Annotated in this window: 41 protein-coding genes and 5 pseudogenes; 25 read left to right on the forward strand and 21 right to left on the reverse strand. The window is 59.1% G+C overall.

Annotated elements, in window-relative coordinates; genetic code table 11:
- The 3 genes and pseudogenes from WS62_RS38190 to WS62_RS36505 all read right to left on the reverse strand — a co-directional run.
- Window positions 1–202: pseudogene (locus tag WS62_RS38190) on the reverse strand (hypothetical protein); the annotation flags it as partial.
- Window positions 203–273: 71 nt separating this feature from the next.
- Window positions 274–477 (reverse strand): YadA-like family protein, encoded by a 204-nt coding sequence (locus tag WS62_RS37450; RefSeq protein ID WP_197422855.1) that lies wholly within the window; start codon window positions 475–477, stop codon window positions 274–276.
- Window positions 478–524: 47 nt separating this feature from the next.
- The gene (locus WS62_RS36505; protein WP_156441007.1) at window positions 525–1043 is read right to left on the reverse strand and encodes a hypothetical protein; all 519 of its coding nucleotides are present in this window, start codon (window positions 1041–1043) and stop codon (window positions 525–527) included.
- 148 nt (window positions 1044–1191) lie between these two features.
- On the opposite strand from WS62_RS36505, the gene WS62_RS36510 reads away from it, so the two are divergent.
- Complete coding sequence (locus WS62_RS36510; protein ID WP_156441008.1) at window positions 1192–1491, forward strand: hypothetical protein; 300 nt, start codon at window positions 1192–1194, stop codon at window positions 1489–1491.
- A 188-nt stretch (window positions 1492–1679) separates the two neighbouring features.
- On the opposite strand, the gene WS62_RS16245 is transcribed toward WS62_RS36510, so the two are convergent.
- The 6 genes and pseudogenes from WS62_RS16245 to WS62_RS38205 form a co-directional block, all read right to left on the reverse strand.
- Window positions 1680–2027 carry a CesT family type III secretion system chaperone gene (locus WS62_RS16245; protein ID WP_066572572.1) on the reverse strand — a complete coding sequence of 116 codons (348 nt, stop codon included), beginning with the start codon at window positions 2025–2027 and terminating at the stop codon, window positions 1680–1682.
- Between the two features lie 13 nt (window positions 2028–2040).
- Window positions 2041–3696 carry an inositol phosphate phosphatase SopB gene (locus WS62_RS16250; protein WP_156441010.1) on the reverse strand — a complete coding sequence of 552 codons (1656 nt, stop codon included), beginning with the start codon at window positions 3694–3696 and terminating at the stop codon, window positions 2041–2043.
- 135 nt (window positions 3697–3831) lie between these two features.
- Window positions 3832–4197, reverse strand: coding sequence for a recombinase family protein (locus tag WS62_RS38195; RefSeq protein WP_231748318.1), 366 nt, complete (start codon window positions 4195–4197; stop codon window positions 3832–3834).
- 6 nt (window positions 4198–4203) lie between these two features.
- Window positions 4204–4419 carry a recombinase family protein gene (locus WS62_RS38650; protein WP_331460076.1) on the reverse strand — a complete coding sequence of 72 codons (216 nt, stop codon included), beginning with the start codon at window positions 4417–4419 and terminating at the stop codon, window positions 4204–4206.
- Between the two features lie 56 nt (window positions 4420–4475).
- Window positions 4476–4652, reverse strand: a pseudogene (locus WS62_RS38820) (recombinase family protein); the annotation flags it as partial.
- Window positions 4639–4989, reverse strand: a complete 351-nt coding sequence (locus WS62_RS38205; RefSeq protein WP_231748319.1) for a hypothetical protein — start codon at window positions 4987–4989, stop codon at window positions 4639–4641. The gene WS62_RS38205 and the pseudogene WS62_RS38820, both read right to left, overlap by 14 nt.
- 184 nt (window positions 4990–5173) lie before the next feature.
- Here WS62_RS38205 and WS62_RS36515 point away from each other — a divergent pair.
- Together WS62_RS36515 and WS62_RS16265 are read left to right on the forward strand one after the other, a co-directional pair.
- Window positions 5174–5377: pseudogene (locus WS62_RS36515) on the forward strand (transposase domain-containing protein); the annotation flags it as partial.
- 54 nt (window positions 5378–5431) lie between these two features.
- Window positions 5432–5772: pseudogene (locus WS62_RS16265) on the forward strand (IS21 family transposase); the annotation flags it as partial.
- Window positions 5773–5778: 6 nt separating this feature from the next.
- Here WS62_RS16265 and WS62_RS16270 read toward each other — a convergent pair.
- The 12 genes from WS62_RS16270 to WS62_RS16325 form a co-directional block, all read right to left on the reverse strand.
- On the reverse strand, window positions 5779–6531 hold the full coding sequence (locus WS62_RS16270) for a hypothetical protein (RefSeq protein WP_082721015.1): 753 nt from the start codon (window positions 6529–6531) through the stop codon (window positions 5779–5781).
- Window positions 6528–7331: a reverse transcriptase domain-containing protein gene (locus tag WS62_RS33920; protein ID WP_231748320.1), complete on the reverse strand. Its 804-nt coding sequence runs from the start codon at window positions 7329–7331 to the stop codon at window positions 6528–6530. Before WS62_RS33920 ends, WS62_RS16270 begins: the two co-directional genes overlap by 4 nt.
- Window positions 7332–7551: 220 nt before the next feature.
- Window positions 7552–8133: a fimbrial protein gene (locus WS62_RS16280; RefSeq protein WP_066572587.1), complete on the reverse strand. Its 582-nt coding sequence runs from the start codon at window positions 8131–8133 to the stop codon at window positions 7552–7554.
- A gap of 64 nt (window positions 8134–8197) precedes the next feature.
- Window positions 8198–10858 carry a fimbrial biogenesis usher protein gene (locus WS62_RS16285; RefSeq protein ID WP_082721017.1) on the reverse strand — a complete coding sequence of 887 codons (2661 nt, stop codon included), beginning with the start codon at window positions 10856–10858 and terminating at the stop codon, window positions 8198–8200.
- A gap of 83 nt (window positions 10859–10941) precedes the next feature.
- Window positions 10942–11637 carry a fimbria/pilus periplasmic chaperone gene (locus tag WS62_RS16290; protein ID WP_066572591.1) on the reverse strand — a complete coding sequence of 232 codons (696 nt, stop codon included), beginning with the start codon at window positions 11635–11637 and terminating at the stop codon, window positions 10942–10944.
- Window positions 11638–11832: 195 nt separating this feature from the next.
- Window positions 11833–12114, reverse strand: coding sequence for a hypothetical protein (locus WS62_RS16295; protein WP_156441011.1), 282 nt, complete (start codon window positions 12112–12114; stop codon window positions 11833–11835).
- Window positions 12098–12829: an HrpE/YscL family type III secretion apparatus protein gene (locus WS62_RS16300; protein ID WP_156441012.1), complete on the reverse strand. Its 732-nt coding sequence runs from the start codon at window positions 12827–12829 to the stop codon at window positions 12098–12100. The genes WS62_RS16295 and WS62_RS16300 overlap by 17 nt, the downstream gene beginning before the upstream one ends.
- Window positions 12798–13391, reverse strand: coding sequence for a type III secretion apparatus protein OrgA/MxiK (locus tag WS62_RS16305; protein ID WP_066572595.1), 594 nt, complete (start codon window positions 13389–13391; stop codon window positions 12798–12800). Before WS62_RS16305 ends, WS62_RS16300 begins: the two co-directional genes overlap by 32 nt.
- Window positions 13388–14224, reverse strand: a complete 837-nt coding sequence (gene sctJ, locus WS62_RS16310; protein ID WP_066572596.1) for a type III secretion system inner membrane ring lipoprotein SctJ — start codon at window positions 14222–14224, stop codon at window positions 13388–13390. Before sctJ ends, WS62_RS16305 begins: the two co-directional genes overlap by 4 nt.
- A 4-nt stretch (window positions 14225–14228) precedes the next feature.
- Window positions 14229–14531, reverse strand: a complete 303-nt coding sequence (gene sctI, locus WS62_RS16315; protein ID WP_066572598.1) for a type III secretion system inner rod subunit SctI — start codon at window positions 14529–14531, stop codon at window positions 14229–14231.
- A 52-nt stretch (window positions 14532–14583) separates the two neighbouring features.
- Complete coding sequence (gene sctF / locus WS62_RS16320) at window positions 14584–14868, reverse strand: type III secretion system needle filament subunit SctF (protein ID WP_066572600.1); 285 nt, start codon at window positions 14866–14868, stop codon at window positions 14584–14586.
- On the reverse strand, window positions 14868–16187 hold the full coding sequence (locus WS62_RS16325) for a PrgH/EprH family type III secretion apparatus protein (protein WP_082721018.1): 1320 nt from the start codon (window positions 16185–16187) through the stop codon (window positions 14868–14870). The genes sctF and WS62_RS16325 overlap by 1 nt, the downstream gene beginning before the upstream one ends.
- A gap of 378 nt (window positions 16188–16565) precedes the next feature.
- Here WS62_RS16325 and WS62_RS16330 point away from each other — a divergent pair, with 378 nt between their 5' ends.
- From WS62_RS16330 to WS62_RS16435, 22 genes and pseudogenes are all read left to right on the forward strand, one after another.
- The gene (locus WS62_RS16330; protein WP_082721019.1) at window positions 16566–17333 is read left to right on the forward strand and encodes a helix-turn-helix domain-containing protein; all 768 of its coding nucleotides are present in this window, start codon (window positions 16566–16568) and stop codon (window positions 17331–17333) included.
- Window positions 17330–19285 (forward strand): type III secretion system outer membrane ring subunit SctC, encoded by a 1956-nt coding sequence (sctC, locus tag WS62_RS16335; RefSeq protein WP_066572604.1) that lies wholly within the window; start codon window positions 17330–17332, stop codon window positions 19283–19285. Before WS62_RS16330 ends, sctC begins: the two co-directional genes overlap by 4 nt.
- Window positions 19285–20397, forward strand: coding sequence for a type III secretion system gatekeeper subunit SctW (gene sctW / locus WS62_RS16340; protein WP_066572605.1), 1113 nt, complete (start codon window positions 19285–19287; stop codon window positions 20395–20397). Before sctC ends, sctW begins: the two co-directional genes overlap by 1 nt.
- A gap of 41 nt (window positions 20398–20438) precedes the next feature.
- Window positions 20439–22523 (forward strand): EscV/YscV/HrcV family type III secretion system export apparatus protein, encoded by a 2085-nt coding sequence (locus WS62_RS16345; protein ID WP_066572606.1) that lies wholly within the window; start codon window positions 20439–20441, stop codon window positions 22521–22523.
- A gap of 10 nt (window positions 22524–22533) precedes the next feature.
- Window positions 22534–22941 carry a hypothetical protein gene (locus WS62_RS16350; protein ID WP_066572608.1) on the forward strand — a complete coding sequence of 136 codons (408 nt, stop codon included), beginning with the start codon at window positions 22534–22536 and terminating at the stop codon, window positions 22939–22941.
- Window positions 22938–24251 carry a type III secretion system ATPase SctN gene (gene sctN, locus WS62_RS16355; protein WP_066572609.1) on the forward strand — a complete coding sequence of 438 codons (1314 nt, stop codon included), beginning with the start codon at window positions 22938–22940 and terminating at the stop codon, window positions 24249–24251. The genes WS62_RS16350 and sctN overlap by 4 nt, the downstream gene beginning before the upstream one ends.
- On the forward strand, window positions 24235–24699 hold the full coding sequence (locus WS62_RS16360; RefSeq protein WP_066572611.1) for a hypothetical protein: 465 nt from the start codon (window positions 24235–24237) through the stop codon (window positions 24697–24699). Before sctN ends, WS62_RS16360 begins: the two co-directional genes overlap by 17 nt.
- Complete coding sequence (locus WS62_RS36520) at window positions 24677–25621, forward strand: SpaN/EivJ family type III secretion system needle length determinant (protein ID WP_156441013.1); 945 nt, start codon at window positions 24677–24679, stop codon at window positions 25619–25621. Before WS62_RS16360 ends, WS62_RS36520 begins: the two co-directional genes overlap by 23 nt.
- Window positions 25618–26577 carry a type III secretion system cytoplasmic ring protein SctQ gene (gene sctQ / locus WS62_RS16370; protein ID WP_082721021.1) on the forward strand — a complete coding sequence of 320 codons (960 nt, stop codon included), beginning with the start codon at window positions 25618–25620 and terminating at the stop codon, window positions 26575–26577. Before WS62_RS36520 ends, sctQ begins: the two co-directional genes overlap by 4 nt.
- A 5-nt stretch (window positions 26578–26582) precedes the next feature.
- The gene (locus WS62_RS16375; RefSeq protein WP_066572621.1) at window positions 26583–27272 is read left to right on the forward strand and encodes an EscR/YscR/HrcR family type III secretion system export apparatus protein; all 690 of its coding nucleotides are present in this window, start codon (window positions 26583–26585) and stop codon (window positions 27270–27272) included.
- Window positions 27273–27294: 22 nt separating this feature from the next.
- Window positions 27295–27549, forward strand: a complete 255-nt coding sequence (gene sctS, locus WS62_RS16380) for a type III secretion system export apparatus subunit SctS (protein ID WP_066572624.1) — start codon at window positions 27295–27297, stop codon at window positions 27547–27549.
- Window positions 27550–27583: 34 nt separating this feature from the next.
- Window positions 27584–28330, forward strand: a complete 747-nt coding sequence (sctT, locus tag WS62_RS16385; RefSeq protein ID WP_066572627.1) for a type III secretion system export apparatus subunit SctT — start codon at window positions 27584–27586, stop codon at window positions 28328–28330.
- A 3-nt stretch (window positions 28331–28333) separates the two neighbouring features.
- Complete coding sequence (locus tag WS62_RS16390) at window positions 28334–29503, forward strand: EscU/YscU/HrcU family type III secretion system export apparatus switch protein (RefSeq protein ID WP_066572630.1); 1170 nt, start codon at window positions 28334–28336, stop codon at window positions 29501–29503.
- A gap of 126 nt (window positions 29504–29629) precedes the next feature.
- On the forward strand, window positions 29630–30160 hold the full coding sequence (sicA, locus tag WS62_RS16395; RefSeq protein ID WP_066572633.1) for a type III secretion system translocator chaperone SicA: 531 nt from the start codon (window positions 29630–29632) through the stop codon (window positions 30158–30160).
- Window positions 30161–30177: 17 nt separating this feature from the next.
- On the forward strand, window positions 30178–32064 hold the full coding sequence (sctE, locus tag WS62_RS16400; protein WP_066572635.1) for a type III secretion system translocon subunit SctE: 1887 nt from the start codon (window positions 30178–30180) through the stop codon (window positions 32062–32064).
- 38 nt (window positions 32065–32102) lie between these two features.
- Window positions 32103–33380, forward strand: a complete 1278-nt coding sequence (locus tag WS62_RS16405; RefSeq protein ID WP_066572637.1) for an IpaC/SipC family type III secretion system effector — start codon at window positions 32103–32105, stop codon at window positions 33378–33380.
- A gap of 168 nt (window positions 33381–33548) precedes the next feature.
- Complete coding sequence (locus tag WS62_RS16410) at window positions 33549–33854, forward strand: H-NS histone family protein (protein WP_066572651.1); 306 nt, start codon at window positions 33549–33551, stop codon at window positions 33852–33854.
- 64 nt (window positions 33855–33918) lie between these two features.
- A complete protein-coding gene (locus tag WS62_RS16415; protein WP_156441014.1) occupies window positions 33919–34842 on the forward strand; it encodes an IpaD/SipD/SspD family type III secretion system needle tip protein in 924 nt (307 codons plus the stop codon).
- 165 nt (window positions 34843–35007) lie between these two features.
- A complete protein-coding gene (locus WS62_RS36525; RefSeq protein ID WP_156441015.1) occupies window positions 35008–37743 on the forward strand; it encodes a hypothetical protein in 2736 nt (911 codons plus the stop codon).
- A 29-nt stretch (window positions 37744–37772) separates the two neighbouring features.
- Complete coding sequence (locus WS62_RS16425) at window positions 37773–38087, forward strand: acyl carrier protein (protein WP_082721022.1); 315 nt, start codon at window positions 37773–37775, stop codon at window positions 38085–38087.
- A gap of 101 nt (window positions 38088–38188) precedes the next feature.
- Complete coding sequence (locus tag WS62_RS16430) at window positions 38189–38656, forward strand: lytic transglycosylase domain-containing protein (protein ID WP_082721023.1); 468 nt, start codon at window positions 38189–38191, stop codon at window positions 38654–38656.
- Window positions 38657–40192: 1536 nt separating this feature from the next.
- A pseudogene (locus WS62_RS16435) lies at window positions 40193–40728 on the forward strand (IS110 family transposase); the annotation flags it as partial.
- Window positions 40729–40855 lie beyond the last annotated feature (127 nt).

A 40855-nucleotide genomic window follows, 5' to 3' on the forward strand; every position in this document is an offset into this window, starting at 1 on the left:
CGCGCCCCGCGTCAATATCCCGCTTCCGACAGGTTCGTCGCTCCTGCAACGTCGATTTTGAAACTTGTGTCATGCCGCCGTTACGTGACGCCGCCGGAAAAGCGCGGATTTTGACCGCCATCGACAAATACCAGCGAACCGCGCAACTGATGACGACAGCAGGGAAGCGGTGGCCGTGATAAAGCGATTCCGTCTTCTTCATCGTCTCATTCTACCGCCGTCGGTCCACCAACCTGACAGCGCCCGGCCGACACGCATAAAGCACCCGCAAAGTCAGTGCTGCCAGTTCGCTCCGACGCCGATTGTTTTGCCCTCCGAACTCAACCGAATTCCACTTCGGATTTTTGGATTGGTCGCAAGCCATGCGGTATCGCCAAGCGCGATCGCATCGCGGCGCTTATACGATCCCACGCCGATGCAGATCGAGAGAAGTTGGTATGCCGCACAGCGACAGCGGGCGGCATAACGAACGCCCAGTTAGCGCATACGAAATGGAGCGGGCAACCTCAGACTCGAGATCGCCATCAGGGATGACTGCTGACATAGCTCGCTTGAACCTCAGAAGGCAAGTTTGCTTCGTCGTATTTGGCAAAAAACAGCATGCTGCCGGCTCCATTGAGGAGAACGCCGCTCGCATTAGCGGCTGCCTCCCGAGGATTGCCGCGACTGATGCTACGAATCGTGTCGCAAACGAATCTGCCGCTTTCACGCAGCGAAGCCATTGATTGCGATCGTTGGCCACTCTCGACCTTGTGAAGGTTGTCGATAATGGATTTGCCAGTCTTTTGAGTAATGCCAATTCCCCGGTCGACCAGGAGACGGTTAACACCGTAGACCATGTCTGAGTAGCAACTACCGTATTTTAAAGACACCCGGTTAATGTCGTTACGAATTGAAGTCCATTTATGTTCAATGCAATCGGATTCGATATTTCCGTGGCGTATTGCCGAATTATCGATATTATTTTCTGAAATTTGATGATCTTGGTTACCCTTGTTTTGGCTCAGGATGGAGTTTCCATCTGCATCTTCTTGACGATTCATGAGGCGAGAAATGCTTGATGCGACTATGGGTGTAAGGCCAGTGATATTTGATGGCATAATTTATTCCGTTTCAACGATATGATTAATATATTCAGAGTAACGCTGGCGGCACAGCGTGTCCTCAACGAAAGTGTCCGATTCATTCTGAATGGCAGACACCAACGTATTTGACGTCAATTTTCTCGCGGCGTTTTTGAACGATATCAATGTCTTGAGCCTTCAAATCGAATGGTGCGCGAAACATGCAAGAGATGGAGATGCGGATCACTTCCTCGATTATTGGGCCGGCGATGAGCTGACACGCGGCCAGGCAAGTTTTGCCATGCCGCCAATAGCAGGACCGGAATCTCGGCAGTATGGTCGTGTGCAGCGCATTTGGATCGCCAAAGCTAGCCATGCGAGATATGCATGGCTCCTCGCGCCGCACACCGGCGCGAGGAGCGGCTAACCCATTCGGGAACGTGACGTGCGTCCCCTCGACTCATTTCACGGCGCCCCGCAGCCGGAAAGCGATGGCCGTGATAAAGCAATTTTGTGTGCTTCATCGCACGATCTTACTCGTCGGCTCCCGCGAGGTATCAATTCCATTGATTCCATGGGCCTGATGATCCGCAACCCGTCGGCCGAGTCGGAACCCTAATCGAGTCGTAGTTCGCTTTTCAAGTGATTCGCGATGCTGACCAGATCTTTCAAGGCATCGTGCAGTTCTTCGCCACTGCGCTCGCCAGATATGCGCGATAGCGCCAACAGCAAGGACTCATCGGCGTCCGCCGCCAGTATCACGCTGCCGGCATAGTTGTATTGCAACAATCTTTTCAACGTTTCCGGATCTTCCGGCAGCGCGCCCAGCGGGCAGACCATCTCCAACCCGGTGGGCGTTTCGTCAAAGTGGACGGCCAGATTCTCTTCGAAGAACAGTACCGGATCCTCGTCGTCCCATTCCAATCCCAAGGTTTCATACAACAGAGATAACAAGCTGTACATGTCTTTTCCACTGTTAAACGAGCGACGACAATCCTCGCGCCTGCTGGTGCACGCCGGCATCGCCGATGCGCTTCGCGTAGGACAGGTTCAGCAGCTGCCTGAATGGCAGCGTCTTGAGGACTTTGTTGCCGACCGCGCCTGTGTTTTTTTCCTGCACCTCCAGGTTACCGCCGTCCAGGAGCACGGCGCGGAACAGGCGCTTCATGGATTCTGTCAGTCCGGCCATCGGGCGGCTCGGCAGGTGCCCCTCGTGCTGCGCGATAGCCTCGCGCTTGATTTCGGCGTCCAGCATCCCGGTTCGGTCTTTGCCGCTCTTGCAGTTCCAACAAGGGACCGCGCCGATCTCATACGCGAGCATTGCTACTCGCTGGGCGGCCTTGTACGGCTCTCCACCGTCCTTGTGGTGCGCGTGCTGCGCCCAAATTTCCTTCAATTGCGTAGCCATCGTCCTGATACGTTCCGCATTTTCCGGCCGTCCAGTCAGATATTGGCCGACCCAGCCCCCAAGCGGCGCAGCGGGATTCAGGTCGGGCCCGAGCAAGGTGTGCAAAGCCTGTTCGTTCATCTTGTCCGACTCACGATGACCGAGCCCAAGCTTTAACGCAGGCTCGTTGACGCCGAAATTGAACGCGGCTACATCCAGACGCACTTTTACGTCGCGCAGTTGACCGTCCTGATCGCGAACGCTCAACGCGATCGGTTGAATGCGCCCGCTTAGCGCCTTCCAGGCTGCCGCCTGGTCCCGCAGCATGGATTTTTCGTTGCCGAACGGCGTGAGAAGCGAACAGGACGCGAGCCTTAGCGTGACGGTTTCGCCGGCCAGCGCGTTGTGCAACTTGTCCGGCTGAGAAAAAAGGGCGGCGGCAGCAACCTCTTTCGCGCGGCGAATCGCTCCTTGCTCGCGCAACACGGGATCGTTCAGACCGAAAGGCGATAGAACGCCGTGGCGAATGCCTTTGAAGAGCAGTTTGCTCGAGCCGTCTTCCTGCAAGGCAGCCAGTTCCGACTGCCATAGGTTGGTTGCATGCTGCGCTTCCGTCGTGGACGCGCTGCATACTCCCTGGTCGTTGTACGGGCGTTCGAAAATGTCCCGTGTGCCGAGCTTCATTTGTGAAGCCGGCGTCAGTTCACAACCGTATTTGCGACCGTCATATGTCACCGTGGTGGTGATGGTTTTCCACTCCTGCTGATTGAGCAATTCGGTACCGGCCTGACGTAGCAGCTTTCTAGCTTCCTGGAGGGCGGTGCTTGGCGCAGTACGCATATTGCGCAGGTGGCGCGCGATGATCTGAACCAACTCGTCGTTCAACCGCTTCATCGAAGCCGTATCTTTGGGCAGGACCGGCCGGTCTTCATTGTATCGGCTGGCGCTCAGCTGCGCGGACATATTTTTTAGCAGCTGCGCATCGGGTGTGTTGCCGTATCCAAGCTTGTCGAGTGCCGCACGGGCGGCATCCAGCTGATGACATTGCAGCGTGAAAGGCGCATGGAGCGAGCGGCTATCCGAAGACCGCAATTGCGAGGGGAGCATGTCATGCGCGAGCATTTTGGGATAGCTGATTTCCGGCCGTTCTATCTTGTGTGGAGTCGGATGGTTGTCCGGGGCGATACCTCGATGTCGGTAGGCCACCGTAGTGCGCCCCAAAGGAAAAAGGTTTCGAATATTCATCTCTGCTCAGAACGGTTTTTTCAGCATATGCTGGTTGCCAGCTTATGACGGAACTCGGTTAATCGATATCAAAAAATGGCTCCATCACCGAAATCCGCATTCGATTTCGGCAATCTGATCGCGGTGCTTGTAGGTCTAATGTGCACGGCCATCGACGATGGTCGTCTGCTTCCCACTCTTGCCATATGCGTAGGCCCCGGCATAGAACGGATTCCTGAGCACCGAGATCACGTTACGGTAACGTATCAGCGTCCAGTCGAAATGCGTCAGGGTCCTGCCATCGGTCGGACGCGGAAAGTGGATTTGTTCGGCCTGTAACGACAGGAAAGCCTGCCGTGCGCTACCCAGTTCGCGAAAGCGGGTGAAGATCATGCGTATCACTTCCTGCTGCCGTTGGTTGGGATCAAGACCCAGGCCGACATCACGATGCCAGAGATAGCCAATCGGCACGCTGATGCGCAATTCACCGCGCTGAGCCTTGGAACGCGCGGCATCCAGCATGCGCGTTCATAGCACGTTGAGCTCGAATTCGCTAATGTTGCCCTTCATGCCGAGCAGCAGCCGGTCGTTCGGTCGGCAGGGATCGTACACGCCATCAAGGTCGATGACCCGCGCCTCGACGAGACCACACAGTTCGAGCAGATGGTGCCAGTCGCGCCCGTTACGGGCAAGACGTGATGCATCCAGGCAAAGGACAGCTCCGACTTCACCGGCACAGGCAATGCCACCAGCCGCTCAAAGCCGGGCCGGGCCACCGTTCCGCTCGCCGATCGACCCAGATCATCGTCGATGACCTCGATATCGCGAAACCCGCGGCGCTTTGCTTCTCCCACGAGTTCGTACTGGCGACGCTGGCTCTCGAGGTTCATCTGGACCTGGGCCTGCGTCGACTGACGGACATAAACTACTGCCTTGCGCTGGAGAAGGGGCGCCGGCAAACGATCAGCGTTCGTCATCGTCACGCTCCTTCCCGGTGGTTGCGCCGGCGGCTTGGATCATCAGGCTTGCATGATGCGTGATTACCTTTGCGCGTTGCGCCGCGTTCATTCCCTGAAGCTCGACGTTGTCGAACACCATGTTCATCTGGCGCGGCGTCACCGCCGGCGATTGCGGTCGTGCTTGAGCACCCCTTGGCAGCTGGCCCATTGCGTTTCTCCCGGCGAAGGTGGAACTGTCCGGCGAGTTTGCTCGCAAGCGCCGATCAACAAGCAGCCGATGCAGGGCGCATAGCACCGCCACGGTAACCCTCGGCTCGCCGAGCTCCATGGCGGAACACACTGCGCGATCCAGCATCCACGCTGCCACCACCTTGACTATTCCAGGGCCCGCGTCGACATGCACCACGCGGCCGCCGCTGCGATTCTCTACGTCTCGAACCTTGACGCGGCGACCATACGGTGGATGCCAACGACAATGGACTTCAACTTCCTGCCCGGTATGGGCTGAATGTATGCGAGCTTGCGGCAGGCAGGAGGTATGGCTTTTTGCAGACGAGGTTGGTTTCGCGAGGCTTCCGCCAATCCTCTATTCGCTTGTTCAAACGTGCCTCGCCAACCACATCGACGTCTACCAGTATCTCGTCGATTTGTTTAAGGCCCTGCCGCATGCAAAAACTGCCGAGGATTACGAGGCGCTGCTTCCATGGAAGCAGGGCCGGCGCCTTCCCGAAAAAAATCTATAAGTCCAATCGCCGGCAAGGACGTGCTTCAATGCCCGTTTACTCAAGGGCCGACTCTACGCGCCGGTTCTGAACCGGACCTACGTCGAGATGGCTGCCCATTACTCGATGGCGATCATCCCGGCACGCAAACGTCGGCCCCGCGACAAGGCGAAGGTCGAGCAGTCGGTGCTCCTGGCACAGCGCTGGATTCTGGCGCGGCTGCGCAACCAGCGGCTGTTCGGCCTCGACGAAGCCAATCGCGCAATCGCCGCGCTGCTTGTCGAGCTGAACAACAGGCCGTTCATGAAGCTGCCCGGCTGCCGCCGCTGCGCCTTCGTGGAACTTGACCGCCCGGCACTTCGCCTCCTGCCAGAAGGCCTAATCAGTATGCACTGTGGAAGGTTGCGCGTGTAGGCTTCAGGTTATTCGCAGGTTAGCTCGATGGTCGCGGAGCCTGTGTAGACGCCGGGTGGCACGGGGTCGGGGTTTATTTTGACGTCGTACGTGGGGCCGACAGACAGCACCCACCCGGGCGTCGTGCTGGAGTCTGCGGTTGGGATAAGCCAGTGCAGAGGCGTGCCGTCCGGGTCGCCGGTCGTTAGGTCACCATAGCCGGTCGTGGAGGTCGCGGACGGTATGACGCGGATCGCACCGGTGCCGGTGCTGCCCGTGACGAGCTGTTCCTGGGCGGCTGCCCCGGTGGTAGTGGTGAGCCGCACGTCCTTGACGTATTCGACGGTTAGGCCGGGGTTGGCGGGCGCGGAGTTGTTGAAGGTGACGGTGGCGGCCGTATAGTTATGGTTGACTTTTAGCAGGAGTTCCGCCTTACCCGATGCCGTGGCGCCGGGCTGGAGGACAGAGGTGACGGTGAGGACGCCTTTGTCGCTGTCCAACGCCGTGGTTCCGAGCCGTTGCGCAGTGCCGTCACATGTGCCGTCAGAGGTGAATCCGTTCGATGTAAAGGACCACGTCACGGCGTCGGGTGGCGCGGAGGATATGGTGCATTTCACGGCGTCCAGCTCGAAGTGCAGTTTGGTGCTGACCGGGGCGGCGGTAGCAGTGTTGTGGAAGGTCGACGCCGGGCCAGTGCAGCTTACCGTGTCGGCGGCGGGCGCGGGTAGGGCGGCGGTCAGGGCTACGAGGGCGAACACGGCGTGGTGGACGGGATATTTCATAGGGGTGCTGAGGAGTGGGTGCGGGTGGGAGGCGAGCACACGCGCAGAAGCCCGTGGGCCCAACTTTTCCATCGTGTTTCATATGCCTGCACCCGGGCAGCGGCCTCAAAATGGGAGGCACCTCGCCGCCGGGCCTGCTCATAAAGCCGCAGGCATCGTTCGTGGTGGTTGTTTAATGCTCGAGGAGAAATGGCGGGGCCCTCGGCGCCAAACCAGACGCCCAGCCAGTCGAACCCCTTCTCGAGGCGTCCGGTCTGGGTCTTGTCGGGATGGCGCTCAAAGCCGCTGAAGTTAAAGAATTCCGCCAGCCGCGCGATGGACCGTCGAAGCGTCCAGCGTGATCGCGCGAGCAGCAAAAAATCATCCATGTATCGGACATAAAACAATTCATGTGGACTCTGGCTTCGGTAATAACCGTCAATATGGTGCAGCAGGCTGCCACCGATCAGGGGACTCAGTGCGCAGCCACGCGGTATGCCGTATGCCGGCGTGTGTATTTCACCGCCCTGCTCGACGCTGTAATGGAGATACTGGTAAATCAGCTCGCGGCAGACCGGATCTGGCACATGGCGGTTTACCAGTGCCATTACCTCCGGCTTGCGGATATGTTCGTAATACCCCCGGATATCCGTCCGGTGCACAAACCGGTATATCCCGCTGCGCAGAGCTTCACTCACCAGCCGTAGACTGGCTCGAACTCCCGCTCCCTTCAGATGGGTACAGGCTTCGTGCTGCGGCAACTGATGTTGCACCTGTAACGCCACCCATTTCAGGACCAGCGCGTCCGGCGCTGACCACATGGCCAATGCGTCCTCCCCACGACCTTGCACGAGCATCGGTGACAGTCGGTACCGGCCATCCCTGACAGCACGATACAGACTGGCCCCGCGCTCTGACCATCGCCAGCGAAGATGCCAGACATCCGCGTTGGGTGGATGCCGGGTTCTTCGCTGGCAGAGCCATTCAAATGCGGCCTGCCAGGCAGCATACTGATCGTCTGTAGCTGCTGGCAGCATGCCCTTACTCGTAGGTCATATACAGCGTCGCGGTGCTAGATACTTTGCCCGGCTTTAGGACGTCGGACTGCGTATCTGCGGTTGCGGCCGAGCGCACCAGCTTCGCGAGGAATGTCATGTCTACGCCACCGTTCGACACCGGGTACTCCACAGGTGTGGTGCCGTCCGGTTTGATCTGCGTATCCTGTGCCGGACCACCAAACAGGGCTACCGCAACGCCGGCCGCAGCGTCGTCGCCACTTTCTTTGTTGGCGAAATCTGTGGAGTCTGTACCGTCAGCCGTACCGACGCCCATGACCGAGACCTTCGTCACGCCGGAATCACAGTTTGTCAGGGACAGGGTGAAGGGTTTGAGTGCTCCCACATCGCCCTGAGCTGCCAAGTCAGTCGAAGCGACTGAGCCAAGGCTCACCGAGACCCCGTCGGCGGTCCAGCTTGGCGTGCAGGTCTTCCCGACGACCGTGGCAGTAATGTTAACGGTCGCCGAGGCGGTATTCGCTGTGGCTGCCTGTGCGCCCCATGATGCGGCAAACAGGGCGGCGGTAATCACACCCAGGGTGCTGATTTTTTTGACAGTCAAAGACATGCTATTTTCCTTTGGAAATAAATGCGGTAAATACCGCTGGTTGAAAAAACGTATTTGAGGAGAGTTACTGACAGACCTCCTCTGTCTGGAACAGGGGGACTTGAAGCGCCGTTTTGGGCAACTGGTAATGCACCGTGCACTGTTGGTCCGGGGCACTCCCCCATTGCGCCTTCAGATTGCCGTCCTGTGCCAGACCGGACAGATAAACCTGCCCTCCGTCGGCCACTAAGCCGCTGCTGTTGCCGTCACCGGTGCTGACCGTGGTGCCGAATGGCAGCGGTTTTCCTTGATGAGTTAGCGTGATCAGGGTCCGGGCGCCGTTATGCGCGGTGAAATCCGCTCGCACCAAGGCGCCTTGCGTGGGCACGACGCGGGTGACCGGATTATCAATATCCGTATGGTCGTCCAGGCGACTGACGTCCAGAGCGACCCGGTTTTCCCGGTACGCACTGGCGTAAGGCACCACGGTGTATCCCCGCCAGTCGGTGTGAATGCCGGTACCGTTTTCCACCGGCACGCCGGCGGCGCCCGGCGCGGCAACCAGGACATTCGTCGTCCCGAGTGACTGCCCCAGCGTCAGGCCACCGCCGTGCAGCACCGCTGCGCCCGACGCGCCGTAGCGCACCTGACGGTAGTTGCGGCTGTATCCATAGCCGACGGACGCTTTGCCGTAGGTGCCCTGATACCCGAGGCTGACATCGCCATTGTTGCCGTCTTCACGCCCGTATCCCTGCGCCACACTCCAGCTAAGGTTGTCTTCGGCCAGCGCCGTTCCGCCGAGCGCGGCTTGGTGACTGATGTTGCCGTTGGTATCCCGACTGGCGTTGTAATTCGCCCACACGGAATGTTGATGTGCCGCGCTGTCGCCGTGCGGCAACCACTTATCCAGTGGCAGGGAGAGGGACAGAAACAGTGTCTGGTCTGGCCGCGGCTGTCCGCTCACCCGGCTGTAGCCGTAGGAAAGGCTGTAGCCAACGTGACCCAAGGTGCCGCTGAAGCCCGCCTGCAGGGTGTTTGTGGTCGCCGCGTTGTGCCAGTAGGTCTGGTGAGTGCCGGCCAGATAGAGGGAGCCCAGACGCCCGATTCGCTGGGAAACGTTGACTTGCAGACGCCCCCGCTTGCTGCTGTACAGATTGTAGTAATTCAGCCAGTTCTGCGGCAACGGGCGACCGGCCGCATCCACGGTGTCTGTGTCGTAGAGCCAGCCGGACATGCCTTTCAGCGCGGTTTCGTCCAGGGTGTGGAATCCCTGCGTGGAGTAACGGTAGCCCATCAACTGGAATGTGGTTCCGGTGGAAACCAGCGAGCGGCTGTACAGGAAGCGTATGGATTGCCCGTTATGATGAGAACCATCCGCCAGCGTACTGCTGGCCTGGGTGATGTCGGCTGACAGCGCGCCCCAGCGCCCCATGTCGAGGCCGACCCCGAGCGCCAACGCCCAGTACTTCTCGGCCACCTGCAACCCACCATAGGCAGTGATATGGTGTGGCAGGCCCCACAGCACGGTTCCCTGCGCAAACATCGGGCTGCTGTAACGGTCGCTGGAGTTGCGGTAACGCCCCGCAGTGAAACTGTAGCGGATATGTCCCTCGCGCTGCAGTACCGGCACGGACGAATACGGGACCGTGAAAACATGCGTGGTCCCGTCCGCCTCGGTCACCGTCACTTCCAGGTCGCCACCGGCTGACATGGGGTAAAGATCGTTGATCGCGAACGCGCCCGGCGCCACGAAGGTCTGGTAAATCACATTTCCGTTCTGACGGACGCTGACCTTTGCATTGCTGTACGCGGTCCCCTTGATTTCAGGAGCGAAGCCACGCATGGTGTCCGGATACATGCTGTCATCCGTCGCCAGCTGTGCACCGCGGAACGAAAGGGCATCAAACACATCGCCGCCGGTGGTGCTGTCGCCCAGCGTCAATTCGCTGTGCCACGGAACGATGGTGCGCTGAACATAGGTGTTCAGATGCTGCCAGCGGTTCTGGTTACCGTAACGGCTTTCGTAGCTACTCCAGATGCTGTTATCCCGCAGTCGCCACGCGCCGAGATTCACCCCGCTGGTCAGATTCAGATAGAGGCTGCGGCTGTTGCCGTAACTACCGAAGTTATCGCTGCCGCTGAACTGATAACTCAGCATGGCGGCGTTGACGCCCTCGTCCCACCGTTCAGGTGGAATCCAGCCGTGCGGGCGGTTCAGCAGAGCCGCCTGCGGAATACTGACATCCAGCCGCATTTTCTGGAAATCAAAGGCGGTGTAGGCTTGAGGAATGTATTTCCCGGGCGACACGCACTGGTCATCCGGTTGTGACGCCAGCGCCGGAAAGGCAGCCGTGTTGACCCCCAGGTCAACCAGATCCTTTCTATTCAGGCAGGCCATCAGTCCGGTGCTGTCATGGATATCGCCATCGTCGTGTGGCGTACTTGCCCCCGATGCGGCGGATGTGTCTTCCGGCACGTTATCGACTGCATCATGTACGGCAATAAAACGGATGGTACGGGACGCCACGCTTTGTCCGTTGACGTAAATATCTACGGCATAAGCCCCGGGAAGCTGCGCGCCGCCCGACTCGAAACGAGACAGATCCGCCACCGACTGAGGGTCGCCGGAAATCATGGCTGGATCGAAATGCAGCCCGGCATGTGCCGGCCCCGAAAATACCGCCGCAAGCGCTATTGTCAATGGAGCAAGCTTAAAGCAGCCTGGATAGTTTTTTTGTTTACTCATTTGATGGCGAATCCTACGCATGGGGCAAACAGAGACTCCGCGCCAGTTATTCCCGGTTGGGGGCAAGAAACGTATTGGCTTGTTTATTTAATTACCGAGCTAATCTCTTTTGTGATGGCGCCGTAATCGTTAATAACGTGAAATGTGATGGTGCTCCCGCTTGCTCGCGGTAATGCCTCGGAGTTATGGTCCTTGGGGGCGACCATAATATCCTTCAACTCAACACCGCCAATCTTGATATTCACCAGCGTGATGTAATAGGGCGTCGGATTGCTAATGTCCAGCCGACCATCGGCGCGACGGAACTCCAGCAGGGACGGAGCCTGATCCGGGGATGGCTTCAGATTGGAGGGGCGGACGAAAAGCTTGATTCGGCTGGCAGCGGCTACGCGCAGCACATTTCCCGCTTTCTCCGTTTTCTCGTCAAAGGAGGGGATGGCTTTGGCGACAAAATAATAAAGCGACTCTTTGTCCTGGGGCAGGTCACCCCCGGCGCGCACCAGGCGCAGGGTGTTCTCGTTATGCGGCCCACTCAGATACAACGGCGGCGTGACCACAAAGTTGTTGCTTTTATGGCCCGACGCATCTTCCACCCATGATTGAACCAGGAACGAGTCCGTGGCGGAAGAATTATTCACCGACAGGCTCTGCTGCCGCGAATTCTCCGGATAAATGATCCGGGTTCCCCGAATGGAAATGCCACCCTCCGCCATAGCAGGCAGAGAAATCAAACATAAGCAGGCAACAGCGGCGGCCCTCTTAAGAAAATATGCTGACATTGACATCTAACTCCGCAATATTAATGAACTGCATGTCTTAGAACATTGACCACATTTTCGGCTCGTATCGCCGACGCCTTTGGCATGGTGTCATTTAGCAAGCTCGCGATGGGAGTACGGCAACCGGCTGTACATATCGCTGTAAGAGATGCTGTGCGTGAAAACGAGGCAGGGTCGCCGTGTCTCACATGTGTTTTACCAACTGCCGTTTCCATCCAACGCCGGCATCGACGACGGATCGTCGGGGTCGGGAAAGAGCGTTTTCTGCAGGATGTCGCTCTTGAACGCCTCGATCATGTAATCCTCGACGGTCTGATCCGTCACTGTGTTCTGCTGCAATTCCGTTTGCGACGCTTGCTGGTCGGCGTCGGAACGCAGGCTACTGCGCACGATGTCGGCAAGGGATCCGCTGGCCGATTCCATATCGACTTGCTGTTGTCGAGCCGTGCTGTAGACGGCATTAACTGACTTGATCATCAACAATTTCCTCATGTGTAGCGGCATCTTGTTCGCCGCGATCGTTCGGCGCTTCGAGTCGCCGCAATGCATCCGTCATGACGTTTCGCGCGAGCGCATCGGCGTCGATGGCCTGCGAAACGTCGAGGCAGGCGGCCAAGGCGGCGCCGCTCAATTCCCGCGCCACGTCGCAGGGATTGAATTCCGCGATTTCCTCGCCCCATTCGACGATGAAGGCGGGCACGTTGGAGCAAGTGACTTCAACGCCCGGGTAGGTCTGCGCGAACCGTTCGCGTATCGCGGGAGCAATGCGCTTCGCGCTGTCAGGTATCGACACGCGCACGGGCTGGTCGCCGCAACCGCCATTGCGCGCGGCGAAGTCGTCGGCGAACCGCTGCATGAGCTCCGGGTCGCTCAGAAACTGCCGCAAGGATTCCTGAACTTCCTGCGTAACGCGTTCAAGCAGCGTCACTTTCAGGCGCCGGCATTGCATGAGGTAATCGGCAAGCTGTTCGACGACGAAACGGAATCCCGCTTCGTAACCGTCGCGTGCCGCATGCTGCCAGCACGCCTGGGCTTCGTCGCCGGCCTCGCGCACGAGCTGTTGTGCGCGGCGCTTTGCTTCGCGCGTCAGGTTTTCGGCGTGGACCGCCTGCGACAGCGGTTTGCGCTTGATCAGGACGCCGCCCGTCGGCGCGATCGAATCAGGGCATTGTCGAATGGTCAACGAGGGCATAGTTCACCGCTAAAGAAAAGAGCGAAGGGTTCCAACTCGCGTCGTCGGTTGCAATCTGGCCGCCTGCGTGCCGAATCTGCCGCAACGGATCGAACGCCTTCGGATACAAAAGCGGGACACGCTGTCGCAACGCGCTCGGCAAGCGCGCGAGCGGCGCAGCGATACATTCGATTCCGGCAGCCAGCACGTCGACGTCGCTCGCTCGTGGCGAGCGCGGCGCGGCGGTTGCGTCCGCTTGTAGCGGCACGCACATGAAGCGTTGCGCGATCGGGTCGAGATCGAAGTAGCGGCGCTGTTCGATCAGCGCGGCCCGCAGACGCCGCACCCCGATCAGGAAGCAGATGCGCGGCAGGCGTTTCCAGTGATCGAGGCATCGCCGCGCCACGGAATCGATGTTCGGCTCGAAGTCGATTCTCGTTTCGAGGCCGTAGTGATCGATCAACAACTGGTTGGCGATGCTGGCCGGGCAGCGATCGAGCGCGATTGCCGGCAATGCGCTGCGTTCGGGATGCGCGTACGCATAGGGCGCATACATGATGTTCAGAACCGTGACCGGATTCATGCGGATTCTTCCGACTCGTCGAGAGCCGGCTCGACACGTTCGCCTGAGTGTTCATCCGCCGCCGCGTCGCCACCGTCGTCGGCCGTTTGTGCTTCGACATCCTTGGCGCGGGCGAGCCGCGCTTGCCGGCGCCGCCGTACGAAGACGAGCGCGCCCGTCGCGGACACCGCGAGGAAAGCCGGGATCGCGAGCAGCCAATAGAGCCAGGTCGTGCGTCCCGAAGCGGAGGGCTCGGTCGCCATCGTGCGGAACACGGATGGCGCTTGATACAGGAGGACCGAGACGTTGTCGTAGTCGATGTTCGCGAAGCTGTTCTTCACGAAACGCTTGACCTCGCTGACGAGCACGTCGTGATTGACGTCGTTGCGATAGGTGAGGAGTACGGCGACGTGCATCGGCGGTTCGCCTTTGCCGACCGTTTCCTGCTGCAGCGGATAGCTGACCTGAACGCGTGCGCTCACGACGTTGTTCATCGCGGCCAGATTCTGTTCGAGACGTTGCTCGACGGCTGAGAGAAGCCGCGCCTCCTCGGCTTGCGGCGACGCGACAAGCGCATCGGCCGGGAACGCCTCGGCAACTTCGACGCGTGCCCGCGAAGGCAGGTTGTACTGTTGCAGCAGGTCGACGGCAGCAGGGAAGTCGGCTTGCCCGACCGAGACAGTGAATCCCGACTTGCCGAGATCCTGTTTGTCGATCGAGAGGTCGTGGGCCTGCAGCACCGCGACCACTTCGTTGGCCTGTTGCTCGGACAGGTTGTGCAGCAATTGCTGCTGGTGGCATGCCGAGAGCAGCAGCACCGCAGGCAACAACGTTAAGGAGGCGAGGCGTTTCATGGCGTTATTGCGCTTTGACAATCGTTTCCACGGCGGAGACGGCTTTGCGCGTGAGCGCGCTTGCCAGCGAGACGTAGATGTTGTAGTTGGAGATATCCGTCTGGAGTTTGACCAGTTGGCCAGGATTGGAGAAAGAGGTCGAATCGGAGAAATGGCCTTCGATCGCGGACGTGTAGGCATTAGCGTCGCCGTTCGCGTTGGCGAGCGTGCTCTTCAGAATGTCCTCGAGTGCGGCCGGCTGAGCGTTGGAATCGATCTCGCTGAGATTCGGCAATTCAGCGGCGGCGTGAATGTTCGTGATGTTCATGGGCATGGACGCGGCGGAGCGCTTCGGAATGAAGCAATCCGCGAAACGGCGTTTAACGGAAGTTGGAAACGATGGACGAATCGATGTCTTTCATCGCCTTGACCGCGCTGCTTTGCGCGTTGCGATACAGGTTGTATTCGGACATCACTTCCTGATACCTCGCAAGGTAGGTCGGATCGGATGGGTTGTTCTCGAGATCTTGCTGCGCCTTCGCCAACTGATCGCTCAGATCCAGTACGCCGCTATCAAACGATTCGCCGATATCCTCGACGTACCCGTCGTAGACGCCGAGGTCATCGGTCAGGTTACGCACGGAAGTTTGGTTGTTGGTGCTCATCAATAATTACCTGTTAAAGGTTGAGGGAAATACCAGGATGCGTGATCGAGCAGGACATACCCCTCGCCGCCTTCCCGATAGGACTTGCCTTTCAGCCAGTCGGTCCGCATCGCGATCTTGAAATCGACGCGACGCGTGCCCCACTTGTGACCGAAAGACAGAACGAGTTCCTGCAATGCAGCCAGTTCGCCATCGTTGAGCGCGCCAGCCACCTCGAAGGTCGTGCCATGCGCGCGGGAAAGCTCGCGGTATCGCACGCCGTTGCGTTCGAGCGCCGCGCGGGCCTCGCGTCCGATTGCGGGCACGCTTGCGTATTGCAGGTCGATCTGTTTCGCATAGGGCGCCGCTTGGCGTAGGCTTGCGAGCGCTGCGTCGCGCGCGGTACCCGCGGTGTTTTCGGTGACGACGAGCACGGGGCGCTCGGGGTGATCGAGACGTACGGTGATGAAATCGGCGCCTTGCGTATCGAGGAGCTGTTCCAGCCGTGCGCGTTCGCCGGCGGCCGAGACGACCGAAATTCGCTCCTTGGGGCCGGCCTTGAGCACGACCTGCTTATCCCATTCGTCGCCGTCCTCTGATGCGCTGACGACGTAGATCTTTCCATCCCGGCCCGGCAGCACGTCGTTATGCGTGGGAGCATGGGCAAGCAGGCTGCTGACGCTCGCTACCTTTTGCGTGCGGACGTATTGCTGCAGTTGCCAATAGGCAATGCCCGTCAGACCCGACCCCAAAAGAAGTACGGCGCCCACCGTGGCGGCGAAGCGGATTTTTCCGCTGCCGCGATTGCCGGTTTTACTCGGTTCTTCGATTGGGTAATCCGGCGCAGCATTCATTCGAGCAGGATTATTCAAATAGCTGGAGACTTCGTCGCTCCACTCGTCGCGCTCGGTTTTGATGGCAAAAGCGATATCGCCGAATTGCAAGACGCGATTGAATTCACCGCACCGGGTCTCGATATTGTCCGGGCTCAGAAAGTCGACTTGAAAATCGCATTGTCCATCGCTGGCTTCATTTTCGTCAGACGATTCTCCGATGGTTTTCCCCAGGCCGGCGCCATTATTTTCATCGGACTCATCGTTTCCGGCATGCGAAATTCGCACGCGAAAATTCGGCCTGTCCTCATGATAGGGAATATAGAGCGAGTTTTCCGCGTAAAAAAGAGAGTGCTTCCCGGTTTCGCCATTATGGCTGTTTCCAGAGTGGTCTTTCGTCACACAAAACAGAACATTATCGGTCGGAAGTGTAATATCCACCCCAAAAAGGGGGCCGAACAGTATTCTGAGGCATCGTGTTTCGCTCATGCAGTTCGAGTTACTCATCTATCCGATCACCTTAATTTCCAGATCCAGATCACTTCGTGTTTATTGGCGCGTTTCTTTGAATCGCGCAACGGTTAATCGGCCGTCAGCCTTTCGGTGGCTTGATTGTGGGCGCCGCCGTCGGGCTGGTTGGCCGCTGACATGGCTCGAACTATACCGGGGGCGAGGGTTTCATTCTTCAAATTGTTGTGAACGATTTGTTATAAAACTTTGAAATATAACGCCGGGATTGTGAATGACTGATTTGTTTCTGAAATCCGTGTGTTTTGGGAAATTTTGATTGATTGAAATATGCTACTTGGATAAGCTGCACATCCTGTTGAGGCGTGATCCGGTCGAGATCGGTTGCCGCCTTTCTTAATATTAATTGGAGCCGTAATGGGTAACCGCTTCAAGACAATTGATTGCTCGTTCGTCTCTCCTGGCAGTTGCCAGTATCTTTCCGGGCCGGCAATTTGGTTAATCAAAGTAGTGGCGGATCACGCTTCGATCGAGGTGGTGGTCGACGGCAAAACACGTAATTTGACATTGGATCGGTCGCGATCGATTTTAATTGCATGCATGACAGGCATCAAAATCATATCGCGCGCGCAAGCGTGGAAATTCCACAAAATCCCGGTTTACGAAGCGTCAAAACTACTGGCCTTTCTCGAACACAGCATGAAGCGCGATTTTGGCCGTTCCGGCAGCGGTTGTGGGGTGCGGGAAGTCATTGTCGAGACGCCTGGTGATCTGAATATCTGGAAATTCGAGCGATGGTTGATCGAACGCGTGATGGGCGGTGGCTCCCTCGATGCGCGATTTTTCGATTTTCTCCGATCGCAGGAAACGTATGGCCTGGTGCGCTTTTTATTGGGCGAGCGGCTCAGTAACAAAACTATCCCGGAATTGAGCGAGCGATACGGCGTATCGGAGTCGCACTTCAGGCGCCTGTGCAAGCAAGCGCTGGGCAAGAGCCTCAAGCGCGAATTGCGGCAGTGGCGCGCGGCTACGGCGTTACTGGACGTCGTCGAGGGACAGCAAAGCATGACGCAACTCGCCATGAGCCACGGATTCGCGTCACCGTCCCACTTCTCGCAGGAGATCAAGAATCTGTTCGGGCTGTCGCCAGGCCAGTTTAGGCGGAAACATAAGGAACTTCGATGATGAATGTGGATAGGGCGAAATGGTGCGCCGTTTTGACGTGTGCGTTGCTGGTCGCAACGCCGGCAGCGCAGGCGGCGGATTCGGGGCCGTTGGCGCAGCAGGCGCAGGGTGTCGCGGCGACGGCCGAAGCGTCGGCCGTTGGCGGTACGACAACTGTGGCAGCCGAAAACGAACCTTTGCCGGTTGCGGCTCGTGCTGACGTGAGCCGTCCGGACACTGATGCGCCGCATCGCGCCGTGCAGCAAAAGGCCGACGTGTCGGTCGAAAGCGAGACCGATGGTGATGCGTCGCGCGCAGGCACGCAGGCGGGTCAGAATTTCGTGGCGAACGGCGCCGGCATCGATGTTTTGCTGAACGCACTATCTGGCGGGCTAAAAAAGCCTGTGATCCCGAGTGCGAAGGCGAAGCACAAGACGGTGACCGGGGAGTTCGATCTGGCGCATCCTCGCGCACTGCTGCGACAGCTGAGCGAACGCATGTCGCTGCTCTGGTACGACGACGGTTCCTCGATCTATGTCTACGACAATTCGGAAATCAAGAACGCGGTCGTATCGATGCAGAATGCGAACGTCCGCAACTTGCGCACTTTCATTCGTGAAACGCGGCTTTACGATGCTCGCTTCCCGGTGCGCGGCGACGATCTCGGCAACACGTTCTATGTGACTGGCGCGCCGGTCTACGTGAACCTCGTCACCGCGGCGGCGAAGTATCTCGACCAGCTTCACGGTAGTAGCGAGAAAGACAAGCAGGTCATCAAGGTCGTGCACCTGCAGAACAGCTTCGTCAACGATCGTCAATATACGTTGCGCGATAGAAAGACCAACGTTCCCGGCATGGCGACGGTGCTCGCACAGATCTACGGCAGCGCGCAGAACAAGCGCTCGGGTATCGCGAACGTGTCTGACGTTTCGAACGAGGCTGCTCCGGCGCAGGCGGCGGGCGCGCGCGCCAATCCGAATGCCGTTCAGCCGTTCACGCTCGACGCTCCACTTCCTTCGCCGCAGGGTGCGACGCAGGCGGTGCCTGCCCAGTCGAGCACGGGAATCACGATCAATACGACTGACGGCGCGCGCGCTGTCGCCTATCCCGATACGAACAGTCTTGTTCTCGTGGGTTCCCTCGATAAGGTGCTCGACATGGAGTCGCTGATTCGTTCGCTCGACGTGGCAAAACGCCAGGTCGAACTGTCGCTGTGGATCATCGACATCAAGAAAAGCCGCCTTGATCAGCTTGGGGTGAACTGGCAAGGTCGCGTCGGCGTGGGGCCCGTGTCGGTCAGCCTCAATCAGACGGACAGTTCGACGGGCTTCACCACGCTCAACGGCGCCGCGTTTCTGGCAGACGTGACGGCGCTGAGCCAGCAAGGCGATGCCACCGTCGTGTCGCGCCCCATCGTGCTGACGCAGGATAACGTGCCCGCCACCTTCGACAGCAATCAGACGTTCTACACAAAGCTGATCGGAGAGCGCAGCGTGCAACTCGATCACGTCACCTACGGCACGCTCGTAAGCGTGCTCCCGCGCCTGTCGGAGGACGGCTCCCAGGTGGAAATGGTCGTCGATGTGGAGGACGGCAATACGGACACAAGCGGCACCGACAGCAATAGTACGGATGCGAGCACGCTGCCGCTCGTCAATCGGACAGAAATCAACACCGTGGCGCGCGTGCCGCGCGAAATGAGCCTGTTGATCGGCGGCAATACGCGGGACGACGTGAACCGCAGCGAATACCACGTGCCGGGGCTTGCGTCGATTCCGCTGGTAGGCGGGCTCTTCCGCAGCCACACGGAACGGCATGAGCAAGTCGTCCGCGTCTTTCTGATTCAGCCAAAGCTGCTCAAGCCCAGTGCCGCATGGCAGGACGGCCAGGAGTGGGAGGCGGGCGATACGGCCGGCAACGAGACGCTGCGCGCCACGGTCGATCTCCTGCGACCCTACGTGGACAATCACTGATGAGCACGATCATTGGCGGAGCAGCGTCATTTGTTTCGCGCGCCATGCGCGATATGCCAGATGCGTCGGCGCGGCTCGATGCGGAGCCGTCGCTCGACGCCGGGCAGGAAGCGGAAGCGAACGTGGTATTCGACGTCCAGGCGCAAATGGCGGAAGTCGAAGACGAGATGGGCAGCGTCATCGCGCAGTTCGGCCGCTTTCGTACTTCCGAGCGCAAGACGCGCCGTAGCGAGGACTTCGAACGAATTCTCGACTCCGAGCCGGAGGAGAAACTCGGCGATCTTGGAAAGGCGCTCGAGGGAGCGAAGGCGGACCTGGCGACATTGATGCGCGAAGCCCGCCAGCGGTTTCGCGACGACAGCGATCTGCTGCTCGCGTTCCGCGAGCTGCGCCGACGCAAGAAGATCGAAGGCGAGCCCGTGGATCTCATCGAGAAAGCGATCGACGAGGTGCTGAAGGAAGGCGATCAGAAGCAGATCAAGGCGGGAATCAACGTCGCGCTCAAGGCCAAGGTTTTCGGCATGCGCATGCAGCTCGACCCGGCGCGTTTGCGTCAGCTCTATCGCCAGTTTCTGGAGTTCGACGGTACACCGCTCGTTGTTTACGAGGATTGGATCGAGCAGTTCGGCGCGTGCAGACGCAAACGCATCATGGAGTACGTGGGGGCGGCGTTGACCTGTGACATGCAGTCGCTGGATCCGAGCTGTGGTTGCCCGGTCGAGTTCGGTCCGTTGCTTGGCACGCTCGGCAACGTCCGCATGCTTTCGTCGTCCGACGAGCTTTTCGTCGGGCGCATGCTCGGCGACACGCTCGCGCGGGAGAACCGCTATAGCGAGGAATCGGCGTTGCGCCTCATGCTGGGCGGCCTTCAGCAGCCGTTCGACATCGAGACTGTGGTGCTCGACGTGCTGGGCTCGACCTTCGCATCTCTAGACCCGCGTTCGCGCTGCGAGCTGATGCAGCTCGTCGTGCGCGGCTTCGCCAGCATCCCGCTCGCGCTCTACGACGAGCTCGAAGCGCGTCATGCGCTGGTGGCGAAACTGCAGGACATGCTCGGCGAGCTTTATGTTCGGGAGCGCCGGCGCGCGCATCGCGACGCTACCTGCAGTTGACGGAGCTGCATTGTCTTCATTCATCAATCAAGACTCGACTCATGCATAAGAATTTGCTAGCCAAGATACAGTCGCGCCCCGAGCTGATCGTGCTGTTGCTGATGGTCCTCGTCATCGCGATGTTGATCGTGCCGTTGCCGGCATACGTGCTCGATTTTCTGATCGGCTTCAACATCACCACGGCCCTGCTCGTGTTCATGGGGTCGTTCTATATCGTCAAAATCCTCGAGTTCTCGACGTTTCCGTCGATCCTGCTGATTACGACACTGTTTCGGCTCGCCCTGTCGATCAGCACGAGTCGGCTGATTCTGCTTCAGGCCGAGGGCGGAAAGATCATCACGACGTTCGGCCAGTTCGTTATCGGCGATAACCTCGTCGTCGGCTTCGTGGTGTTTGCGATTGTGACGATCGTTCAGTTCATCGTCATTACGAAGGGTTCGGAGCGTGTGGCGGAAGTCGCCGCGCGATTCTCGCTCGATGCGATGCCGGGCAAGCAGATGAGCATCGACGCCGATCTGCGCGCCGGCGTCATCGACAACGACGGCGTGAAGGCCCGCCGCACGGCGCTCGAGCAGGAAAGTCAGTTGTACGGGGCATTCGACGGTGCGATGAAGTTCATCAAGGGCGATGCGATCGCCGGCATTATCGTGATCTTCGTCAACCTGATCGGCGGCATCTCGGTCGGCGTCGCGCAACATGGGATGAGCATGTCCGAAGCGCTGACCACATACACGATCCTGACCATCGGGGACGGCCTCGTTGCGCAGATTCCCGCACTGCTGATCGCGATCAGCGCGGGCTTCGTGGTCACGCGCGTTGGCGGAAGCGAAAAGAATCTCGGCCAGGGCATTGTCGGTGAATTGTTCTCGAATCCGTTCGCGCTCGCGGTCACGGCAGTGCTCGCCATCTCCATCGGCATGCTGCCGGGCTTCCCGTTGCTTGTGTTCGGGCTCATTGCGGCGGCGCTCGGTTCGATTTATGTGCGCAAGCAGTGGTTCGACGGCCGTGACAAGCAACCGGGTGAAAGGTCCGGCGGTCTGGTGAGCAAGGTTGCAGGGGCATTGAGTGGTGGTGGCGGCGGCGTCGGCGACAAGAGCGCGAGCGGCAACGATTCCGATATCGACAAGCTGGTTCCCGAGACGGTGCCGCTGATGCTGATGGTGTCCGAGCGCGTCAAGCCGGTCATCGAGAAGGAGCAGGTAATTGCCACGATTCGGCGCCGCGCGTTCATCGATATGGGCCTGCGCCTGCCCGACATCCACCTGTCCTATTCGCAGCAACTCGATGAGACGCAGGTCGTCGTATTGATCAACGAAATACGCGCGGCCACGTTCTCGATCGCATTCGATCGCATTCGCGTCATCGGCTCGACGCTGGGGCTCGAAGCGTTGAATCTCGATGTCCGGATGTTGCCGGATGGCGCCGGCGGGGATGCGTGGTGGGTGCGCCCGCAAGACGGTTCCCCGCTCGCGAAGATGGATATCCATACGCGGTCGGCGACCGACGATCTCTACGGGCAATTCCTCACGTTGATGCTCCGCAACGTCAACGAATTCTTCGGCGTACAGGAAGCGAAACGCCTGCTCGACGACGTCGAAAAGAAATATCCGGAGCTGCTCAAGGAAACCTATCGCCATGCATCCGTGCAGCGCGTGTCGGAGGTCCTGCAGCGCTTGTTGGGCGAGCGCATTTCCGTGCGCAACATGAAGCTGATTCTCGAGGCGCTCGCGCAATGGGCGCCAAAGGAGAAGGACGCTGTGATGCTCGTCGAGCACGTCCGCGCTGCACTGGCCCGTTACATTTCGAATCGTTTTGCGCTGAATAACCGATTGAATACGGTGGTGCTCTCCGCCGAGATCGAAGAGATGGTCAACAAAGGCGTGCGACAGACATCGACCGGCGCCTATCTGAATCTGGAACCGGCAAAGGCCGAGGAGCTGCTTGACATGTTGGCGCTGGAACTGGGCCGCATCGGGTACTCGCAGCGAGACGTCGTGCTGTTGACGACGATGGAGATCCGGCGCTTCGTGAAGCGTCTTGTGGAAAGCCGATTTCCGGATCTCGAGGTGCTTTCCTTTGGCGAAGTGGCCGACGGTATTGCGATCGATGTATTGAAAACTATCTGAGGACTGAAAGATGAATGTGGACGTGGTAACCCTGGTTAAGGAATCGCTGGACAAAATGGGATGCGGGAGCGCCATCGCTGGCGAGCTCGATGTGCATTCGCCGATCTGCATCGACTTCAACGCTATGCCATCGATGTATGTGGAAGCCGAGGGCGACAAGGTGACGCTGTGGGCAACGCTCGACTATGCGGGCAACGCGCAACTCTCGCGTGCGGCATCGGATCTGCTCGAGTTCATGCTGCCGCGAGGCTCGGAAATTTTCGTCTGCCGTCGCCCGCTGCTGTCGCTCGTCGATGACAGCCTCGTGCTGCACGCTCGTGTGGAGGATGACTTCCTTGCCGATGCGGACACCTTCATGAAGGCACTCGAGGCGTTCTACGAAGACCTGTGCGGCGTGTTCGAGATTCTGGAACGATGATCGTGTCAGCCGACCTGTTGAATCTGCTCAAGCGACGCGCGCATCCGCGCGCTATCAAAGGACCGATCATCGAGGCCCCGTTGCCCCAGGTGTCGATCGGCGAGCTCTGCCTGATTCGCCCTCATGTCCACAGCGAGGAAGTGATCGGTCGGGCACAGGTGGTGGGATTTGGGCGTGACGCCGCGATGCTGAGCACGCTCGGCAGCACTACGGGGCTGTCGCGCGAGGCCGTGCTCGTTCCGACGGGCGAGCAGCTCGCAATCGAGGTGTCGCCGCAAATGCTCGGCACGGTGATGGACTCGACAGGCCTGTGCACTGAAATACTCCGAGCCGAGGACACCCATGTACCGTTCATGATGCCGCGCAGGATGAACGTCGATATGTCGCCACCCGACTATTCAGAGCGTCGACCGATTACGGAGTCGCTTGAAACGGGCATTCGCGTCATCGACGGCCTTCTGACGTGCGGAGTCGGCCAGCGCTTTGGCATCTTCGCGGCGGCGGGTTGCGGCAAGACGTCACTGATGAACATGATGATCGAACATTCGGCCGCGGAGGTTTACGTCGTCGCGCTGATCGGCGAGCGAGGCCGGGAGGTCTCGGAGTTCGTGGAACGGCTCAAGCAGTCGAGCCGGCGTGACAACACGATCGTCGTCTATGCGACATCGGACCGCTCATCCGTTGACCGGTGCAACGCGGCGCTGCTTGCGACGACGATCGCCGAATATTTTCGCGATCTCGGCAAGGACGTGATGCTGTTCCTCGATTCGATGACGCGTTACGCGCGTGCTTTGCGCGACGTCGCGCTTGCCACGGGCGAGGCACCGGCACGCCGCGGCTATCCGGCCTCCGTGTTCGAAAGCATGCCGCGACTGCTCGAGCGGCCGGGCCGGACTGCAACGGGAAGCATCACCGCTTTCTACACGATCCTGCTGGAAAACGAAGAAGAGCCCGATCCGATCGGCGACGAAATCCGCTCGATCATCGATGGGCATATCTATTTGAGCAAGAAGCTGGCCGGCAAGGGGCATTTTCCCGCCATCGACGTACTCAAGAGCGCGAGCCGTCTTTTCGATGAAATCAACCCGCCGGCGCACCGCCAGCTGGCGCGACAGTTTCGGCAGAACCTGTCCCGCCTCGATGAAATGCAGATCTTCATCGATCTCGGCGAGTACAGACGCGGTGCGAACAGCGACAACGATGCGGCGCTCGATAGGCGCGCCGCGCTGGAAGCGTTCTTGCAGCAGCCGTTAGCTGAGGCGTTTGCCTTCAAACGGACCTTGGAGCGTCTCGATGAAGCGGTTCGGTGAAGCAAAAAAGCTGTTGTCACTCTTGCAGCGCAGGGTGAACGCGCTTCGTTGGGAAATGCAACAGCATCGCGACGCGCTCGCCGATGTCGATCGCGAGCTCGCGGGAGTTAGCGCCGAAATCGACGGATTGAAGGAACAACTGGCACGCGCCGCATTTGGCAGGTGCTATGAGCGGAGTGCACTGATGCGCGCGCGCGGAAAGCAGGCTGTCGCGCGGTTCGGCATCGCATGCAGAAAGATGGCGGAAGCCGATTTGATCGAACGCCGAGGTCAAATCGAGCAGGCGCTCCAGGCCTCTCGACAAGAAGCGTTGGCGCTGGAGCAGCGGCAAAACAAACATCGCGACTGGCTCGCGCGGCAGCGGTTGCAGTACGACATGCTGCGCGAGTCCATGATCGAGGCGGAATTAATGGAAGGAAGAGTTCATGCCAATCAACGTTACCAGTAGTGCGCCGGCTGCTGCTGCCGAAATCTCGGTTTCGCAGGCGGATGGTGCATCGGATTTGCGTTCGGCCTACGAGGCCGAATGCAGGAAGACGAAAGTCAACCCTGACGACAGGCGCCCACGGGCCGATAACGGAAAGGCCCGCAAGAAGTCGAGAAAAACGGCCGCGACGATTCAAGGCAATTTGCTTGCCACAGCTGCACATCAGGCTCGCGAGCAGGCCGTGATGCGGTTGGTGGGCACAGCCGCAAGAGCGGCTTCATCCGGTGCATCTTCGTCCGGAGAGGGGGCGTCCCGTTCGCACGGCGGCGTTTCGTCTGACACATCCGGCACGTCGAGTTCGACAACGGATCGTTCTCGTGAGGCCGCGACGCCGCACGATGCTCATGGCGAGACGAGAACGGCTGCGAGCGATATGAACGCTGCCGTTCGTTCCACTGAACAAGATGTGCGAGCGGATGCAAAGAAGGCGCCGGCCGGTGCACAAGCCAATGACGCATCGGTTGCGCGCGATGCGATGCCGACCAACGCTGCGCCGCAGGCGCCTCGCACGATGATGTCCGCAGCATCGATGTCGGCCCGCGGCCAGGCCACGTCGGGATCGACGCGCCGTGCGCAAACGGCGATGAGCCGCGGGCTCAATGCGGCAGCGACAAACGACGTCCGCCCGTCGGAAGGATCGTCGCTGCGCTACAGCTTCAGGACGTGGAACGAGCAGCCGAGCGTCGAGCTTCGCTTCGATTCGAACCTGGCTGCGCAGACGATGACCGCGCACGCGTCCCACGATCGCGTCGCCAACGCGATGCAACAGCACGCCAGCCTCCTTTCGAGCGACGTGACGCTGCGCTTCGAACGTCAGCAGGCTGACGACCAAGGGAAGAATCCGCACGGCTCCAACGAGCAGCAAGACGCGGAGGAGCAATGAGTGTGCCGCTGAAACTGCGAACCCTTTCAGCCGTGGAGTTGCCGCTCTATCAGAGCATGCGCGTGCTGCAAGTGGAAGGCCGCCAGGCCGCGCTTCGCAATGTGCCGCCGCCACGTGGCTATGTTGAGGTGCGTGCCGGGTGGCGTAATCGCGAATACGAAGGATGGGTCGATGGGGCAGGGTTGCTGCGCCGCCGATATTCCGGGCTCGACGGGCTTGCGTGGCATGCGATCGACGAGCGTTATCTGTTCGATCTGCTCAACGAGCCCGGGGTGATTTCGATGATTCCGGGGCCGGCGGAAGGCTGGTCTCACGTCAGATTGATTGGCGTCGTGCAAGAGGCGTTGCCCGCGCAACTGATGCTTGCGTTCGAAGAACCGGGCCATCCTGCCGCGCTATTTGGCGAGTATCCGGAGGTCGGCGTCGCGCTTTCGTCCGGAAAGAAAACCGAGATCGATGCGTTGCCCATCGCGCTGCAATTCTGTATCGGTACGACGCACATGCCACTAGCCATGCTTCGGCGCATCGAACCTGGCGATGTGATGCTCATCGAAACGCCGCGCAGTATCGTCCATGTGGGAGCAAGCCCATTGTGCGGCTTCCAGTACGAAGGAAACTACATCATGCTGAATGAACGAATTGAAAACGAAGACGACCTCGATACCGAATCGAACCTCGGCCACGAGGGCGAATTATCCGGGCTCGAATCCAACGCCGAGCCGTTCGACATCGATGCATTGCCGGTCAGCATCGAATTCGTGCTCCAGCGGGAGCAGGTGACCGTCGGAGATCTGGGCCGGTTTCACGCGGGAACGGTGCTGCCGTTGCGTTCCGATGCGGTTGGCGACGTGGCGATTCGTGTCAACGGGCGGGTGTTTGGTTGCGGGGAACTGATCCAAGTGGGCGAGCGGCTGGCTGTCGAAGTCAAGACGGTGCGGTTCGCATCGCCGGAGTAAAGATCGTGGCGAATAACGAAATTGCTCTCATCGTTCTGCTTTCAGTGGCCACGCTGCTGCCGTTTATCGTGGCATCGGGCTCCTGCTATATCAAGTTCTCGATCGTGCTGGTGCTCGTGCGAAACGCGCTCGGCATTCAGCAGGTGCCGTCGAATCTGGCATTGAACAGCATCGCGCTGATCATGTCGCTGTTCGTCATGATGCCCGTCACGCAGAAGGCCTACCACTATCTTCAACATCATCAGCTCGATATGACGAGCAGCGAATCGGTTAACGAGTTCGTCGACGGCGGGCTTGGCGACTACAAGCGATATCTGCGCCGCTACTCGGACCCTGAACTCGTCAAATTCTTCGAGAAGTCGCAAACGGCGTCGCTCGATGCCGACGAAAGCGACGGTGAAGGCAATGGCGGTGCGGCGACCGAGGCCAATGTGCCGGGCGATTCGCTGTTCGCGCTACTGCCGGCCTATGCGCTCACCGAAATCAAGAGCGCATTCAAGATCGGCTTCTATCTGTACGTGCCGTTTCTCGTGGTCGATCTCGTCGTATCGAGCGTGCTGCTTGCGCTCGGGATGATGATGATGAGCCCCGTGACGATCTCGGTGCCGATCAAGCTCATTCTTTTCGTCGCGGTGGACGGGTGGACCCTGATCTGCAAGGGCCTCGTTATGCAGTACCTCGACTTAATGAAGTAGCAGTGATTCTTGGGAGAAGGGAATGGGTGAATTGGCGTATGCGAGCCATAAGGCGATGTATCTCGTGATCGTGCTTTGCGCGGCGCCCGTCGCCATTGCAACGGCGGTTGGTCTCGTGGTCGGCTTGTTTCAGACGGTGACGCAGTTGCAGGAGCAGACGTTGCCGTTCGGCATAAAGATGCTCGCGGTTTTCGGCTGCCTGCTGATGTTGTCGGGATGGCTCGGCGGCAAGGTGATGGCGTTTTCCATCGAGATGTTTTCGATCGGGCTCAGATGATGTCCGTGCATGCGAGGGAAAATTGGCGATTTTAATGCAGACCTTCTACCGAGAAATCGGCGTGCTCGCGATTGCTTACGCACGCATAGCGCCGGTGTTCTATCTGCTGCCGTTTCTAAACGACCGAGTGATCGTCAACACGGTGCTCAAGAACACGATCATCTTCGTCGTGATCGGCGGGCTATGGTCGAGCATGGGCCATCCGCATGCCGACAGCGGCGCCGCGCTGCTCGCGCTCGCGATGCAGGAGGCGACCGCTGGATTGGTGCTTGGGGTCACGCTTTCGCTCCCGTTCTGGGTGGCGACGGCCATCGGAGAGCTGATCGACAATCAGCGCGGCGCGACGATCAGCGATTCGATCGATCCGGCAACCGGTGTCGAAGCGTCAGTGCTGGGGCCATTCGTCAGCCTGTTCTATGCGGCGGCTTTTCTGCAGGAAGGGGGCATGCTGACACTGGTCGAGGCCATCCGGAACAGTTACGTCACGATTCCCGCGGGGGCACTGTTGCATGCCGACGCATGGCGCTTCGGAACGCTTCTGACCGATCTCGTCGGCAAAGGCCTGTCGCTTGCGGCGCCAGTGTTGATTGTCATGTTTCTGTCAGACGTAATGCTGGGCCTTTTTTCGCGGTTCTGTCCGCAAGTCAACGCGTTTTCGCTGTCGCTGAGCATCAAGAGCATCGTGGCGTTTCTCGTGTTCCATCTTTATTTCGTGCTGGCGGGACCGCATGCGCTGACGCAGTTGTTCAGCCTGCATCCATTCGCGAGCCTCGTGAATTGAGCGATGTCAGAAAAGACCGAAAAGCCGACAGCCAAAAAATTGCGCGATGCGGCCAAGAAAGGCCAGACGTTCAAATCGAAGGACATCACGGCCGTTGTCGTCCTGGCGGTCGCCGCCGTCGCGACCGGCGCGATCGTTGACCTGCGGCGCATCGCGTTCGAGTTCGCACGCGTGGCGATGACCGGTGCGACGCCAGATGCGGCCGAGTACTTCAAGCATTGGGTGCGCCTGTTCTTCATGCTCATCACGCCGTTCGTGCTCGTATGCGCGGCGGCCGGTGCGCTGCCGAGCCTCGTGCAGAGCCGGTTCACGCTCGCGGTCGAGTCGATCAAGTTTGACTTGACGGCCCTCGATCCAATGAAGGGCCTGAAGAAGCTGTTCAGTTGGCGCGCTGCCAAGGAAGTCGTCAAGGCATTGTTGTATCTGGCTGTCTCGGCTGCCGCCGTGTGGATATTCATCGGCTCGGCCCACCGCGAAATCTCCCAGCTCTTTCGCGCGGATCCGGCCCTGCTCGGACATATGTGGGTCAAGCTGACTGGCCGATTCGTCCTGCTCTTCCTGGTCTGTGCCGTGCCTGTCCTGCTGATGGATGCCATCGTCGAATACTTCCTTTACTACAAGGACCTCAGGATGGACAAGCACGAGGTCAAACAGGAGCACAAGGAAAGCGAAGGCAATCCGGAAATCAAATCGAAACGGCGGGAAGTTCACATGGAACTGCTCTCCGAGGCAGTGAAATCGAACATCGAACAGTCGGATGTCATCCTTGCGAACCCGACGCACATCGCGATCGGCATCTATATGAATGCGGATGTGGTGCCCATGCCGTTCGTGTCGGTTCGGGAAACGAATGCGCGGGCGCTTGCCGTGATCCGCTATGCCGAGGAGAAGGGCGTGCCGGTGGTGCGCGATATTCCGCTCGCAAGGGCCGTGTACCGCCGTTCGCGCCGCTTCAGCTTCGTCAGCAACGACGATTTCGAAGCCGTCATGCGGGTGCTCATTTGGCTCAAGCAGGTGGAGGCATCCAGCACCGGGACGGATATTTTTCCGCAGGCCGACGAGAACTCAGCGCACGCGCCGGATTCGGATCGCGATGAGGAGCTGGACCCGCCCACAGGCGGATTCGGCGGACGCGGTGACGTTGGAGCAAAAACCGACCATCCGTCGGAATAACGATTGACAGGCGGCGATAGTTGATTTTTGAAATCGCCTGGATAATTAAGCGCGTAATCTTGTATCGGTGGTTCAGGTGCAATCGAGAAGGCGCTGAAATTTTTTTATTTTAGCGAGGTTGATAGCATGACTCAGAACGAAATGGACCTGAATAACAATGTCGGCGATGCGGAACTGGAGCGCATGACATCGGCGCTGCTCGAAGCGGTGCAGAACGGCGCGACGCTGAAAGATCTGCAAGGCGTTCCGCAGGACCTGATGGACGGCATTTACGCATTTGCCTACCGGTTCTATCAGCAGGGGAAGCTCGACGACGCGGAAGTGTTCTTCCGTTTTCTCTGCATTTACGATTTTTACAACACTGAATATGCGCTTGGATTGGCAGCGGTATGCCAGCTCAAGAAAAATTATCAGAAGGCGATTGACCTGTATGCATTGGCATTTTCACTATCGGAAAACGACTATCGGCCGATGTTCCACACGGGGCAGTGCCATTTGATGATGGGCAAGGCTGCGTTGGCACGCCGGTGTTTCAACGTGGTGATCGAGCGCTCGAACGACGATTGTCTGAGGAAGAAGGCCGCGTCGTATCTGAGCGGGCTCGATGAAGTAGGGGGCGAGGCCAGCAAGGAGCCTTCGACCGAGGAAAACGATTGACCAGGTAGAGGATCAGCATGTCATCTGGAGTGCCGGGCGGATTGACCGCCAATAAGTTTCAAACACACGCATTGCGCGATGCGGCGAGCGGATTGGGCGTGATGTCGCCTGACACGTATCTCAATGTCGTTTCGGCGGCGCAGGAGAATTTCCTTGCCCGCATGTCTCAGCTCGCGTCCGAGCAGTACGACGATTCGCTCACGGTGAGCGGTAGCCGTCTCGATGACATGCCGCAGTTGGCTGTTCCCGGGGAGCGGGGCATTTCGGCTTCGGCGGATGTCCATTCGCAGGGCTCGGTGTGTAGCGGCGATTCCAGCGCGCCCACTCATGGCGCGGCGGCGCTGACTGCGTTGTTGGGAAAGGTCATGAGCATCATCAGTTCGAACAGCATCGCCAAGTTGCAGCAAAACGCGGCGATCTGGAATCAATTGACGGACGCCGTGAAGAACCAGCTCGATGCGCTTAACAAAGAAGTTGACGACGCGACGCAGGCTGCGTCGGATGCAGCCGACGCGGCGGAGGCGGCCGACAAGAATGCGACGCAGGCCGAAGCGGACGCGGCTGCGGCCGATAAGGCCGCTGAGCAGGCTGAACAGGCTTACCAGGAGAAGAAAAGCAGCGGGGCTTCGGGCGACGAGTTGAAACCATACAAGGACGATGCCGAAAAAAAGCGCACGGATGCGGATAAGGCCGACGCCAGTGCGAAGCAGGCGCGCGCCGACGCGAACGACAAGAAGGACGCGGCAGCCGCGGCAGCGACGAAGGCGGCCAACGCGGAGGCGAAGGCGGACTGCGCGGTCGACGACGTCACGAAGACTCTGGGCCCCAAGTCGCCGATCAAGGCGTCGTCGGACGACGCGGCGATGCGCGGCGCCGCCGCGCTGACCGAAATATTCGCGAAGGTGCAGGAGCTGATTTCGAAGGGCAATCTCGACGAGTTGAGCTCGAAGCAGCGTGTCTTTCAAGAGATGCAGGCGCAGCGCGAGGAATCGCTGAAAAAGAAATCCGACGAATACCAAGAGCAGGTCAAGAAAGCCGAGCAAATGCAGAAGACGATGGGCTGTGTCGGCAAGGTGCTTGGCTGGCTGGTGACGGCCGTCAGCGTCGTGGCCGCGGCGTTTACCGGCGGAGCGAGTCTCGCATTGGCTGCCGTCGGTTTGGCGCTTGCCGTGGGCGATGAAATCTGCAAGGCGGCGACCGGCGTTTCATTCATGGACAAGATCATGCAGCCGATCATGGATGCCATTCTGAAGCCGATGATGAGCTTCTTCGCGCAGCAGATTACGAAAGCCTTGGAAGCATGCGGCGTCGACAAGGACAAAGCCGAGATCGCGGGCGCCATTATCGGCGCGGTCGTGACGGGCGTCGCACTGGTTGCCGCGGCGGTCATCGGCTCGTCGCTTATCAAGAGCATCGCTTCGAAGGTAGCGGACCTCGTCGCCAATCAGTTGGCGAAGGTCATGGATTCGACCATCGGCAAAGCGCTGTTGAACGTGCTTGAAAAGGCATCGGAAAAATCGGGGCTACAGGCGGTGAGTTCGCGCACGGCGACAGCGATGGGGCGTCTGCGAAACGCAGTCGGCATTGAGACGCAAGAGGACGAGATGCTGGTGGTCAATCGCCTTGAGCGCGTCAACGTCGGCATGAACCTCGCCAATCAGAGCGTACAGGCCGCAGGAAGCATCGTCGTCGGCATCGAAGAGAACAGGGCCATGCAGACGCTCGCTGCCGTGAAGATGGCGCTCACCGATCTGAAGATGATCGGTGAGCTGCTGAAGCAGGCGGTCACCAATTTTGCCGAGCACAACCGCGTGCTCGGCCAGCTCTTACAAGACATGACGGACGCGGCCGGAACGGAAGCTTCGACGGGCAGCTTGATTCTGCGAAACGTTCGCGCAGCATAAAACGAACGATTTATTTGAATTGTGATTGAGAGGAAAACATGACCGCAGTGATTTCGAATCAGAGCCGCGTTACGGACCTTGCCCTGCTGCGTGAAACCGCCGCCAAGCAAGGCGACGTGCTCGACAAGGCGCAGCAGAGCGGGGCCGCGAAGGCCGTCGCGCAGGCGGATGCGGGCCTCGTTGAACTGATTGGCGGCGCGACCGTCGCGGGCGCGGCGACCCAGGCCGAGGTTTCGTCCGTCGACCTTGCGAGCCCGAGGCTGTCGGCAGATAAGCCGCAGGTGCAGCAGGAAGTTGTCGCGGGGCTCAAGCGTGAGCAGGAAAACCAGGACCGCTTGGGCCAGGACCCCAGCGTGGCGATTGCCGTCGGCACGCTGCTTCAGCAATTTACGGTCACCCCCAAGGGGGCGGAGGCGAAGCAGGAAGGGCGTCAAGCGGATCGAGCAAATGATATCGCTTCCACCGGCACGGACGGCGCGAACAAGCAAGTCGCTTCGCTGTTCGGCAATAGTGCTGCGGAGCAAGCGTTCAGCGTGATCCTGCAGGTGACGACGGCGCTGCAGGGTGCTCGGCAATCCGAGCTCCAGATGCAGAGCAGCATGACGATGGTGCAACACAACGCGGCGGTCGCCGGCGCCGATGCGATAAAGGCGCAGGGGCAGGCCATGCTGACGGGCGCTATCAGCGGCGGCGTACTGCAGGGCTCGCTGGCGACGATGGGGGCTGTCCAGCAGTACCGCGGTCTCAATACGCGTGCGTCGTCGGTCGAGAACGAGCTCAAGCCGAAGGCCGAGCTGCAGCGTTTCGATCGCGAGCAGTCGTTCGAGCTGCGCGGCAAGAGCAAGCCCACCCTTGGCGACGACGAAGTTACCCAGCTCGATGCGAAGCGGGAAGGCGGCGTCAGCGTGTCCCACACGATCGAGCATAGCGGCGATAGTCTTAGCGAAGAGCATTCGCAAGTGTTGTCGCAGGAGCGGCCGGCTCGCCAGCATCGGATCGAAATGCACGACATCAACCATCAATCGAACGAGATCGTGGCGGAGCGCCAGCGCACGACGGGCTCCCTGCTCGACACGAGCGCCGCGATCGCGAAGAACCAGGCGGAGGGCATTTCGGGCATGCAGCAGAGCAATGCCCGTGCGGAGCAGACGCTTGCGCAAAACACCGAGCAAGTGGCGGGAACCGCTGCGAGCGCACATCAGGATAGAGCGCAGCAGATGCGCGAGCTGACGCAAAAGCTGCACGATGCCGCGATGCAGGTCAACAACGCGCAGGCCGGTGTGGCGGGGCAGGTCGCATCGAGCCTCAAGATCTGAGCGTCGTTGCGAAAAGCGCAAGCCGGTGCATCCGTTCCGGCTTGCGAGGATGATATGCGTCCCATGAGCGCGCGATGCTTGGCGTTTTGGGGGAATTCAAGCGCAGCGATCGAGCCGATTCGTTCTTGCATGAACTGATCGGCATGTCGAAAAAGGATGATGATTTACATGTCGAAGTATGAGGAGCTGAAGGCGCAAGCGGTGGCACTTGAAGCGGAAATGAAGCGCCTTCGACAAGGTGAACGCAACGCAGTTCTTCAGGAGGTGCGCGGCAAGGTGCGCGAGTACGAGTTGACTGCGCAGGAGGTGTTCGGCCAGCGGCGGCTTGGCGTGACACGCCGCACCAGCGCCACCGTGCCTGTCAGACCGAAGTACCAGGATCCCGTGACCGGCGCCACGTGGGCCGGCCGCGGGCGCGAGCCGGCATGGATCAGAGGTCGCAACCGCGACGAGTTCCTGATCGACTGGGCTTGAGCGGTGCAGGGGAGTCCCGGCGATCGGCGAGTGAATGGAAACTAACGTAAGAGAAAGGTGAGCGATGAGCGTAGCAAATGTGATGAGTTCGGACTGGCTTGCGCTGCAGCGGCAACGTGCACTGCAAGGTGCGACGCGGCCGTCGAAAGCGGAGGCGGGTACTGACGACCGGACGTCGACCAGCGTTGGGGTTGCGGCCGATAAGGGCAAGCCTGCGTATTGCGCGAAGTTCGACGCGATGTTCAAGGAGACGACCAAGCTTGAATTGTCGAGCGTCTCGGGCATGAGCGACGGCGTCAATGCGAGTGCTTTGGACTCCGGCGTATTTGACGATGCGCGGATTGCGCTGAAGTCCGATGCCACGCAGCGCAATCGCGTGGTGAACGAGGTGAAGTCGAAACTGACGAGCGATTCGTCTTCGATGGACGATCCCGTCATTCAGGGCATGATCGATGCAATGATGAAAGGGCAAGACAATATAGATTTGTATCAACAGATCGTGGCGGGGTTCACGACTTATTTTCAGTCGGTTACTGATGTAATGAGCAGATTGCCCAATTACATCAAGGTCACAACGGACGGCGACGGGAAGCAAACCGTAAGAGTAGATACGGATACCCTTAAAGCCGATCTGATGAATAATGTAAAAGACATGAGTGTGTCCGTGCCACGTGAACAGGCGGCAGCGTGGAGAGCGGAGCTGAGTCCTATTTTTGACGTATCGGACGATGGGGTCGTTTCAGTCAATCAAGATCATTTGAATGCAATGTTAGATGCTTGTAATACTGATTTAAGTGGCGTAGACATGGCCGCCTATCAAGCATGGGAAACGGGTTTTTCCGCTGAGAAAGACAACATCCAGAACGATCTCCAGACCATCGTCGAGAAATATTCGCATCAGAATTCGAATTTCGACAGTATGGTGAAGGTGCTCAGCGGATCGATTGAAACGCTGACAGAAACAGCGAAAGCGTTTCTGCAGATCTGATCAACGGTAGCTTTTTTCTTGCGATGCAGGCCAGCCATGCTGGCTCTATCCATAGCTTCTTGTATTTTGATGTAACGCTTCGAAGAGGACGCAATCATGCCTACAGCGGTTTCCACCGCGCCTAACACCGCGGTGACTTATGCTTCAGTCGGCCTCCAATGTAACATGGATGCCTTCGGAGGCAACGTAACCACGGTGCAAAGTACGCGCACCACCATGCCGGAAGCGGTAGGAAAGGAAATCCCGACTCTCGGACGTGGCGCTTCGCGGCGTGCGAGCATGGCTGATGACGTGACGCATGTGCAGTCGCAAACGCGCGAAGGCGCCGCCACGTTCGTCAGTACCGAGGTAGCGGGGCGCGTGGATGGCGTCGAACCGTTTTCCGAAACGTATCGCCAGCAAACACATCACTATCTGGAAAACCTGCTGCAAGGTGACGCGCGAATCGATTGCGCCGGGTTGTTGCGCACGAGCACTGCGGAAGATAAAAGCAAGCTGAACGATCTTGCGCGAGTCATGCATGGCGTCGAGAACGCGATCGCGGACGAGCCGGACAAGCAGCAATCTCTGCGCTCGGTGAAAGAAGCATTCGGGAAATTCGTCAAAGAATCGAAGGCAAGGAGCGGGAAAGGGAAGGCGTTCTGCCATTCGGAAAATTCCAAGTACCAGGCACTCTGCAAGGAAGTTGCGTCGCTGGCGAAGTCCATCGGGGCGGAACGAATTACCACTCATTTCCGGGAGAACAGCGTCAACCCGGCGCTCGGGAAGTTCGTGGAAGCGAAGATCGGCAAACATAATCTGAGCAATCCGCGGGATCTCATGGATAAGCACGCGGCGGATGCATCGAGCCGCATGGTCAACCACGCCGTTGATATGTTCGGGCAGGCTCGCGATCCGAGTGTGGCCGTTCACGAACTGGCTCACGCGCTCACTCTCGAGGCGAAGGCCGACCAGTTATTGAGAAATCTCAAGCCGGGAATGCCTGCGGATGCCAGCCCGGCAGCGAGCGAACCGCAGGCGGCGGACGAGCCGCCCGTCGATCGCGATCAAGGTGACGTGGACGAGCAGTCTCAGCCGCCCGCGCCCAACAACGGCGGTATCGTATTTAGCCCGGTCATTCATGGGGCCCAGGCCAGCGTTAGCGTGGACATGACGCCTTTCGCCGACGCAATGCGCGATGTGGCCGATGCCATACGCGAATTGAAGGAGCGACGGCTGCCGCAGCAGCCGTCGGAATCCGGAAGCACTTCGGCCGATAATCGATCGGCATCCGACGATGTGCGCAAGGGCAACTCCATTCATCAGGCCGCTGTCAGCCCGGCAACGGTTCCTCCGGCGCCGCCGCATCCGGAGCACACAGGTGGTTCGCCCGAATTAGCCGCTGCTGCCGACGAGCCGACTCGAACAGATTCCGCGACAGGGGCGTGGGTACGTGGAGAAGATGGGCGGCGGACCGTTGCGCGCGAGAACCCGACGGTGAGAACTACCGAGGGATCGTCGAGGCTGGATCCGTTCAGCACTCGTGGCGGCAAGTCGACCGTTGCACCCGAGATGCGATTCGAACTGCCGAAATCGGCGCTGGGCGCGAAAGAGGATTTCAGTGCGCTCGGGGCGACACTTCGCTCCATCTCGCAGCCCATTCGGCCTGCTTCGCAGAATGTTGCCATTCCAGCGGGCACACCGTCGGGCGGCGGCGAGCGCAACGTCGAATCGACACTTTTGCGACGTGGCTCAGAAACGAACACCTCCGCGGACGAAGCGGAAGAGGCGGGTCTTCGGCGAATGACGCCGCTTGCCGACAGGGCGGAGGGGCCGCGCGCGAGCCTGAATCGCTCGGAGTCCGTTGCGCAGGGCAATCAGACAGTTCGGACTGCGGAGGGTGCATCGCGGCTCGATCCATTCGGAACGCTCGGCGACAAGCCGGCTGTTGCACCCGAGATGCGGTTCGAACTGCCGAAATCGGCGCTGGACGCGAAAGAAGATTTCAGTGCGCTCAGGGCTGCGCTTCGCTCTACCTCGCAGCCTGTGCGAACTGCTTCGCAGAAGGTCGCCATTTCAGCGGGCACACCGTCGGGCGGCGGCAATCGAAACGTCGAATCGGCGCTTTCGCGACGCCGTTCCGAAGCGGTCGCCGATGCCCTCCTCGAATTGAAGGAGCAACGGCCGCCGCAGCAGCCGTCGGAATCCGGAAGCACTTCGGCCGATAATCGATCGGCATCCGACGATGTGCGCAAGCGCAACCCCAACCCCAACCCCAACCCCAACCCCATTCATCAGGCCGCTGTCAGCCCGGCAACAGTTCCTCCGACGCCGCCGCATCCGGAGCACACGGGTGGTTCGCCCGAATTAGCCGCTGCTGCCGACGAGCCGACTCGAACAGATTCTGCGACAGGGGCGTGGGTACGCGGAGAAGATGGGCGGTGGACCGTTGCGCGCGAGAACCCGACGGTGAGAACGACCGAGGGCTCGAAGAGGCGCGATCCGTTCAGCACTCGTGGCGACAAGTCGGCCATTGCTCCCGAGATGCGGCTCGAGTTGCCGAAATCGGCACTGGGTGCGAAAGAAGATTTCAGTGCGCTCAGGGCGGCACTTCGCTCCACCTCGCAGCCCGTCCGGCCTGCTTCTCAGAAAGCCGTTGGTCCAACGCACGATTCGTCAGGCACCCGAAACATCGGATCATCTACGCTGCGGGACGGCGGCGAAACGGCTGGCTCGGCGAGTAAAGTTGATGCGACCGTTGCCATGCCGACGACGCGATCCGACGACAACGAGGAACGTTCGCGCAACAACGTGAATGCGGATCGCCGGGAAGTCCCGCAGGTGAAGCAGGCGCGCGGTTTCGACAAAGTGACTCCGCCGCAACGACTGGTGACAACCGAAGGTTTCAGTCGAAATAGCTGACTGCATTCGAATCAGGAAGGAAAGTAACCATGCAAGACCATTCGATTAGCGATGAAGTGGCGGCCGAGTTGGCTCGACGACTACTGGCGGAGCTGCTATGCGTACCGCCGTCGGACATCGCGCTTGATGATCGCCTGCTGGACGAGCTCGCGATGGATTCACTCGAGGTGCTCGATCTCGCAATGCGCCTCGAAGAGCAATGGGGCATATTGCTTGACGAGAATCAGTTGAGGCGGCTGGCGACTGTGCGCGATGTCGCGACACTGTTGACGCGCGATGGGCAGCGCGGCTCGCATGCGCGTCATCAACAGGCGGCCGCATGCGAGCGTAATCCACTATGTTAACGCGAAGAAAGGAGTGACCTGAAGTGTCGGAACGAAGCAAGACGCGCGTAAGTCGCTGGAGCGCCGCGTGCGCTCGTATATTGGGCGCTGGACTCATCGGCATGCTGCTCTTCTCGGGAGCAGCGAAAGCGGATGCGATCGAGGACGCCGCGCGCCATTATCATTTGAATGCGGATCTGTTGCGCGCAATCGGCTATTACGAGTCGCATTTGAACGCAGCAGCATTTCATCGAAATAAAAATGGTTCGGTTGACATCGGCCTCATGCAAATCAATTCGATCCATCTGGCTAGTCTGCGCCGGCAGGGAATCGACGCAAATATGCTGAAGGACGCACACGTCAATGCTGATGTTGGGGCTTCCCTATTGCGTCGCCATATCGACGAGTATGGGCCGACGTGGCAAGCGGTGGGAGAGTATCACTCGCATAACGCGGTATTGCGAGTCCAGTATGCGCGCGCGATTCACGACATCTATATGGCGCGCCCATGGGCCGGAATGAAGCACGAACCGGCATTGGCGCCCCGCGACGATGAGGAACTCGTCGTTCAGGATATCGCTGCGGACTAATATTGGATCAGGCCCACGCGAACGAACTGATGAAGTGACCGTGCCTAGACTTCGCGGACAGAAGGAATTTTGTTGGTTACCTGTTGGCATTGCAGTCGCAACCATTTTCATGGCGGCCCTTTCATCACCAAGAACAATATGTTTGTCACGTGGCAGGTGCGGAGTTCTGGGTGCAAGGTGATCGGGCTTGTTTTCAATTTCCGAAACAACGCGGCAGTTGAATTGATTCTGTAAGTTAAGCAGAAGTATCGTTATATAATTTTGAATTTTTAACAAACAACGTATGCCAATCACAATGGTTTCGGCGCAATCAGTTAACTCAGTTAGAAATAGATACTACTCACGCCTCGGGATAAGTAAATGGAATAGGAGCAATGAAAGCGTCCAAGAAGATTGGAAAAATTTCGTTCGTCCGAAGGTGCCAGCTAACGCTCGTAACGCTCGAATGATTATGGCGCAGCTACGGCAAAAGGTAGATAACCATGCTTCCAAAGAATGCTTCTTGAGCGGATTGCCTACCAGTCGGAATCTGGATGTAGAATGTGATCTTCCTTTAATTTCAAGGTCTGTTGCAAGACACTTTGTCTACCAAGGAATTCATAGTAATGGAATCGAGGAATGGAGTAGATATAAACCTGGCGAAATTGCCAAGGGGGATTGCTTGACAATCTCGGAGATGGTGGCGATAGCACTATACCATCGAGGATATCCCATAGATGAAATTCAGGTAATAAAGACGTCTATTCCTGTGAAAATTCCAGCTGAGAATTTAAAAGTATATCGCGACACATCAAATCACCACGCAACAGATCGTTTATTTAAATTTGATTATCACGCTTGGATTAAGTGCTCTGGATTTGAATACGAACCACTATTCGATAGGAGGCTTGATCAATCAATGTGGATTCCTGCGTAACTCAATGCGTCCATACGGCTGGCGAGATAGGGCGTTACGCGCCAGCCGTTCTGCCTGATTCTGCGTCATCGCTTAATCGTCCTGCTTCGCCCAAAACCCGAGCGACTTTCTATCCATATCGACTTCCATATGCTTATCGAGAATCTGGTTTAGAGCTGCTAACACAATTGGACATTCACCTCGTCAGGCCGGAAGGTACGCGGCATGTCGAGAAGAAAAGTGAGCAACGCGTTATGATCGTATTTTGAGCCGTTGATCACGGAGTTTGCGCCGTCGCCCAAGGGGACGACGGCACATAGTCTATGATCGGCTTGCCCATCTCCATGGGCTCGGTTGTTCCGATGCCCGAGGTTAACAGCTCGCCGCGAAAGTAAGCAGTTGCTCATCGACCGTATGCCGACCCCGAGGGATGAAACGGACGCGCGGGCGCGGCGTAGCATGTGCGAAGCAGCGGTGACCGAGGTCGACTCTTGCTTGGTGCCTCGAGCCCGTCTAACAGTTGGACCCGCAGCCCTGCGCGCACCCCGAATTGTGACGACGGGCGAGATCGCCCGGGGCACGCTTACCAGAGTTCGATCACGAGGGTTGCTGCCGCTGCCATCGATCCGGCAGGAGGCTCTATACAGATTCTCTATCCCCGTTGCGCAGGACTTGACGTGCACAAGGACACCATCGTGGCCTGCGTGCGCTGCGTGTCGGCGCCTGAGCATCATGAAGTGCGCAGCTTCGCGAGCACCACCAGCGGCCTGCTCGCGCTGTCCGACTGACTCGCCGAGCACGCCTGCACGCATGTCGCGATGGAGGTCACGGGCGTGTACTGGAAGCCGGTGTGGCACATCCTCGAGGAGCACTTCGAATTGGTGCTGGCCAACGCGCAGCACATCCGCAACGTGCCCGGGCGCAAGACCGACGTCAACGACGCGATGTGGATCGCCGACCTGCTCGCGCATGGGCTGATTCGCTCCAGTTTCGTGCCACCGGCCGCCGCCCGGGAACTGCGCGACCTGACTCGCACGCGCAAGCAATTGGTGCGCGAAATCGCGCAGCACAGCCTGCGCATCCAGAAGATGCTCGAGGACGCGAATCTCAAGCTCGGCAGCGTGCTGTCGAACATACTCGGGCCAGCGGCCGGGCCATCCTGGCGGCGATCGTGGCCTTCACTGGGCATTTCGATATGGATACGCTGATGCCGGCTCGTCGACGATGTAGCGAGCAGATCGTCGACTGATGGCGCGGTCCGGGTGTAGCTTTGCGCAAACCATCCGACACCGAGCTGTGATCGA

Source organism: Burkholderia sp. ABCPW 14 (assembly GCF_001523835.1).
GTDB classification, from domain to species: domain Bacteria; phylum Pseudomonadota; class Gammaproteobacteria; order Burkholderiales; family Burkholderiaceae; genus Burkholderia; species Burkholderia mayonis.

Bases quoted from the DNA above. Each gene is read 5' to 3' on its own strand.
- WS62_RS36505 (WP_156441007.1), bottom strand. From the start codon at position 1,043: ATGAATCGTCAAGAAGATGCAGATGGAAACTCCATCCTGAGCCAAAAC.
- WS62_RS36510 (WP_156441008.1), top strand. From the start codon at position 1,192: ATGGCAGACACCAACGTATTTGACGTCAATTTTCTCGCGGCGTTTTTG.
- WS62_RS16245 (WP_066572572.1), bottom strand. From the start codon at position 2,027: ATGTACAGCTTGTTATCTCTGTTGTATGAAACCTTGGGATTGGAATGG.
- WS62_RS16250 (WP_156441010.1), bottom strand. From the start codon at position 3,696: ATGAATATTCGAAACCTTTTTCCTTTGGGGCGCACTACGGTGGCCTAC.
- WS62_RS38195 (WP_231748318.1), bottom strand. From the start codon at position 4,197: ATGCTGGATGCCGCGCGTTCCAAGGCTCAGCGCGGTGAATTGCGCATC.
- WS62_RS38205 (WP_231748319.1), bottom strand. From the start codon at position 4,989: ATGCTGGATCGCGCAGTGTGTTCCGCCATGGAGCTCGGCGAGCCGAGG.
- WS62_RS16270 (WP_082721015.1), bottom strand. From the start codon at position 6,531: ATGAAATATCCCGTCCACCACGCCGTGTTCGCCCTCGTAGCCCTGACC.
- WS62_RS33920 (WP_231748320.1), bottom strand. From the start codon at position 7,331: ATGTGGTCAGCGCCGGACGCGCTGGTCCTGAAATGGGTGGCGTTACAG.
- WS62_RS16280 (WP_066572587.1), bottom strand. From the start codon at position 8,133: ATGTCTTTGACTGTCAAAAAAATCAGCACCCTGGGTGTGATTACCGCC.
- WS62_RS16285 (WP_082721017.1), bottom strand. From the start codon at position 10,858: ATGAGTAAACAAAAAAACTATCCAGGCTGCTTTAAGCTTGCTCCATTG.
- WS62_RS16290 (WP_066572591.1), bottom strand. From the start codon at position 11,637: ATGTCAGCATATTTTCTTAAGAGGGCCGCCGCTGTTGCCTGCTTATGT.
- WS62_RS16295 (WP_156441011.1), bottom strand. From the start codon at position 12,114: ATGATCAAGTCAGTTAATGCCGTCTACAGCACGGCTCGACAACAGCAA.
- WS62_RS16300 (WP_156441012.1), bottom strand. From the start codon at position 12,829: ATGCCCTCGTTGACCATTCGACAATGCCCTGATTCGATCGCGCCGACG.
- WS62_RS16305 (WP_066572595.1), bottom strand. From the start codon at position 13,391: ATGAATCCGGTCACGGTTCTGAACATCATGTATGCGCCCTATGCGTAC.
- sctJ (WP_066572596.1), bottom strand. From the start codon at position 14,224: ATGAAACGCCTCGCCTCCTTAACGTTGTTGCCTGCGGTGCTGCTGCTC.
- sctI (WP_066572598.1), bottom strand. From the start codon at position 14,531: ATGAACATCACGAACATTCACGCCGCCGCTGAATTGCCGAATCTCAGC.
- sctF (WP_066572600.1), bottom strand. From the start codon at position 14,868: ATGAGCACCAACAACCAAACTTCCGTGCGTAACCTGACCGATGACCTC.
- WS62_RS16325 (WP_082721018.1), bottom strand. From the start codon at position 16,187: ATGAGTAACTCGAACTGCATGAGCGAAACACGATGCCTCAGAATACTG.
- WS62_RS16330 (WP_082721019.1), top strand. From the start codon at position 16,566: ATGGGTAACCGCTTCAAGACAATTGATTGCTCGTTCGTCTCTCCTGGC.
- sctC (WP_066572604.1), top strand. From the start codon at position 17,330: ATGATGAATGTGGATAGGGCGAAATGGTGCGCCGTTTTGACGTGTGCG.
- sctW (WP_066572605.1), top strand. From the start codon at position 19,285: ATGAGCACGATCATTGGCGGAGCAGCGTCATTTGTTTCGCGCGCCATG.
- WS62_RS16345 (WP_066572606.1), top strand. From the start codon at position 20,439: ATGCATAAGAATTTGCTAGCCAAGATACAGTCGCGCCCCGAGCTGATC.
- WS62_RS16350 (WP_066572608.1), top strand. From the start codon at position 22,534: ATGAATGTGGACGTGGTAACCCTGGTTAAGGAATCGCTGGACAAAATG.
- sctN (WP_066572609.1), top strand. From the start codon at position 22,938: ATGATCGTGTCAGCCGACCTGTTGAATCTGCTCAAGCGACGCGCGCAT.
- WS62_RS16360 (WP_066572611.1), top strand. From the start codon at position 24,235: ATGAAGCGGTTCGGTGAAGCAAAAAAGCTGTTGTCACTCTTGCAGCGC.
- WS62_RS36520 (WP_156441013.1), top strand. From the start codon at position 24,677: ATGCCAATCAACGTTACCAGTAGTGCGCCGGCTGCTGCTGCCGAAATC.
- sctQ (WP_082721021.1), top strand. From the start codon at position 25,618: ATGAGTGTGCCGCTGAAACTGCGAACCCTTTCAGCCGTGGAGTTGCCG.
- sctS (WP_066572624.1), top strand. From the start codon at position 27,295: ATGGGTGAATTGGCGTATGCGAGCCATAAGGCGATGTATCTCGTGATC.
- sctT (WP_066572627.1), top strand. From the start codon at position 27,584: ATGCAGACCTTCTACCGAGAAATCGGCGTGCTCGCGATTGCTTACGCA.
- WS62_RS16390 (WP_066572630.1), top strand. From the start codon at position 28,334: ATGTCAGAAAAGACCGAAAAGCCGACAGCCAAAAAATTGCGCGATGCG.
- sicA (WP_066572633.1), top strand. From the start codon at position 29,630: ATGACTCAGAACGAAATGGACCTGAATAACAATGTCGGCGATGCGGAA.
- sctE (WP_066572635.1), top strand. From the start codon at position 30,178: ATGTCATCTGGAGTGCCGGGCGGATTGACCGCCAATAAGTTTCAAACA.
- WS62_RS16405 (WP_066572637.1), top strand. From the start codon at position 32,103: ATGACCGCAGTGATTTCGAATCAGAGCCGCGTTACGGACCTTGCCCTG.
- WS62_RS16410 (WP_066572651.1), top strand. From the start codon at position 33,549: ATGTCGAAGTATGAGGAGCTGAAGGCGCAAGCGGTGGCACTTGAAGCG.
- WS62_RS16415 (WP_156441014.1), top strand. From the start codon at position 33,919: ATGAGCGTAGCAAATGTGATGAGTTCGGACTGGCTTGCGCTGCAGCGG.
- WS62_RS36525 (WP_156441015.1), top strand. From the start codon at position 35,008: ATGGATGCCTTCGGAGGCAACGTAACCACGGTGCAAAGTACGCGCACC.
- WS62_RS16425 (WP_082721022.1), top strand. From the start codon at position 37,773: ATGCAAGACCATTCGATTAGCGATGAAGTGGCGGCCGAGTTGGCTCGA.
- WS62_RS16430 (WP_082721023.1), top strand. From the start codon at position 38,189: ATGCTGCTCTTCTCGGGAGCAGCGAAAGCGGATGCGATCGAGGACGCC.